This window comes from Nonomuraea typhae (assembly GCF_009760925.1).
In the GTDB taxonomy this organism is placed as follows: Bacteria; Actinomycetota; Actinomycetes; order Streptosporangiales; family Streptosporangiaceae; genus Nonomuraea; species Nonomuraea typhae.
This window is the reverse complement of record NZ_VRLV01000006.1, coordinates 336,940-392,669: the sequence shown is the minus strand read 5'-3', so window position 1 is coordinate 392,669 and position 55,730 is coordinate 336,940. Positions and strand designations below refer to the sequence as shown.

Here is a 55,730-nt window from a genome sequence, read left to right as displayed (position 1 = left end):
AGCCGTAGCCGTAGTCGGTGGGCTCGGGGAACTGGACGACGGGCTTGCCGGCCATCGCCTCGGTCATGAAGGCCCGCCACACCTGGGCGGGCAGCTGGCCGCCGAACTGCACGCCGTACCCGGGGATCTCCACGGTCTTGTTGTCGTCGCGGAACATGTTGACGGCGGTGGCCAGCTGGGCGGTGAAGCCGTTGAACCAGACGGCGCCGGACTTGTCCGTGGTGCCGGTCTTGCCGGCCACCGGGCGGTCGTAGAGGCGGGCGGCGGTGCCGGTGCCGTACTTGACCACCTGCTGCATCGCGTAGGTGGCGTCGCCGGCGGCCCCCTTGCTGATGGCCTGCGCCTCGACCGGCTTGATCACCTTTTTCTCGCCCTTGGCGTCGGTCACCGACCTGACGACGTGCGCCTCGACGTGGACGCCGCCGTTGGCGAAGGTGGAGAAGCCGGAGGCGTTCTGGACCGCGCTGACCGAGGCCACGCCGAGCGGGAAGGAGGCGGCGCCCTGGTGCTGCTTGAGCTGGCCGGCCGGGATGCCCATCGCCTCGGCGGTGGAGGCGACCTTGTCCAGGCCGACCTTCTGGCCGAGGTCCACGAAGGCGGTGTTGACCGAGCTCTGGGTGGCGCGCACCAGGTTGATGTGCCCGTAGGAGCGGCCGCTGTCGTTGGGGATCGGGTGCGAGGGGTCGCTGGCCACGCGCATGGGCGAGTTGCCGTCGACGCGGGTGGACAGGTCCATGCCGTTGTTGAGGGCGGCGGCCAGTGTGTACGGCTTGAACGTGGAGCCCGCCTGGACCTGGGAGGAGAAGGCGTTGTCGTACTTGTACTGGCTGGCCTTGCCGCCGTAGAAGGCGACGACCTCACCGGTGGAAGGTTCCACCGCGGCCAGGCCCACGCGGACCTTCTTCGGGGTGGCGGCCGGGATGACCTGCTTGACCGCGCGGGCGGCGGCGTCCATGAGCTTCTTGTCGAAGGTGGTGACGATCTTGAGGCCGCCACCGGTGATGTCCTCGTCGGTGTAGCCGCGCCGGTTGAGCTCGGCGCGCACCTGGTCGACCATGTACTGGCTCTGGCCCTTGAACTCGAAGGGCTTCTTGGGCGCCTTGAGCGCGGGGAACTTCTCCGCGGCGGCCTGCTCGGGGGTGAGCGCGCCGATCTCGCGCATGCCGTTGATCACCGCGCTCCAGCGGGACCTGACGGCGTCGAGGTCGGCGCCCTTCGGGTCGGCGAAGCGGCTGGGCTGCTGGATGACCGAGGCGAGGTAGGCGCCCTCGGAGACGGTGAGCTTGGCGACGTCCTTGCCGAAGTACGCCTGGGCGGCGGCCTGGATGCCGTTGGCGCCGCGGCCGAAGTAGATGGTGTTGAGGTACTGCTCGAGCACCCATTCCTTCGACTTGGACTGATCGACCTTCATCGCGATCAGGATCTCTTTGAACTTGCGGGTGACCGAGCGCTCCTGGCTGAGGCCGCTGTAGTAGTTGCGCACGAGCTGCTGGGTGATGGTGGAGCCGCCCTGCAACTGCTGGCCGGTGACGGTGGACCAGACCGAGCGGATGGTGCCCTTCACCGACACGCCGCTGTCGGTGTAGAAGGAGCGGTTCTCGACGGCGATGACCGCGTCGCGCACGTGCTTGGGCACCTGGGCCAGGGGGACGTTCCTGCGGTCGATGCCCTGGCGGGCGATCACGCTCTTGCCGTCGCGGTAGTAGATGACGGAACCCTGGGCGGTGGCCTGCTTCTGGGTGCTGTCGGGAATCGGAGTCATCGCCCACGCGATCCCGAAAAGTCCGATCAAGACGACGATTCCAACACCACTGGCGATCAGGAAATAGCGGAGTATCCGCCGCTTTCGCATGCCCTGCTTCCCATCACTCCGCACCCGCAACCCCCCGATCGCCCCCAGCTTCGCCCGCCCGAGCTGGGCGAATGTCAAGGGTAAACGATCGATAACGGTGCCTCGGCCCTGAACCCGATGGTACGTCTACCTCGCCCCACGACGCGGGACATCCGCCACCAAGGGCATGACGCGGTAGGGAACCGGGGTGTCGAGCGCGATGATGGACGAGGTCCTGAGCACCCCCTGAACCTCCACGATCTGGTCGATGACCCGCTGAAGGTCGGCGTTGGTCCGCGCCACCACCCGGCACAGAAGATCACTGCCGCCGGTGATCGTGTGCACCTCCAGCACCTCCGGGATGTGCGCCAGCCGGTCGGCCACCGGATCGTGCCCGGCCACCTGCCGGATCTCCATCGTGACGAACGCCGTCACGTCGTAACCGAGCGCCGCCGGCGACACGTCGGGGCCGAAGCCGGTGACCACCCCACGCGCGATCATCCGGTCGAGCCGCGCCTGAACGGTCCCCCGGGCCACGCCCAGCCGCCGCGAACACTCCAGAACGCCCAGCCGCGGCTCCTCGGTTAGCAGACTGAGCAGTTTGGCGTCCAGTTCATCAATCGACATAGACAGATTGTCCACCCAAACAAGTAACTGTTGCGCAACCAGCCCACCAAAACCAACAGTTACCCATATGAGCGACGTATTTCCGGTGAACGGCATGCACGCCGTGGTCTTCGCTGTCGGCAACGCCAAGCAGACCGCCCACTACTATTCGACCGCCTTCGGCATGCGGCTGGTGGCCTACAAGGGCCCGGAGACCGGCAGCAGGGACGAGGTGGGCTACGTGCTCAAGTCCGGAGGCGCCGTCTTCGAGTTCAGGTCCGCGGTACGGCCCGGCCACGAGCTGGCCCGCCACGTGGCCGAACACGGTGACGGCGTGATCGACCTGGCCATCGAGGTGCCGGACGCCGAGGCGGGATACGCCTACGCCGTCTCCCAGGGCGCCCGCGGGCTGGCCGAGCCGTACACGATGGAGGACGAGCAGGGGAAGGTGGTCGTCGCGGCGATCGCCACCTACGGCGAGACCCGCCACACCCTGGTCGACCGGGCCAATTACGCAGGCCCCTATCTGCCCGGCTACGTGTCGGTCGAGCCGCTGGTGGCGCCGCCGGACAAGCGGTTCTTCCAGGCCATCGACCACTGCGTGGGCAACGTCGAGCTCGGCAAGATGGATGAGTGGGTGGAGTTCTACCGCAAGGTGATGGGCTTCACGAACATGGCGGAGTTCGTGGGCGACGACATCGCCACCGAGTACTCCGCGCTGATGTCGAAGGTCGTGGCCGACGGCACCCGCAAGGTCAAGTTCCCGCTGAACGAGCCGGCGGTCAGCCGCAAGAAGTCGCAGATCGACGAGTACCTCGAGTTCTACGGCGGCCCCGGGGTGCAGCACATCGCGCTGGCCACCAACGACATCCTCACCACGGTGGACAACATGCGCGCGGCCGGCGTGCAGTTCCTCGACACCCCCGACTCCTACTACGAGGACCCCGAGCTGCGCGCCCGCATCGGCGAGGTCCGGGCGCCGATCGACGAGCTGCAGAGGCGCAAGATCCTCGTGGACCGCGACGAGGACGGCTACCTGCTGCAGATCTTCACCAAGCCGGTGCAGGACCGCCCGACGGTCTTCTTCGAGCTCATCGAGCGCCACGGCTCGCTCGGCTTCGGCAAGGGCAACTTCAAGGCGCTGTTCGAGGCCATCGAGCGCGAGCAGGAACGCAGGGGCAACCTTTAGTTTGTCCTGACCCGGTGGTGGTGATCTTGCCTGCATGACACCACCACTGGCGGGGCGCTGGCGGCGACTGTTCTCGGGCATCCTGGACGAGATCATCATCGCGATCGTCTCGGTTCCGTTCACCTGGAACAGTTGGACCTATATCTGGGACTCCAGCCGCGGCATCTGGGAGCGCGTGCCGACGACGCACGTCTTCCTGCAGTCGGCCATCGCCTTCTTCTACTTCTGGCTGCTGCACTCCTACTGGAACGGCCAGACCGTCGGCAAGAAGGTCTTCGGCATGCGGGTGGTCCAGGAGAGCGGCGGGAAGGCCACGGTCGGCCAGGTCGCCATCCGCGAGGCCGTGCGCACGGTGCTCAGCTGGCTGTGCTGCGTCGGCGCGCTGCTGGATCTCGGCTGGATCCTCTTCGACCAGCGCAAGCAGGCGCTGCACGACAAGGCGGGCAAGACGCTGGTCGTTGATGCCTGAACTGTCGGCCACCTACCGTAGGCTTCTGATCACGCTTCGAAGGGAGACGTGGTCATGGGGTCCATCCGGCGCACGGCGGTATCACTCACCGTGCTTCTCGCCGTGCTCGCCTGCTCGCCGTCCAACGGCTCGGCCGCCCCGACCTCGGCCCGGCCGGCGGCCGGTGACGCGGGCGCGCCGGGCATCGGCGACGCCGACTTCCCGCTCGACGGCAACGGCGGCTACGACGTCGCCCACTACGGCCTGCGCCTCGACTACGACCCGCGCAAGCGCCATCTGAACGGCGCGGCGGCCATCCAGGCCCGGGCCACGCAGCGGCTCAGCCAGTTCAACCTCGACCTGTCCGGCTTCGACATCGGCGGCGTCTCGGTCGACGACCGCGAGGCGACCTACTCCCGCAGCGGCGACGAGCTGACCGTGATCCCGGCGGCCCCGCTGGCCGAGGGCGACCGGTTCACCGTCAAGATCACCTATTCCGGCACGCCGCAGCCCGTCAAGAACGCCACCAACCTCGGCACCTACGGCTGGATCCCGACCAGCGACGGCGCCTTCGTCGCCTGCGAGCCCAACGGCGCCAGGACCTGGTTCCCGGCCAACGACCACCCGGCCGACAAGGCCCGCTTCGACTTCGAGATCACCGTCCCCCGGGGGCTGACCGCGCTGGCCAACGGCGAGCTCACCGGCAAACCGGAGACCTCGGGCGGCAAGACCACCTTCACCTGGCGCGAGCGCCACCCCATGGTGACCTACCTGGCCACCGCCACGCTGGGCCGCTTCGAGCTGCGCCAGGGCAAGACGGCGGGCGGCCTGCGGAACCTCGTGGCCGTGGACCCCGAGTTCCGCTCCTCCCTCGACCGCGTCTACACCACCACCGGTGCGATCACCGACTACTGGAGCACGGTCTTCGGCGCCTACCCGTTCTCCTCCACCGGCGGCGTCGTGGACAACTTCCCCACCGGCTACGCGCTGGAGAACCAGACCAAGCCGATGTACGGCGGTTTCGACCCCGGCGAGAGCATCATCGCCCACGAGCTGGCCCACCAGTGGTTCGGCAACAGCCTGAGCATCAAGCGCTGGCGCGACCTGTGGCTCAACGAGGGCTTCGCCACCTACGCCGAGTGGCTGTGGTCCGAGCACACCGGCAAGGGCCGCGCGCAGGAGACCTTCGACACCACCTACGCCCGCGGCGCCGACGACCCCATCTGGAGCTACCCGCCCGGCCGGGCCAGGCCGACCGACCTGTTCAACGAGTCGATCTACACGCGTGGGGCGATGACGCTGCACGCGCTGCGCGTCGCGATCGGCGACCCCGCGTTCTTCCGCCTGCTCAAGGAGTGGAACGCCCAGCACCGCTACGAGCACGTGAGCACCGCCCAGTTCATCGCGCTGGCCGAGAAGGTGTCGGGCAAGCAGCTCGACAAGCTCTTCGACGCCTGGCTCTTCCAGCCCAGGCGCCCGTCCCTCTCCTCATAGAGGAAGGGCTCAGCCGTAGAAGAACCGCTCCAGGGCCAGCGCCGCGCCGCCGAGGACGCCGGCCTCGGGCCCGAGCCCGCAGCGGTCGACGCACACGCCGGCCCGCAGCGCGGGCGCGACCCTGGCCAGCACGGCGGCGCGCAGCCGGTCGAGCGAGACGTCTCCGGCCTCGCCCAGGCGGCCGCCGAGCCGGATGTGCCCGAGGCCCAGCACGCTGACGGCGGCGGCCAGCGTGCCGGCCAGGTGCCCGGCCAGCTCCCCCGTGAGCTCGCCGGGCAGGTGGCCGCCGATCAGGGCGGCCAGGCAGCCGGTGCCGCCGCAGGCGCAGGCCGGGCCCTGCTCGGTGACCCGCAGGTGGCCGAGGTCGATGACGCCGCCGCCGAAGGGCCGCCCGTCGAGCACCGCCCCGGCCCGCACCTCCTCGTCCACGTGCACGTAGAGGACGTCGCGGGCGCGGCAGCCGTACCTCGCCTCGGCCAGGGCCATCGCGCGGGCGTCGTGATCGGCGACGGCGGCCAGCCCGCTGCCGCACGCCAGCCGCTCGGCCAGGCGCGGATCGGGCGGTTCCGGTACGGCCACGCCGACGCCGAGCACCCGGGCCCGGTCGACGCCCTGGTCGGTGAGCAGATTCCCGATCTCCTCGGGGAGTTCCCCGGTCAGGGGCCGCGTGGCGTGCAGGCGGCCAAGCAGGTCGCCGAGCCCGATCCGGCCCAGCCCGACCCCGATCACCCAGTACGAACCCGGCACCAGGGCCACGTCCGTAGCGGGCCGGCCGACCCGGAGCGCCGTCGCGGCGCTCTCCACCACGCACCCCTCGTCGATGAGCTGGGCGACGACCTTGGTCATCGTGGTGGCCGACAGTCCGCTCCTGCGGGCGAGCTCTGCCCTCGGCAGCGGTCCTGTGTCACGGAGCAGGCGCAGCACCAGCCCGCGCGCGGTGACCGGTATGTGGTTGGTCATGGTGAGACTGAAACTAATCACCAGAAACCCCGACACAAGACCCAATGCGCCCAAAGGGTACGGCGTTGCCCTTTGGGCTGCTCAGACCCACGGACGACCACATAGGTACGGCCCCGCCACCCCGATACCGGTTGGACCGTTTCACCAGGCCCCGTGAGCCGCGGGGGCCTAGTTCCCCGCGGGCGGCTGCTTCTCGTCTCCGCGCAGATGGGCCGGCGGCTGGCCCTCGGGGCCGCCGATGTCGTTCCAGCTCGGGTCGTCGACCTCCTGGCAGGGCTTGATCGGGCCGTCCATGAGCCGTCCGGTAAAGGTCCACGCCACCTTCGGCCGGGCCGTGTCCGGCCCGGTGTCCTCGGCGAACTCCAGGACCACGGTCTGCCCCTTGCCGACCTTGGCCGGGACGATCCTGATGCCCTTCCGCGTGGGGGTCACCGCCTCGGCCGAGCCCGCCACGCCGACGTTCGCGCCCCGGCCGGGGGCGCAACGCTTGCCCTTGCCGAGGTAGGAGACGTCAGCCGTGACGCCCAGGGCGGCGAGGTCGGCCTCCAGATTGCCGGCGTCGCGGAGTTCGTGCACCTGGACGTAGATGCCGTCGGCCGCCTTGGTCAGCGCGTAGGCGGGCGACCCGCCGCCGAACACCTGCGGCCCGCCGATCACGACCGCCGCGGCCACTCCGGCCGCCGCCGCTCCGGCGAGCACGCGACGGACGATCTTCTTGCGCCGCCGGGCGGCGATCTCGTTCTTCAGCTCCATGAGCAGACGCTCCTCGAAACTCATCCGATGGTTCCTTCCATGACGAGAGGCACGTCCTTGAGCGCCGCGCGGGCGCGGTGGAGCCGGACTCTGGCGGTCACCTGCCGGATGCCGAGGGCGGCGGCCGCCTCGGTGACCGTGAGCTGGTCGATCGCGACCAGTTCCAGCACCGCTCGTTCGCCCTCGGGCAGCCCGGCCATGGCGGTGAACGCCCGCCGCGCCGTGCTCTCCGCGTCGATGCGCTCCTCCATCCGGGCGACGTCGTCGGGTTCCAGCAGCCGCCGCCCCTGCAGGCGGACGGCGAGCCTGGACTCCTTGACGGCCCGGCGCCGTTCGGCCGACAGCGTGTTGCGCGCCACGCCGTACAACCACGCGATCTCGCTGCCCAGGCCCGGCCGGTAGGTGTGCGCCGAGTCGAGCACCGCGACGAACACCTCCGCCACCAGGTCGGCGACCGTGTGCGGGTCGTCCACCCGGCGAGCCAGGAATCGCGTGATCGCCTCGACGTGCCGGCGGTAGAAGGCCTCGAAGGCCTCGGGATCGGTTGCGATCACCGGCCGTACTCCTCTCGTCGGTCAACACCCTTGCTTGGACGGTCGCCGACAGAGCGTTACGAACGTTGCGGACACTTCGTTGAACGAATTAACGTTAGCTTTATGCCCAGGGGAACCTCCGAAGTCAGCGAGCCCATGTTCTTCGTGCTCACCGCACTGCTCAACGGCCCTCTCCACGGGCATGCGATCAGCAAGGCGATCCAGGAGCTGTCCCACGGCCGGGTCCGGCCCTCGGTCGGCACCCTCTACGGCATCCTCGAACGTTTGCACGAGCGCAGTGTGATCACCGTGGACCGGGAGGAGACGGTCAACGGGCGCAATCGCCGCTATTTCCGGATCACCGAGCAGGGGCAGAACCTCGTGGAGGCCGAGGCCAGGCGGATGCAGGAGGCGGCGGAGCTGGTCTGGCGGCTGTCGCCGCACAAGGCCAACAGCTGGCGGCTCACATGGGAGCCTGCGTGACGGCTACCGTGTCCGGCCCGGCACGCAGCCTGGAGCGCTATTACCGCATGCTGCTGCGCGCCTACCCGCCCTCCTACCGGCGGGCACACGGTGACGAACTGCTTGACGTGCTGCTGGCCACCACCGAGGCCGACCGCGCGGTGCCGTCGGCGCGCGAGGCGGCCGGGCTGCTGATCGGCGGCGCCAGGGCCCGCGTGATCGCGCTGACGCACGGCAACGTGGCACGGGACGGGCTCCACCTGGGCCTCGCCGCGGTGGCCGTGGGCAACCTGGCGACGATCCTGCCGTTCGCCGCCGAGATTCCGTTCTGGATAACGTTGTCGGCCCTGTCCGTGCTGGCGATCCTGCGGGCGTGGGTGTGGCCGGCGATCCCGCTGACGGCGGCCGTGAGCATGAAGACGGTGGCCATCGCGGGCGGATGGCAGTTCGCCGAGCCGACGTTGCTGCCGCTGACCCCGGGCGTGCTCACCGACCGGGCGTTGTTCGCCGACAGCAGTCCCGTGGCCGTGGCCGCCGCCTACGGGCTGATGATCGTCGGGCTGCTCGTGCTGGGGACCGGCCGCGCTACGCTGCGCCGGCGGTCGTGGTGGTGGTGGGCGGCGCTGCCGGTGGCCGCGTGGGCCGGGCCGGCGTGGATGCCGGACGACAGCCAGCCGGTGATCAGCTTCAGCCGGATGGTCCTGGAGTTCGGCCTGTTCGCCGGGGCGGTGGTGGCCGGCTACCTGACCCGGGATCTGCGGTGGGCGCTGGGCTGCGCGTTGTACCTGGGGGTCGTCTCCGTGACGTTCGGGGTGCTGACGCTGCCGGAGGACGGGCTGAGCCTGACCTCGCAGCACCTCGCCTACTGGGCCCTGCTGGCGTTGCTGACCGCGGCGGCGGCGTTCATCCCGTTCCGGCAGCGGAAACACGTGCTCGATTAGCTATCGTGGATGGCCATGCTCAGAAGGGTGTTCCTGGCCGCGATCGCGCTGACCGCCCTGGCCGGTTGCGCGGGCACCGGCGGCGCCTTGCCCGAGCCGGCGGCGACGGCGGACAAGAAGCACCGGATGGAGGCCATCCGGGCCGCCTGCATGAGGCAGCACGGCTTCAAGTACATCGCGTTCGTGCCTCCGGAGAAGGGGAAGTCCGGGGACGAGCTCGAGCGGCTCAACGGCGACTACCATGCGATGCGGAAATATCGCGAAAAATACGGGTTTGGGATCTTCGCGCCGTACGTCTACCCGAGAGAGAAGGCCCAGATCGGCTCCCAGACCGAGCGCAACCCCAACGAGGACATCTCCGGCAAGCTCTCCGCCGCGCAACGCGACTCCTACGCGAAGGCCGAGGTCACGTGCTTCGTCCAGGCCGCCAAGAAGGTGCTGGGCAAGACCGTCAAGAGCCGCAGGGAGTTCTACGAGCAGTTCGGCGCGGCGAAGCGGGACATCGTCGCCAACGAGATCAACGACAACCCCTGGGCCGTCGACCTCGCCGAGGACATGGCCACCTGCCTGCGCGACCTGGGGTACCTCGTCCCCAAGATCAGTCCCCGCGAGATCTCACTCAGCACGCAGCAGCCGTTCAACGACCAGCTGAGCAGGCTCGGCGAGCAGCAGAACCTCACGACGCCCGTGCCCGGTTCCCGCGAGATCGTCATGCCCGAGCTCTCCCCCGCCGAGGCCAGGCCGTACCTCGAGAAGGAGATCAAGGCGGCACTCGACGACCTGGAGTGCGGCGCGGACTTCTACGCCCTCTACGAGCCCATGAACACCGAGGTCAACAACCGGCTCTTCGCCGAGTTCGCGATGTGAACCACCGTGGACTACCGGCTGCCCGAGGAGAAGACCAGGACGGCGGCGCTGAACCCGTGGACGTGGTTGTGCCCGGCGACGGGGCCGACCTCGCCGGCGGCGAAGAAGCCGGCCATGCCGATGTGGCCGAGGGTGTCGCGCAGGGCGACGGCGTCGTGGTCGGCGGTGCCGAACATGGCCGAGCCGCGGCCGTTGCAGGCGAACAGCAGTGCCCCGTCGACCTTGCCGATCTCCTCGCGGTGGGCGTCGAGCAGGTCGTAGAGGTCCTCGTCGGCGGTGGCGGCGTCGCGGACCTGGAAACGCACGGTCCGGCCGACCTCGACCACGTCCCCTATGGCCACGGCTTCGCGGTCGGGGTCGATGCCGAGCACGCCCCGGATGAGGAAGTCGCCGCGTTCGTGGCGTTCGGCGTACTCGTTCATGGCCAGCCCGATCTGCAGCCCGGAGGCGACGAGTTCGCGGTCGTCCTCGTCGAGTTCGCTGACGATGTCCTCCAGGCGGGCCAGGGCGGGCTGGCCGGCGAGTTCCAGCAGCAGGTTCTCCTCGGCGCGGGTGACGGCCATGGTGGGGCCGATCGGGCGGCAGCCTTGGCTGACCACGGTGCTGACGTTCACGTCGCCGCTCAGGAGCACGCCGATGGCGCCTTCGGTGTAGACCTGGCCGTCGGCGAACAGGCGCACCGATCCGCGCCCGCTCATCCCGTTGGCCAGGCCGCCGATGAGCGGCAGGTCGCCGAGCACGTCCACGGAGCGTTCGACGAAGGCGTCCGTGGGGAAGCTGTACGGGTCGGCCAGCAGGACGGCGACGTGGTCGTCCGCGCTGCGTTCCGGCAGGCCGACGACGACGAAGCGGTCTTCGGCGGTCAGCGTTTCCAGCGCGAAGGTGGTGAGGCGGGCGCCGTCGAGAGTGGCGGCCCAGGCGCTGACGGACGGCGCGAGCTCGATGCCCTGGCCGTCGCCGATGACGCCGGTGGCGCTGCAGCCGATCACGTGCGCGCCGGGGGCGAGGGCCATGGCGCGCCGCCCGGCCTCGGCCACGTCGTCGGGGTCGTCGCCGCAGATGAAGAAGCAGACCAGGTCGGCCTTGTCGGCAAGCCTCGACAGGGCCTGCCCCACGGCGCGCTCGGCGGTCGCGCCCAGGTCGGATCCCACGGCGAGGCCATCAGCGAAGCGACTTGTCATGAGGGCCACGCGTCTCGCCTCCCTTGCTATGACTAATTCCCTAGGCCCGATTCTCCCCACTGGAGACACAAGCACTCGTACCAACCATCACTCAATAGTCAAGATCCGAAATCTCAGTACGATGCGAACGGCTGCCGGGCGACGTAGTCTCGATCCCGTGCATCAGCCTCGAATTCTCCGCGAACTGCGCGCGAGCGATCACGTTCACCGCAGTGTCAAAGCAGAGGTCCGCCATAACCTGCTGACCAGGCTGCGGGCAGGCGAGCCCCGGTTTCCCGGCATCGTGGGGTTCGACGACACGGTCCTGCCGCATCTCGAACGCGCGTTGCTGGCCGGGCATGACCTGGTCCTGCTGGGTGAGCGCGGCCAGGGCAAGACCCGGCTCATCCGCACGGTCTCCGGCCTGCTCGACGAGTGGACGCCGGTGGTCGAGGGCTGCGAGATCAACGATCACCCGTATGCGCCCGCCTGCACCACCTGTATCCGGAAATTTCAGGAAATGGGTGACGAATTGCCCATCTCCTGGAAGCACCGCGACGAGCGCTACGGCGAGAAGCTGGCCACGCCCGACACCTCGGTCGGCGACCTGATCGGCGACGTCGACCCGATCAAGATCGCCGAAGGCCGCACGCTGGGCGACCCGGAGACCGTCCACTACGGCCTGGTCCCGCGCACCAACCGCGGCATCTTCTCCGTCAACGAGCTGCCCGACCTGGCCGAGCGCATCCAGGTCTCGCTGCTCAACGTGCTGGAGGAGCGTGACATCCAGGTCCGCGGCTACAACCTGCGCCTGCCGCTCGACATCCTGCTCATCGCCAGCGCCAACCCCGAGGACTACACCAACCGCGGCCGCATCATCACGCCCCTGAAGGACCGCTTCGGCGCCGAGATCCGCACCCACTACCCGCGCACGATCGAGGACGAGCTCACGCTCATCCGCCAGGAGTCCACGCCGGACATCGGGGCCGACATCCCCGAGCACCTGATCGAGGTGATCGCCCGGTTCACCCGCCTGGTGCGCGAGTCCACGGCGGTCGACGCCCGCTCCGGCGTCTCGGCCCGCTTCGCCATCGCCGCCGCCGAGACCACCGCGGCCTCCGCCGTACGGCGGGCCGCCCTGACCGGCGAGGAACACGCGGTGGCCCGCGTCTGCGACCTGCCCGGCATGGTCCCGACGCTGCGCGGCAAGGTGGAGTTCGAGGTCAGCGAGGAGGGCAGGGAGACCGAGATCCTCGCGCACCTGCTGCGCCGGGCGACCGCGGAGACGTTCAGGAACCGGCTGGGCGGCACCGACCTGGCGCCGCTGACCGACAAGTTCGCCGAGGGCAGCCAGGTCGAGTCGGGCGAGCTGGTCCCGGCCGCCGAGCTGCTGCGCCGCATCGGCCCCGTCTCGGGCCTGGCCAAGATCATGACCAAGGTGGGCATGGGCGCCGGGGACGAGTCGCCGGGCCACGCCGCCGCCGCCCTGGAGTTCGCCCTGGAGGGGCTGTACCTGATGCGCCGGTTGTCCAAGGACGACGTCGACGGGGTCAACGTCTACCGCACGTGAACAACCGGGCGGTTCCCCGCGTCGAAGGAGGTAGTTCACGACACCGGGGGACCGCCCAATGCGCTCACTTCTCATCGCCTCACTCGCCGTCGCCGCCCTGGCCACGCCCGCACAGGCGGCTACCAGCCAGACCGTGTACGGCTACGCTTGGGCCGACGGCACGAACACCCTGCGGATCACGCCGATCACGGCCACCCGCGACGGCAAGAGGTACAGGCTCGCCACGAAGACCGGCGCCAAGGAGCTCAGGCTCGGGTACGGCGGCGCCGCCTTCCGCCGCCTGACCGTCGCCTGCGGCCTGAAGGAGACCGAGGGCCGCACCGCCCAGGACGCCGCCGGTCTCGGCACGACCCGCTGCACCCCGAAGGACCTCGCCTTCACCCTGCAGCTCGGCCCGAACCCCGTCAAGATCACCTACTCGGGCGGCAAGGCGATCAAGGTCAGCGAGTTCCAGCCCGCCCAGTGGTACACCAAGTCCGCCAAGGGCCTGATCAAGCGGGTGGACGCCGACACCGTCAGCCTCGGCGCCCGCCACCTGACCTACACCTGGCGCCTGACGTTCAACCGGGTCACTGCGAAGTGCGCCGACGGCTGGCTGACCGGCGAACCGGTCAACGCCGACCAGGGCGGCCTCGGGACCAAGGGCTGCACGAACAAGGACTTCGGCAAGGTCTTCAAGGGCGCCAAACTGGCCACCGTCCACTACAACCCCTTCAGCAACGAGCTGCTCAGCGTATGGGAGGTCTTCGGGGACGCATAGCAGGGCAACTCGGGTTAGCGTGGGACGGTGGCATACCGCTATGGCGAGTATCAGGAAGGCCCGGACCCCCTAGCGCCGCCGTACGACGTGCGGGCGGCACTGGATGAGATGGGCGATGCGATCCTGTCCGGCTCCACGCCCGTGCACGCCCTGCGCGATCTCCTCAAACGGGGCCTCCCGGGCGCCCGCGAGCGCCGCGGCCTCGACGAGATGCTCCGCGAGGTACGGCGCCGCCGCCGGGAACTACGGGAGAGCGGCCGCCTGGACGGCACCCTGGAGAAGGCCCGCGCGCTGCTGGACAAGGCCATCGGCCAGGAGCGCGCCGAGCTGTTCCCCGACCCGTCCGACGCGGCCAGGATGCGTGAGGCCGAGCTGGACGCCCTGCCCGACGACACCGCCAGCGCGATCCAGGAGCTGACCGGCTACGAGTGGCGTTCGGCGGCGGCCAGGCAGACCTTCGAGGAACTGCGTGACCTGCTGCGCCGCGAGGTGCTGGACACCCAGTTCCGCGGCCTGCGCGACGCGCTGGCCAACCCCGACCCGGCGGCCATGGAGCGGGTGCGCCAGATGGTCGCCGCGCTCAACGACATGCTGGAGCGGGACGCCCGCGGCGAGCACACGCAGCAGGACTTCGAGCAGTTCATGGCCGCGTACGGGGACATGTTCCCGGAGAAGCCGCGCACGCTCGAGGAGCTCGTCGACATCCTGGCCCGCCGGGCCGCCGCCACCCAGCGCATGCTGGCCTCGATGACCCCGCGCCAGCGCGAGGAGCTGAGCAACCTCATCAACCAGACGCTGGAGCAGGCCGGCCTCGGCGAGCAGATGCGCCGCCTCGGCGACGCCCTCACCTCCCGGCGCCCCGACCTGGCCTGGAACACCCCGGAACGCCTCACCGGCGACGAGCCGCTCGGCATGGGCGACGCCGTCACGGCCCTGGAGGAGCTGGCCGACCTCACCCAGCTGGAGGCGGCGCTGCGCCAGGACTACCCCGGCGCCCGCCTGGACGACATCGACGAGGCCGCGGTCCGCCGCGCCCTGGGCCGCTCGGCCGTGGACGATCTGGACGCGCTGCGCCGCATCGAGCGCGAGCTGGAGGAGCAGGGCTATCTGCTGCGCCGGCGCGGCAAGCTGGAGCTGACCCCGAAGGCCGTGCGCAGGCTCGGCGAGACCGCGCTGCGCCGGGTCTTCGCCTCCCTCGACGCCGGCCGCCGCGGCGACCACGACCAGCACGACGCCGGCTCCGCCGGGGAGCTGACCGGCGCTTCACGGCCGTGGCGCTTCGGCGACGAGCAGCCCATCGACGTGGTGCGCACGCTGGTCAACGGCATCCGCAACGGCGGCAGGACCGGCGGGGCGCTGAAGCTGTCCGTGGACGACTTCGAGGTCGCCGAGACCGAGCGGCGCACCGCGGCGGCGGTCTGCCTGCTGGTGGACCTGTCCTACTCGATGGCGCTGCGCGGCACCTGGGCGGCGGCCAAGCAGACGGCGCTCGCCCTGCAGGCGCTGGTGGCCTCGAAGTTCCCGCAGGACGCCGTGCAGATCATCGGCTTCTCCAACTACGCGCGAGTGCTGCAGCCCGACGAGCTGGCCGGGCTCGACTGGGACATGGTCCAGGGCACGAACCTCCACCACGCGCTGCTGATCGCCGGCCGCCACCTGGACCGCCACCCCGACTTCGAGCCCGTCGTGCTCGTGGTCACCGACGGCGAGCCCACCGCCCACCTGATGCGCAACGGCCGCTCGGCCTTCGAGTGGCCGCCCTCGCACGAGACGCTGGAGCTGACGCTGGCCGAGGTGGACAAGATGACCAGGCGCCGCGCCACGATCAACGTCTTCATGCTGGCCGCCGACGACCGGCTGCGCGAGTTCGTGGACGAGGTGGCCCGCCGCAACGGCGGACGGGTGTTCTCGCCCAGCGCGGAACGGCTGGGCGAGTACGTGGTCAGCGACTTCCTGCGCCTGCGCCGCGCGCGCTGAAGGCCGCCAGCCGTACGTCGAAGCCGTCGTGCAGGTCGCGGAAGGAGCGGTGCACGATCTTGGTACGGCTGCCGCCCCGCCTCAGCAACGCGGCGGGCTCCGGCAGCACCCCGCCGCCCAGGTAACGTTCACCGGCCAAGACGGTCCGCACGCCCTTCCGCCCCGAGACGAACCTGCCGCGCCGCCACCCGCTCTCCTCGTCCCACACCAGGGCGTCGCCGTCGGCCAGCAGGATCGTCGCGTCCCGGGGATCGAAGGGGTCGTCCCACCACGCCACGTGGTCCACCGCGGCCGCGACGGCCGCGACATATCCCAAGGGGAGTGCAAGCCATTCCTGACTGTAGGGAACCGGCATCCGTTTAGCCTTTCCGCAAGGGGAAGAGAAGGGGCAAGAAATACTCCCGCCGGATCGGCGCGCTGTAAAGGCAGGACCTAGACCGCTCATACCAATAAGCGGACAATGATGCCATGTCCGAGCCCCTCTACCGCCAGGTCGCCGATGACCTGCGGAAAAAGATAGTCTCCGGGTCGCTCCAGCCCGGCCAGCGCCTGCCGTCGCAGTCGGAGCTCGAGCAGCTCTTCGGCGTCTCCACCAACACGATCCGGCTGGCGATCGCGCTCCTGGCCAACCAGGGCCTGGTCGAGACCCGCCAGGGGCTCGGCACGTACGTGAACACGCGGCTCACCTTCACCATGGTGATGTCGAACGTGGAGGGGTTGCGCAGCGACAGCGGCAAGGACGCCTTCACCTCCTCGGTGGAGGAGCAGGGCCGGACGCCGGCGCAGGAGGGCTTCAGCATGGAGCTGCGCAAGGCGGGCCCGCTCATCGCCGGCTACCTGCAGATTCCCGAGGACTCCGTGGTCGTCGTGCGCCGCTCGCACCGGCTGATCGACGGCCAGAGCTGGTCGTTGCAGGACTCCTTCTACCCCATGGACGTGGCCCAGGGAACCGGGCTGATGTTACCCATGGACCTGGAGCACGGCACGATCCGCGAGCTGGCCGACCACGGCCACGTGCAGGTACGGCACCGCGACGAGGTGATGACGAGGATGCCGACGCCCACGGAGGCCGCGTTCTTCGGCCGCCGGCCCGGGGTGCCGGTGCTGGAGGTGATCAGGACCGCCTACTCGGCCGAGCGGCCGCTCAGGCTGACCATTTCCGTCTACGCGGGAGATCTCACTCACCTGGCCTACGAAATCGACTACTCGGGCCAGGGCCACTTATTCCAATAAGTGTAGTCAATTGTATTCCGCCAACCCAGATGACCTGGTGGTTCTGCTTCTATGACCACCTATTGCTGTAGGGCAGGGGGCGGGATCAATAATTACCCATGGATGTGTATCTCATGATCCCGATCGCCTTGATCGGGGGTGCGACCGGCACGTTCTTCATGATCGTGCTGAGTGTCCTCAGAGAGGACTGGCGCGGCTCACCTGGTGGCCGCGCACCAGGGCCGTTCTCCCGCTGCACCCGTGGGATTCTCGGCCTCCACCGGCTCAACAGCCACGACTGCGGGGAGTGCGACGACTACTTGACCACCAAACCGGAATAGAAGTCCAGCGCCACATCGAAGCCGTCCCGGCAGTTGCGGTGCGATCGATAGCAGGGCCGCCAGGCGCTGCTGGCACCGATCCCGAGCCGCGCGTCCGACAGGGCCGCGGGAACCCGCTCGGGCCGGGGCAACAGCCCACCACCCAGATAGCGCACCTCGTCCAGCTCGGTGTGCTCGGCACGGCCCCCGGAGAGGAAGCGGCCACGCCGCCAGCCGCACTCTTCGTCCCACACCAGCGCGGAGCCGTCGCCCAGCAGGACCGTCACCTCACGCGGCTCGCACGGCCCCTCCCACCATTCGGCGACCTCGGCGCCGAGCTCGTCGACGACCTGCCTCACATAGCCCTGCGGCTGCTCCTGCCACTCGTCGGTGTACGGCTCGACGTGCCTGACGGCCACGACGGCACCCCCTTGTGCCCAAACGGTAAGGAAAAACGGCGGATAGGCAACGATACCCGCGCTGAACTTATTCCGTTGCCATGGCGTCTAGTCATTACGGAGGATATTCGGGGAAGGAGGGAGTGCCATGTTCGCCATGATCTTCATCGTCGTCCTGATGATCGTCACAGTGGCGTCCTTCGAGCTGTGCATGCAGTGCTCCCGCAAGAAGGAAGAGAGTGTCGGGCCCCAGCCCGAGATCGCCGGGGACTAGTCTCTGCGGCATGTCTGTGCTCATCTGGCTGCACATCGCCTTCGCGATCTTCGCGATCGGGCCCCTCACCGCGCTCACCCACGCGGCCCCCCGCGCCATCAGGAACAAGAACACCGGCCTGCTGACGTTCATCCACCGCTCGACCCGCCTCTACGCCCTGCTCGCCCTCGGCGTGCTGATCTTCGGCGTCGCCGCGGGCGTGATGGCGGGCGGAGGTCTGCTGGGCAAGTGGAACATGACCGCGTCGATGACGTTGTTCATCGTCGCAGCCGTGCTCATCATCATCGTCGAGCGCGATCTGAAGATCGCCGTCCGGGTTCTCACCAGCGAGAGCCCGGACGACGACGCCAAGGTCCAGACCGGCAGGATCGCCGCCATCGCCGGTGTGGTCTCGCTGATCTGGCTGGCGATCCTCTTCCTGATGGTCGTGCCGGACTAGCCCAGCGCCTTGGTGAGGTCGGCGAGCAGGTCGTCGACGGTCTCGATGCCCACCGACAGCCGCACCAGGTCGGCCGGCACCTCCAGCGGCGAACCGGCCGCCGAGGCGTGGGTCATCCGGCCCGGGTGCTCGATGAGCGACTCCACCCCGCCCAGCGACTCCCCCAGCGTGAACAGCTCGGCGCGGTTGCAGACCTCCACCGCGGCCTCCTCGCCCCCGGCCACGCGGAAGGAGACCATGCCGCCGAACCGCTTCATCTGCTTGGCCGCCACTTCGTGGCCCGGGTGCTCGGCCAGACCCGGATAGAGCACCTGGGTCACCTTCGGGTGCGACAGCAGCAGGTCGACCACCCGCTCGGCGTTGTCGCAGTGGCGGTCCATGCGCACGCCCAGCGTCTTGAGCCCGCGCAACGTCAGCCACGCGTCGAACGGCCCGGCCACCGCGCCCATCGCGTTCTGGTGGTAGGCCAGCTCGTCGCCGAGCTCCTTCGAGCGCGCGATCAGCGCCCCGCCGACCACGTCGGAGTGCCCGCCGACGTACTTGGTCGTCGAGTGCACGACGATGTCGGCCCCCAGCTCCAGCGGTCGCTGCAGGTACGGCGAAGCGAACGTGTTGTCCACGACCAGCAGCGCGTCGTTGTCGTGGGCCAGTTCGGCCAGCCCCGCGATGTCGGCGATGCCCAGCAGCGGGTTCGTGGGCGTCTCCACCCAGACGATCTTCGTCTTCTGCGTCATCGCCGCGGCCACGGCGTCCAGGCTGCCCAGCGGCACCGGGTCGTAGCGCAGCCCCCAGCGCTCGTTGACCTTGGCGAAGAGCCGGTAGGTGCCGCCGTAGGCGTCGTTGGGGATGATGACGTGGTCGTTCGGCCTGCACACGGTGCGCAGCACGGTGTCCTCGGCGGCCAGGCCGGAGGCGAACGCCAGCCCGCGCGCCCCGCCCTCGACCGCGGCCAGCGCCTCTTCCAGCGCGGTCCTGGTCGGGTTGGCCGAGCGGCTGTATTCATAGCCGTTGCGCAGCCCGCCCACGCCGTCCTGCTTGTAGGTGGACGTGGCGTAGATCGGCGGCACCACCGCGCCGGTCAGCGGGTCTGCCTCCTGACCTGCGTGGATGGCCAAAGTCTCGAAACCGTTGCTCATACCCGCCACGGTAACGGAATCGGCCCGCGATTCCGTCCCCCAACGGTCTCGCGGGCCGATCCCTCCCCCAAGGCTCGCGCGCCATGCCCGCGGCGAGCCTCGCTCTTCAGGCCGCCTTGGGCGCGCTCTGCTCAGCGGCGCCGCGCCGCGGCAGCCGTATCGGAGCAAGCTCCTCAACTACGTAAACCACCTCAGCGTCGGCGCCGCGCGGCGGCACGTTGATGTGACGGCCGCTGGCCCCCTCGGCGGGCTCCCCGTTGATCCGGGAGAGCATGACCGGGTCGGCCAGCGCGAGCAGCACGCCCACCACGAGACCGACACCCAGTAGCACGAATCCGATGACAACCATTTCCCCGTCTCCCTTCCGACACCATCAAGCATCGGCGACCGACCCCTTGTTCCACCTCCGCTGAAGGTCTGGTCTGCGGCGACGTGACTCGGCCGAACGGTTGATACGTGGCCTCCGACTTCCGGCTTAGGCTCGGGTCCGTGGGGGACACCAAGCGCTTCGTCTACTGGATTCGCCGGCTCAGCGAGCTGGCCATGGTCGGCTGGCTGGGCCTGTTGCTCATGATCGACATGATCGCGGCCTACTCCGTCGGCGGCCCCCAGTGGATGGTCCCCGTCTGCGGCGGCGTCGGCATCGTGGCCGTGCTGGCCAGGCGCAAGCGCCGGGTCGAGGGCTTCACGCTGCTGCTGGCCCTGTCGTTCGTCACCTCGGTGGTCATCGGCGGCACCAACTACAACGGCCTGCCCGGCATGGCCGAGAGCGGCTCCCTGCTCATCCTCACCATCGGGGTGCTGCGCAACGTCGAGCCGGTGCGCAGGGCCGCGGTCCTGTCCGTGGTGGCGCTGGTCGTGCTCATGGCCGAGGGCTCCGGCCGCGACTACAACAACGGCGGGCTGGCCTTCTCGTTCCTGCTGTTCGGCGGGTGGTCGCTGGCCGCCGGCATCGGCGGCTACCTGCGTTTCCAGCAGGAGCGCCGCACGGAGGCCGTCTTCTCGGTACGGCGGGCCGAACGCCTGGAGCTGGCCCGCGAGCTGCACGACCTGGTGGCCCACCACATCACCGGCATCGTGGTGCAGGCGCAGGCGGCCAAGACCGTGGCCGAGATGAAGCCGGAGGCGGTCGTGCCCGCCCTCGACGCGATCGCCGGCGCCGGGGCCGAGGCGCTGACCTCGATGCGCCGCCTGGTCAGCGTGCTGCGCGCGGAGGACGAAGCCGAGCGCAGACCGGGCACCCGGCTGGCCGACCTGCGGATACTGACCGACCGTTTCTCGGCCGGCGGGCCCAAGGTGGCCTTCGAGATCGGCCAGGGCATCGACGATTCGACCCTGCCGCCCGAGGTCGTCACCACGCTCCACCGGGTGCTGCAGGAGGCGCTGACGAACGTGCGCAAGCACGCCCCCGGCACCGCCTGGGTGGAGGCCGACCTGCGGGTGTTCCCCGGCGTGGTGCGGCTGCGCGTGCGCAACTTCGGCTCGGCCGCAGACCCCAGGGTGGCCCGGCTGGGCGGCGGGTTCGGGCTGGTGGGCATGGCCGAGCGGGTGGAGGCGCTGGGCGGCAGGCTGTTCGCCGGGCCCACGCCGGAGGGCTATTGGGAGGTGATCGCGGAGTTCCCGCTGGCGTGAAGCCGCTCCTCCAGATCCGACTCCCCTGACCGGAAGGCCGCGGCGAACTCCTCCTCGTCCAGGACCGCCCGGATCCGGTCCGTGGCCCGCTCGACGTCCAGCCGTTCCCCCGCGGGCAGCGGCGCCCCCACCGACGCGCGGAGGGCGGCAGCCGTACCCAGGTTGCGGGCGGCCTCCTCGGCGCGGCCGGCCAGCGAGAGCGCGCCCGCCAGCCCTTCGAGCGCCAGCGCGATCGCCCGCGGGTCGCCGGTGGCGCGGGCGTTCGCGTAGCCCTCCTGCTGCCTGGCCAGCGCGGTCTCCGCATCGCCCCGCTGCTCGGCGGCGAAACCCAGCTCGGCCAGCGCGAACGCGATGCCCGCCGTGCCGCCCACCTGCCGCAGCCAGGCGAACCACGGCAGCAGGTAGTCCTCGGCCGCGCCGTACCTGCCCTGCCGCCGCGCGCTGATCGCCAGCCCGATCACCGCGTGCTCCTCGGCCGACTTGAAGGACTGCTCGACCGCCAGCGCCCGCGCCCGCTCGTGGTAGTCGTCGGCCCGCGCGTAGTCGCCCTCCAGCAGCGCCAGCCGGCCCAGCCCGGACACCTTGAACGGCGAGACGATGCCCAGCTCCCCGGCCAGGCGCAGCTCCTCCTCGCGCAGCCTGGCCGCCTCCGCGTAGTCGCCGCGGATCTCGGCCACCATGTCCAGCACCTCCATGGCCTCGGCCTGCCCCCAGCGGTCGCCCAGCTCGCTGAAGACGGCCAGGCCGCGGGCGCCGTCGCGGTCCATGGTGGCCAGGTCGCCGCGGCTGACGGCCAGCTTGGCCCGCAGCGTCAGCGCCGCCGCGACGCCCCAGCGCTCCCCCAGCGCCGTGAACGCGGCCAGCGCCTTCTCCACCTGGTCGTCGTGGACGGCGAAGTCGCCATAGGCCCAGGACACGTGGCTCAGGAACCAGTCGTGCACGGCCCGCCCGCAGGGGTCCAGGTCGTGGTACGGCACGGCCTGCGCGGGCTCGCCGATCACGCGGGTGAACCCGGCCAGCCACATGGCCGCCATGGCGCTCTGGCCGGCCGGTCCGCCTCTGGTCAGGGCGTAGGCCAGCGACCTGCGGGCCTCGCCGAGCCGGCCGCGCAGGAACCAGTACCAGGCCATGGCGTTGGCCAGCCGCAGCGGCTCCGGTCCCTCCAGCGCCAGCCGCAGGTTGCCGCTCTCCTGGTCCAGCCGGTCGAGCCACTCCCGCTGCCGGTGCCCGCGCAGCTCGGCGCTTTCGGCCAGCGTCGTGTAGTAGCGCGTGTGCCGCTCTCTGACCAGGTCGTACTCGCCCGCCTCGCGCAGCCGCTCGACCCCGTAGGCGGCGACCGACTCCAGCAGCCGGTACCTCGGCCCCGGCGTGACCAGCGAGCGGTCCACGAGCCGCGCGACCAGGTCGAGCACGTCGTGTCCCGGCTCGGCGCACACCTGCTCGGCCGCCTCCAGCGTGCATCCGTCGGCGTGTACGGCCAGCCGCCTGAGGACGAGGCGCTCCGGCTCGCTCAGCAGCTCCCAGCTCCAGTCGATCATCGCCCGGAGCGTCCGCTGCCGGGCGGGAGCGTCGCGCATCCCCGAACTGAGCAGCCGGAACCGGTCGTCCAGCCGCCTGGCCAGCTCGTCGGCGCCGAGCGCCCGCACCCGGGTCGCGGCCAGCTCGAGCGCCAGCGGGATGCCGTCCAGCCTGCGGCAGATCGTGCGTACGGCGGGACCGGGCTCGATGCCCGCCCGCGTGGCGAACAGCCGCACCGCGTCGTCCTCGGCCAGCGGCGGCACCACGTGGACCCGCTCGCCGGTCACGCCCAGCGGCTCCTGGCTGGTGGCTAGCACGCGCAGCTCCGGCGCCGCCTTGAGCAGGGCGGCGACGAGCTGGGCGACCGGTTCGACCAGATGCTCACAGTTGTCCAGCACGAGCAGCACCCGCCGCCCGCGCAGCGCCTGCGCGATCCTGGTCTCCAGGGGCGTCGAGGAGTCGTCCCGCACCCCGATCGCGGCGGCCAGGACGTCGGCCGGATGCGCGGTCCCCGCCAGCTCGGCCAGGTGAACGCCATCCGGGTGCTGGGCATCGCGGCGGGCCGCCTCCAGGGCCAGGCTGGTCTTGCCGACGCCGCCGGGACCGGTCAGCGTGACCAGCCGCTCGCGGGCCAGCAGCCCCGCCACCTCCTCCAGCTCGCCGTCCCTGCCGACCAGCGCAACCAGCGCCGCGGGCAGCCCGCGCGCCGCGGCCGCTCCGGCCGGGCCGGGGGCGGCGGCCAGGGCGGGGTCCTGGCGCAGGATGCGCGCGTGCAGGTCGACCACCTCCGGCGACGGGTCGAGCCCCAGTTCCCCGGCCAGCCGTTCACGCAGGTCGGTGTAGGTGGCCAGCGCCTCGCTCTGCCGTCCGGCCCGGTAGAGGGCGTGCATGTGCACCGCCCGCAACCGCTCGCGCAGCGGGTGCCCGGCCACCAGATCCCCCACCTCGACCGGCTCCCCCAACGCCAGCCGTACCTCGGACAGCTCTTCGACGGCGGCCAGCCGCAGCTCTTCCAGGCGCGTGATCGCGGGCCGGGCGAAGTCGAGGTCGGCCACGTCGGCATAGGCGGGCCCGCGCCACAACGCCAGCGCCTCCTCCAGCTCGGCGACCCGTTCGCGCGGCGCGGAGGTACGGCGGGCCAGCAGTTCCTCGAACCCGGAGGCGTCCACCCGCCGGGCCACGACCCGGTAGCCGCCGGGCCCGCGCACGATCGCGCCGGGATCGCCGAGCGCCCGCCGGAGCTGCGAGATGCGCGCCTGCAGGGTGCCGACCGGGTTGCGGGAGGGACGCGCACCCCACAGGTCCTCGATCAGCCGGTCGGCCGAGACGGAACGGCCCTCGTGGACCAGCAGGTCGGCCAGCAGCGCGCGCACCTTGGGCTCGGCCACGTGCAACGGTTCCCCCGAGTCGTCCCATGCCACGAGCGGACCCAGTACCCCGAAACTCACCACATACGGATTAAACCCGTAGCGGGCCCGTGGGGATTCCGTGGCGGGCGGCGGCACGGTGAAGCCATGACAAACCAGGTGACAGTGGTCGGCCTCGGGCCGATGGGCGCGACGATGGCCGAGCGGTTCCTCGACGCGGGATACGACGTGACGGTCTGGAACAGGACGGCGAGCAAGGCGGCGCCGCTGGTGGCCCGCGGCGCCACGCTGGCCGAACGGCCGGCGGGCGACCTCATGGTGATCAGCCAGCTGAACTATCGCGCGATGTACGACAGCCTCGCCGGGGTGGACCTCAAGGGCAAGGTGCTGGTCAACCTCAGCTCCGACAGCCCGAAGGTGCTGCGCGAGGCGGCGTCGTGGGTGGCCGGGCAGGGTGGCGTGCTGGTGACCGCGGGGATCATGGTGCCCCCGCCCGGCATCGGGCAGCCGGGATCGTACGCCTTCTACAGCGGGCCGGGCGAGGTGATCGAGCGGCACACCCAGACGCTGCGGACGCTGGGCGACGTGGTCGACGTCGGCACGGACCCGGGCCTGGCCATGCTCTTCTACCAGGCCCAGCTGTACGTGTTCTGGTCGACGCTGACGAGCTTCATGCACGCCACCGCGCTGCTGGGTACCGCCGGGGTCAAGCCCGCCCAGGGCCTGCCGTACTTCAAGGAGACCGTCGGCCTGCTGGCCTCGGACGGGCCGATGGGCTTCCTCCAGCAGCTGTCCGACGAGATCGAGGCCGGTGAGTACCCGGGCGAGCTGAACAGCATGCACATGATGGCGGTCGGCGCCGAGCACGCGCTCGACGCCTTCCGCGACGCCGGGCTGGAGACGACCATGCCCGAGGCGCTGAAGGCGTTGTTCGAGCGGACCGACAAGGAAGGGCACGGCGCCGACGGGCTCAGCGCCGTGATCGAGATGATCAAGAAGCCCTAGTGGTCGGCGGCCCTAGTGGTTGGCGAGGAAGGCGAGCAGGTCCTGCCGGGTGATCAGCCCGGCGGGCTTGCCGTCCTCCAGCACGACCGCGGCGTCGGCCTTCTCCAGCGCCTCGACCGCCCGCGCCACCGGCTCGCCGCCGCCGATCGTGGGCAGCGGCTGGGACATGTGCTCGGCGATCGGGTCCTCGGCGCGCAGGCGGCCGTGGTACAGGGCCTCCAGCAGGTCGCGCTCCAGGATCGAGCCGACCACCTCGGCCGCCATGACCGGCGGCTCCTCCTTCATGACCGGGAGCTGGGAGACTGAGTACTCCCGCATGATCGCGATGGCCTCGCCCACGGACTCGTGCGGGTGCACGTGCACGAACTCCGGCAGCGACGCCCCCTTGCGGGCCAGCACGTCGACGACCAGGCCCTCCTCGGACGAGGTGGTCAGGAAGCCGTAGTCGGCCATCCAGTCGTCGTTGAAGATCTTCGACAGGTAGCCGCGCCCGCCGTCGGGCAGCAGCACCACGACCACGTCGTCCTTCTGCGCACGGGCCGCCACCTGCAGCGCCGCCACGACCGCCATGCCGCACGAGCCGCCCACCAGCAGGCCCTCCTCGCGGGCCAGGCGGCGGGTCATGTTGAAGGAGTCCTTGTCGGAGACCGCGATGATCTCGTCGCAGATCGTGGTGTCGTAGGTGGCCGGCCAGATGTCCTCGCCGACCCCTTCAACCAGGTACGGCCGGCCTGACCCGCCCGAGTACACCGAGCCCTCGGGGTCAGCGCCGATGATCTTCACCTGGCCGCCGGAGATCTCCTTGAGGTAGCGGCCGGTGCCGCTGATCGTGCCGCCCGTGCCCACGCCCGCCACGAAGTGGGTGATGCGGCCCTCGGTCTGCTCCCACAGCTCCGGCCCCGTCGAGTAGTAGTGGGAGTCGGGGTTGTTCTGGTTGGTGTACTGGTCGGGCTTCCAGGCGTTCGGGATCTCCCGGGCCAGGCGGTCGGAGACCGAGTAGTAGGACTCGGGGTGGTCCGGCGAGACGGCCGTCGGGCAGACCACGACCTCGGCCCCATAGGCGCGCAGGACCGCGATCTTGTCCTGGGCGACCTTGTCCGGGACCACGAAGACGCACCGGTAGCCCTTGGTCTGCGCCACGATGGCCAGGCCCACGCCGGTGTTGCCGGAGGTCGGCTCGACGATCGTGCCGCCCGGGCGCAGCGCGCCCGACTGCTCGGCGGCCTCGATCATGCGTACGGCGATGCGGTCCTTGACCGAACCGCCCGGATTGAAGTACTCGACCTTGGCGAGCACCTGGGCGGGCAGGCCGGCGGAGACTTTGTGCAGCCGGACGAGCGGAGTGTTCCCCATCAGCTCGACCAGGGAATCGTAAACGCGCACCGCGGTGTTCACCTTCTTTACCGAAGCTTGGTCAGCTTGCCAGCAGCCGAGATCCCCAGAGGGTGGCGGGCGCTCGGCTAGTTTCAGACAAACGCTACCGCCGAGTGTGGTTGAGGGGGGCACACCACGTGATCTGGACACCGGGGGTGGCGCGGGCGGCTCGCAGGATCGCGACCGCCGCAGCGCTCGGAGGCGGGGGCCTGACGGCCCTGGGAGCAACGGCCTACGGCCTTTTGATAGCCGAGAGTCTGGTGGCGCGCAAGGTGATCGGGCGCCCGCACGGCATGGACGGCCCATCTGCGGACGGGACCTATGGCGACTTTTCCGGCGAGCCGATCAGGATGGTCATGCTCGGCGACTCCACCTCGGTGGGGCTCGGCGTGCGCGACCCGGCCAAGACGCCGGGCGTCCTGCTGGCCGGCGGGCTGGCCGAGGTGGCCGAGCGGCCGGTGCGGCTGGACGTCTTCGGCCGGTCCGGCGCCCCGTCGGCCCATCTGGGTGAACAGGTGGACCGGGCGCTGCGGGTGCGGCCCGAGATAGCCGTCATCTTCATCGGGGCCAACGACGTGACCACGCAGACGCCGCCGGCGGTAGCCGTACGGCATCTGCAGAAGGCGGTGCGGCGGTTGCGTGAGGCGGGGGCGGAGGTGGTGGTCGGGACCTGCCCGGATCTTGGCACGGTCCAGCCGCTCGCGCAGCCGCTGCGCTGGGTGATGCGGCGCTGGAGCCGCCAGCTCGCCGCGGCGCAGACCGTGGCGGTGGTGGAGGCGGGCGGCAGGACGGTGGCGTTCGCCGACATCCTGGGACCGGAATTCTCTACAAACCCTGACGAAATGTTCGGACCGGATCGTTTCCATCCATCTGACCGAGGTTACGCCCAGGCCGCTTACGCGGTGCTACCTTCTGTATGCGCTGCGTTGGCGCTGTGGCCCGAGCCTCGACCCGCTCGTGGCGATGGGCTGCAACCGATTTACCTAGCGGCGGCCACGGCCGCGGAGGAACCCGGGACCGAGGTCACCGCGACCCGGGTCGCCGGGCGGGCGACCGGCCCCTACGGAAAGTGGGTGACGTTGTTCCGCCGGCGGCTGGGCGCGCTGCTCGACGACGCCTGACCCCGATCACCCTCCGAGCCGATGCCGTCACTCCCCGTCCCCACTGGAGTGGATAGCCCGTGCTCCGACCTCTCGCGATACCGGCCCTCGCCCTCGCGGTGCTCGCCGTCGCCGGCTGCTCCGGCAGCGACGCGGCCACCGCCGAATTCCCCACGTGGCAGAACACCGAGGTCAACGCGGTCAGCCGCATGGCCTCCGCCGGAGGCGTCGTCACGACCACCTCCATGAAGACCGACGGCAGCCTCGAGACCGTCGCCCTCGACCAGAAGACCGGCAAGAAGTTGTGGCAGTACCCGGCCACGATGGCCGGCCGCCTGCCCGGCATGGGCGTCTCCGCCCCCGCCATCGTCCAGGGAGCCGGCGGCAACCCCGTCGTCGTCGCCCTCGACTCGCAGAAGAAGGACCGCTGGAACGCCACCCTGGTCGCCCGCGACGGCCGCACCGGCCAGCAGAAGTGGATCAGGCCCGTCCACTCGACCTTCGGCCCCCAGCGCTGCGGGCCGTACGTCTGCCTGTCCGAGCACACCGCCCTGAGCGGGGCCCGGGTCGTCGTCCTCGACCCGGCCTCCGGCAAGACCCTGTGGAAGCTGCCGGGCATCGCCGAGGTCGAGTGGTCCGACCCCACCCGCGTCCTGCTGCTGCGCCTGGCCGCCAACCCCATGATCGAGTCCTACGAGCTCAAGACCGGCAAGTTGTTGTGGCAGCAGCCGCTGGAGCAGGCGCTCGGCCCCGGCATCGACCTGTCGGGCGGCTGGGCCTTCGGCGCCACCGGCGACAACCTCACCGGCTACGTCGCCCCCTACACCGACCCGCGCACGAAGCAGGTCTCCACCTTCGGCCTGTTCTCCATGCGCATCAGCGACGGCGGCATCAACTGGATGCGTCCTTCCGTGGTGCGCGTGTATCCGAGCGGCAACCCCGGTTACGCCCCGGTCGTGCGGCCCGTCGACCTGCAGGGCGCCTACGGCGGCTTCGCCCGCCTCGACGCCGGCAGTGGCCGGGTCGTCGGCCAGATCACCACCGCCCAGGTGCCCGGCTCCGGCTGGTGGCTGGCCTTCCCCGACCGCATGGACAAACTCGGCTTCCTCAAGCACAACACCAAGGGCACGGCCTACGACCTCGCCTCCGGCGAATCCCTGCCGGTCGAGGACGAAACCGGCTGGAGCTTCTGCGTGACCGACCCCAAGCCCCTCGCGCTGCGGGGCCAGGCCCAGGGCTTCTACTCGGTGGCCGCCGTGTGCGAATACGACCTGGCGACCGGCAAACGCACCGCCCGGCCGGGGGCGGCGCCGCCCCCGTGGTTCACCGGCAGCCAGGACGGCTGGCGGCTGTGGCGCGACGAGAAGGGCGCCGTGCATGCGATCAACGACGGCACCCCCAGCGCGCCGGGCATGTACGGCTGAGCGTAGGGTCTGGCGCTCACTTCGCCGGCTTGCTGGCGGGCTTGAACAGGAAGGAGACGGCCTCCATCAGCGGCTTGCGCTGCGTCTTCTGGACGGCGGCGATGCGCCACTGGCCGTCGGCCTCGCGCACGACGGTGTAGGTGGCCAGCTTGCTGAGCTTCTTGGGCGTGCCCTTGGCGACATCGCCGCGGGTGACGACCACGGCGGCGTCGGCGCCGTAGCGGCGGATCCCGACGATCTCCACGGTCAGTTTGGTGCCCTTGAGGAAGCTGTCGAACAGAGCCTGGTGGGCCCGGCCCACTTCGCCGCCGCCCTGGTAGAGGGTGCCGACGAAGGTGACGTCGGTGGCGTCGGCGGTGAAGCAGGCGCCGTAGGCTGCGCCGTCGCCGCGGTTCCACGCCTCCTGGCTGCGGGCGATGACGTCCTGGATGGCGGTGAGGTCGGTGGTCATGAGCGTCTTCCTCTCTGTATCATCTTCCTTTAAGAAGTTTCTTCTTTGAAGATTTTTCTTCTCTAAGGAAGAGATTAGAGAGTGGAGGAATCCGTGTCAACACCTGCCGACGCCGGCCGCGCCTACCGTCGCTACCTCAGCGCGGTCATGGCCCACGGGCACGCCGGCGCACGGGCCTGCGGCCTGGGCGCAAGCGACCTCTACGCGCTGAACCTGCTGGAGCTGACCGGCCCGATGACCCCCGGCGAACTGGGCGCCCGCACCGGCCTGACCACCGGGCCCACCACCCGCCTCATCGACCGCCTGGAGCACGCCGGCTACGTCCGCAGGGCGCCGGCGCCCGACGACCGGCGCAAGGTCCTCGTCGAACCGATCGGCAGACCGGCCCAGCTCGACGAGGTCCTCGCACCCGCCAGGGAGAAGATCGGCGAGATCCTGTCCGGCTACACCCCGGAGCAGCGCGGCGTGCTCTTCGACTACTTCCGGCGGGCCGGTGCGGCCTACCAGGAGGCGGTGGAGGACCTGCGGAAAACCACAGGATGATCGGGTGGCCGCCCTCATGGGACGGCCGCGCCCCGGCCCCTAGCGTCTTCACCCATGATGACGAACCTCTTGATCGCGGCCCTTGTGATGACACCCACTCCCGCCACTCCGGCGGCCGAGTCGAAGGTCCAGGCGATGCTCGACACCCTGGTCCGCGACGACAAGGCCACGGCCGCGCTGATCCGGGTGGACTCCCGGGCCGGAGGCTGGTCGGCCGCGGCCGGGGTGGCGGATCTGCGCACCAAGAAGCCGGCGGACCCGGCCGGCCACTTCCGGATCGGCAGCATCACCAAGACCTTCGCCGCCACCGTGGTCATGCAGCTCGTGGACGAGGGCAAGGTCAAGCTCGACGAGCCGATCGCCCGATACCTGCCCGGCGAGGTGCCCGGCGGAGCGAAGATCACGGTCCGCCGGATCCTCGACCACACCAGCGGGCTCTACGACTACATGCACGAGCCCGGGTACTCCACCAACCGCTGGCGCGGCAAGGACCGCTTCCGCCACTACGACCCGGCCGAACTCCTCAAGGTGGCCTTCGCCGACCCGGCCAAATCCACCGAACCCGGCAAGGCGTGGGCGTACTCGAACACCAACTACGTCGTAGCCGGGCGGCTGATCGAGAAGGTGACGGGCCGGCCGTACGGGAAGGAAGTGGAGCGGCGCCTCCTGCGCCCGCTGAAGCTGACCGGGACCAGCGTGCCCGGTGACCGGCCCGGCCTGCCGTACCCGCACGCGCGCGGCTACGAGCCGGTCGGCGGCAAGCTGGTGGACGCGACGCGGATGAACCCGTCACTGGACGGCGCCGCGGGCGAGATGATCTCGACAGGGAGCGACCTCAACCGCTTCGCCGGCGCCCTGCTGGGCGGCAAACTGACCAGCGCCCGCTCGCTGGCCGCGATGCGGACCACGCAGGAGACCCAGGCGGGCTTCCGGTACGGCCTGGGCCTGCAGCAGTACCCGCTGCCCTGCGGCAAGTCCGTCTGGGGGCACAGCGGCGAGCTCATCGGCTACCTGACCTTCACCTTCGCCACGGAGGACGGCACCAGGATGACCCTGTCGGTGAACCCGGGCACCCGTCAGGGCACGACGGAGGACCTGTTCGGCATCGCCGCGACGATCTTCTGCTGACCGGCGCCGGCGGCATCTCGGTCTGGGAGGTGGTCCGGGCATCCCTCGCGTTCGCCGGCGGAGCCACTGAAATATAGTTCTAGGGAATCCCAACCGAGGAGGGGCACCCATGCCTGAGGCTGTCATCGTCGCGACCGCACGCTCGCCGATCGGCCGTGCCTTCAAGGGGTCGCTCAAGGACATCCGTCCCGACGACCTGACCGTGCAGATGATCAAGGCGGCTCTGGCCAAGGTGCCGCAGCTCGACCCGGCCACGATCGACGACATCATGCTGGGCTGCGGCCTGCCCGGCGGCGAACAGGGCTTCAACATGGCCCGCGTGGTCTCGGTCATGCTCGGCCTCGACACCGTGCCCGGCACCACCATCACCCGCTACTGCTCCTCCTCGCTCCAGACCACCCGCATGGCCTTCCACGCGATCAAGGCCGGGGAGGGCGACGTGTTCGTCTCGGCCGGCGTGGAGACCGTCTCGCGCTTCGTCAAGGGCAACTCCGACGCCACGCCGTGGCCGCAGGACAGCGCCGAGAAGAAGCCCGAGCTCGAGAACCCGATCTTCGACGACGCCCGCGCCAGGACGGGCGCGTTCGCCGCCGGCGGCCAGACCTGGGCCGACCCCCGCGAGAACGGCGCCATCCCCGACATCTACATCGCCATGGGCCAGACCGCCGAGAACCTGGCCCAGCTCAAGGGCATCAGCCGCCGCGAGCAGGACGAGTTCGGCGTCCGCTCCCAGAACCTCGCCGAGAAGGCGCTGGCCGACGGCTTCTGGCAGAAGGACATCACCCCCGTCACCCTCCCCGACGGCACCGTGGTCAGCAAGGACGACGGCCCCCGAGCCGGCACCACCTACGAGGCGGTCGCAGGGCTGAAGCCCGTCTTCCGCCCCGACGGCACAGTCACGGCCGGCAACTGCTGCCCGCTGAACGACGGCGCCGCCGCCGTGATCGTCATGAGCGACACCAAGGCCGCCGAACTCGGCATCACCCCTCTGGCCCGCATCGTCTCCACCGGCGTCACCGGCCTGTCCCCCGAGATCATGGGCCTCGGCCCGGTCGATGCCTCGAAGATGGCGTTGTCGCGCGCCGGGATGGCCATCGAGGACGTGGACCTGGTCGAGATCAACGAGGCGTTCGCCGCCCAGGTCATCCCGTCGTACCAGGACCTGGGCATCGACCTCGACCGCCTCAACGTCAACGGCGGCGCGATCGCGGTCGGCCACCCGTTCGGCATGACCGGCGCCCGCATCACCTCCACCCTGATCAACAGCCTGCAGCACCACGACAGGTCCATCGGCCTCGAAACCATGTGCGTGGGCGGCGGCCAGGGCATGGCCATGCTCCTGGAGCGCCTGTCCTGACCACCTCTCAGCACTGCTGACAGGGATACGCGGGCCGGCCGGCCCGCGTATCCAGGGTCCCGGAAGGCGCTGTGCGGGCGCCTCTGGCCGATGGCTGGTCCAGGTCCGGGAACGGGCCGGCAATCCCCAGAAGGGCCGATTGCGGCCCGCCGTACGCCATCCCCGGACCCTCGCCTGCCCTCCGGACGCCGCACAAGCCCCGCCGGGCGCGCCGTCGGGGGCTAGCCGTGGAGGTCGGGGCCCGCGCGGGTGAGGGCTACGCGGACGATGACGCGCTGGTCGCGGATCATGGCGGCGCGGTAGTCGTCCCAGTCGGGGTGTTCGCCGGAGATGTCGCGGTAGTACGTGACCAGGTGCTCCATCGCGTCGGGCAGGGAGATGATCTCGGCCTGACCTTCGATCTGGATCCAGTCGCCGTAGAAGCCGTCGGTGAACACGCAGAGCGCGACGCTGGGGTCGCGGCGCATGTTGCGGGTCTTGGCAGCGGTCTCGCGGGTGCTGATGACCGCGTGGCCGTCCGTGTCCACGCCGACCGTCACCGGGGACATCTGCGGCCGGCCGTCACGGTGGCGGGTCAGCAGGACGGCGTGGTGGTGCTCACGGAGGAAGTCGAGTGCCTTGGCTGTGTCCATACAGACATGATCGCGCGCCCGTACCGAGGTGGCACGGGCGCGAAGGTTGGGGTTCGGGCTTTCTAGATGAAGCCCATGCGGTTACGGCGGTGCCGCTCGTGCTCGAACACGATTGCGGCGGCGTAGCCGTGGGTCAGCCCGTGCTCGTCGGCAAGCCAGTTGGCCCGCTCGTCGCACCTGAGGAAAGCCGGGCCGTTGTCAATGGCTTGGAACCACTCTGGGAGTTCGCGTCCCGTGATCGTCGGGACCCTGGCGATGAGCTTTGTCTGCGTCTCCGGTGAGTGGTTCAAGGACATGGGCACCTCCACGGATTCGGGTCCTTTGAATGACACTGCAACACCAGGTCGGGAAGTGCAACCCCCAAATCGGAAGCGTTTTGTGACTTTGTGGTCGCACACAGAGAAGGCCCCGCCGGTCGGCGGGGCCTCCTTCCGTTCACCTTCCCTTAAACGATCAGTCGTCTCCGGAGAAGTAGCTGACGAAGCGGAGCACCTCGAGGTAGATCCACACGAGGCTCAGCGTGAGGCCGAAGACGCACTGCCAGGCGAACTTCTCCGGAGCGCCCTGCTTGACGCCCTGCTCGATGGAGTCGAAGTCGAGCAGCAGGAAGAAGCAGCCGAGCAGGATCATCGCGGCGCTGAAGATGATGCCGATCGGGCTGTCGGTGCGCAGGCCGAGGCCGCCGCCCACGAAGAAGGAGGCGATCCAGTTGACCAGCATCAGGCCGAGCGCGCCGATCGCCGCGGCGATGACGAACTTGACCAGCTTCGGCGTGACGCGGACGATCCGCAGTGTGTAGACGGCCAGGACGCCGAGGAAGGCCATCATGGTGCCGACCACCGCGTTGAGCACGATGCCCGGGTAGCGCGCCTCGAAGAAGCTACTGAGCGCGCCGAGGAAGACGCCCTCGAAGATCGCGTAGCCGAGGATGAGCGCCGGGTTCGTGCTCTGCTTGAACGAGGCGATCAGTCCGAGGACCAGCGCCACGATCGCCGAGCCGACCGCCACGCCGAGCGGCACCTTGAGGACCCAGGCGGCGCCTGCCGCCGCGACGAGCACACCCAGGGTGATGAAACCTCGGATGACGACGTCGTCAAGGGTCATCGTCCGCGTGGCGGGCCTGGCCGGCGGAGCGTACGACGGCGCGTCGTACATGTTCTGCAGGTGATCCGGCGTGGGTGCCGGCCCTGCCCAGCCCTGCCCTTGGGTATTGCGGGACCTGCTGAAGACGGGGTTCTTGCTTTCCATCGCTGCCTCCACGCTGCGACCAGTGCGGCCAGCCTAGGGGACCGAGCGTCGTAGAGGTCAACTCCCGCTCGGATCTATGTGCATTCGAGACTCCACTAACGAGTGAAGCCGGTCCAGAGTTCCCGGGGCCAGAGCGACGCGCCCGGCGGCCCGCGCGGGACCCGCGCCGGACCCGGTCCGCCCGGCTCGGGCGGGGCGGTGCTTACGTAAATGGGAGTTGTAATTACACAGAGAATTCACCCTACGTGTCTTTGCAGGTCAGAGGCTGGAAATGGACGGTGCCCCCGGCGGGATTCGAACCCGCACTACAACCCTTTTAAGGGGTTTGCCTCTGCCATTGGGCTACGGGGGCGCCGCAATCATACGAAAGGGACCATGCCTCCGAGGAGCACAACTTTGTATCAGGCGTCACAACTGTGATGTCTGCGGTGAAGTGATAGGACTCCTGGCACTCTGTCTAGGAAGAGCAGACCGTCCAGATGGTCCAGTTGGTGCTGAATACAGCGGGCTTCGAAGGCGTCGGCCTCGATGGTGACAGACTCCCCCGAACCGGGCAGCGCGCCCTCGACGACGATGCGGGTCGCGCGCGGGATGTCCGCGGTCAGACCGGCGATCGAGGCACAGCCCTCGCGGCCGTGCTCCCAGCGGGAAGCCTCCACGAGCCGCGGGTTGACCAGCACGACCTCGCCCGCGGCCGAGCGGATGCGCGGGTGGCTGCGGGCGTCGAAGGCGATCATCCGGTACGGCAGGCCGATCTGCGGGGCGGCCAGGCCCGCGCCCGTCTCCCGCTCGCGCAGGGTGGCCACGAGGTCGGCGGCGGCCGAGACCGCCTCGGGGGTGTCCGCCTCGACCCGCTCCGCCTGCCGGGACAGCACGGGGTCGGGGGCCCGCCGGATCGGCCGCGCCGTACCACCCGAAAAGGTGCACTCCGGGAGCGACAGGGGCTCGGTGTGGTCGGTAGTCACAGGAGGTCCGGTTCCATCGGGCGGAAGGTGATCTCGGAGTCGAGTCCCGCGCCCACGGCGGCCAGGCGGCGCATCAGGCCCGCCACGTCCACCTCGGCGGGCAGGTCGACGTCGGCGATGAGCACGTAGAGGCGGCCGGTGAGGCGGGTGCTCATGCCGGTGATGTTGCCGCCCACCGAGGCCAGCACGGCGCTGATGGCCGAGATGATGCCGGGACGGTCGGGGCCGTGAACGGTCAGGACGTAGCCCAGGCCGGTGCCCGGGCAGCCGAAGTCGCGCCTGGCCTCGACCGCCGAGACCGTCACCACCAGCTCGGGCGCCGACAGGTGCCGACGCAGCTCCTCGGCGTCGAGGTCGCCGGAGACCAGCAGCATCATCGCCACGTGCCCGCCGAGGAGCGTCATCGTGGAATCCTGGATGTTGGCGCCGCACTCGGCGAGCGATCCCGTCACCGCGGCGATCACGCCTGGCCGGTCGACTCCGAGCACCGTCACCGCGGAGAGCCCCAACCCAGGATTCCCTTCTCGATCACGCCACGCGGCGCATGGTCGCCACGGCGGCCCTGAACCCGTCCCGCGGGTGCTCCATCTCGCCCAGGGAGATCGTCTCTCGCCTGAAGAAGAGCGCCAGAGTCCAGTCGACGACGACGCGGACCTTGCGGTTCAGCGTGGGCACCCTGGACAGATGGTAGGTGCGGTGCATGAACCATGCAGGGAATCCGCGAAGCTTGACCCCGTAGACGTTGGCCACGCCCCGGTGCAGGCCGAGCCCGGCGACCGATCCGACATACTTGTGCCGGTATTCGACGAGCTTCTGCCCGCGCATGCTGCGCATGATGTTGTCGGCCAGCACCTTGGCCTGCCGTACGGCGTGCTGGGCGTTGGGCGCGCAGTATTCGCCGGGGCTGGTCACGTCGGGCACGCCCGCCGCGTCGCCCGCGGCGAAGGCGTCCTTGACGCCGTCGACCGTGAGCAGCGTGGTGGTCTTGATCCGGCCGCGCTCGTCGAGCGGGAGGCCGCCCCCCGCGGCGACCGGGCTGGGCTTGACGCCGGCCGTCCAGACGAGGGTCTCCGCCTCGAACGTGGTGCCGTCCGACAGCACCACGTGGCCGCCCACGCAGGACTCCAGGCGGGTCTCCAGCTTCACGTCGATGCCGCGCTCGCGCAGCTGCTCCAGCGTCCATTTGCCCATCTCGGGGCCGACCTCGGGCAGGATCCGGTCGCTGGCCTCGACGAGCACCCAGCGGAGGTCCGCGGGCTTGATGTTGCGGTAGTAGCGGGTCGAGTGCTTGGCCATGTCCTCCAGCTCGGCCAGCGCCTCGACGCCGGCGAACCCGGCGCCGACCACGACGAAGGTCAGCGCGCGGCGCCGTACCTCGGGGTCCTCGGTCGACTCGGCGACGTCCAGCAGGTGCAGGACGCGGTTGCGCAGGGCGATGGCCTCGCCCACGGTCTTGAAGCCGATGCCGATGTCGGTCAGGCCGGGGATCGGCAGCGTGCGGGAGATCGAACCGGCCGCCATGACGAGGATGTCGTAGGCGATCTCGCGCGCCGGGCCCTCCAGCGGGTCGAAGGTGACGGTGCGCTCGTTGTGGTTGACCTCGGTCACCATGCCGTTGAGGATGCGGACCTTGGGCAGCACCCGGCGCAGCGGTGCGACCATGTGCCGGGGCGAGAGGTTGCCCGCGGCGGCCTCCGGAAGGAACGGCTGGTAGGTCATGTAGGAGTTGGGGTCGACGATGGTGATGCGCACGCCGCCATCGCGCAGCTCCCTGCGGAGCTTGCGCTGCAGCCGAAGCGCTGTGTAAAGACCGACGTAGCCGCCGCCGACAATCAAGATGTGCTTGTTCATCTTGAGGCACCATCCCTCGTGGAATGCTTGTGAAAGCATTCACAAGCTTACGCCGGTGCCTCCTGAAAAAGCCAATCCCCTGGCCATGGCACACGTCACACTGACAGTTCGACGGCCCTGGCGAACACGTCGTCCAGCATTTCCGCGGTGACCCGGCCGGTGAAAGTGTTCTGCTGGCTGGGGTGATAAGTGCCGAGCAGGGTCACCGGCGTCTCGCGATATGAGACTTTCACCTCCACGCCATGCCCGAACGCCGGCCTGCGCGACGGCAGCGCGTACCCGGCCGCCTTCAACGCCGGCCACATGGCCTGCCAGGCGAACCCGCCGAGCGCCACCACCACCCGCACGCTCGGCGCGCACATCCCCATCTCCGCGGCCAGCCACGGGAAGCAGGCGTCCCGCTCCTCCGTCGCCGGCTTGTTCTCCGGCGGGGCACAGCGCACCGCCGCCATCATCCGCGCCCCGACGAGCTCCTGGCCGTCGCCCGCGTGCGTGCTGGTCTCCTGTACGGCGAGGCCCACCCGATACAGGGAGGCGAACAGCCAGTCACCGCTGCGGTCCCCGGTGAAGATGCGGCCCGTGCGGTTGCCGCCGTGCGCCGCCGGGGCCAGCCCGACCAGCAGGACGCGCGGCTCGGCCGATCCCCACCCGGCGATCGGCCGTCCCCAGTAGGTCTCGGTCGCGAACGCGCGCCGCCGCACGTCGGCGATCTCTTCTCGCCAGGCCACCAGGCGGGGGCACGCGCGGCAGACCGACTGCCTGGCGGCGAGCTCCGTGAGGGTGCTGCTGGTGGCCGCGAGACGGCGCACGTCCGCGGGATCGTGGGCGACCGGCGTGTCAGGGGCGGCGGGGTCGCCGGGCCAGCCGGTGCCGGGCAGGACGAAGCTCATGACCTCGATGGTGCCCGAGTCAGCGGCTCTTGGTCGGCTTCGGGGTGGGGTCCGCGGGCCTGCTTTCCGAAGGAGCGGACTTGCTTTCCGAAGGCGTGGGCATGGCCGTGACCGGGGACGGGCAGGGGGCCGCGGTCGGCGCCGGGGCGATCGGGTTGCCGTTCTCGTCCGGCCTCCTCCTCGAGTCCGTGTCCACCAGAGGCAGCGGGTATCGGTTGAGCACCGGCTCCCCGCAGCCGCGGTCCACCTCGTAGCCCCACCGCTCCGGCTCGGTGACGATGGGCTTGCCGTCCTGGTCGTAGAGGAGCACGTCGGTCAGCGGGGTGCCGTCCTTGGCGTAGGGCTTGATGTTGTAGACCCTCTCGCCCAGCGAGCCGACGGAGGCCATGGTCACCGGCGCCGGAGCGTAGGCCATGGGCTCGTCGGCATAGCCGCTCCCTCCCGCCGCGCCCGTCATGGCGCTGAGGATGGCCACGACGATCAGGGCGTTGGCCGCGCCGGTCACCCAGCGCAGGGCCTGGCCGGCGGCGCGCCTGCCGTACCAGACCGAGCCCAGGATCGCCCCGATGACCAGCAGGACGTCGACGGGGTTCGCGGGCACCACCCGGCTGTAGCCGAGGAACGAGGACACGAGCATGGCCGCCACGTAGCCGCGCAGCACCCACCACCCGGGCCGCAGCTCCGGCAGGAAGTCGGCCACCGCGCGGTAGGGGGCCTGGGCGCGCAGCCAGGTGAGCGCGACGGCGAGCCGCCGGCGGCGCGGGCGGGAGCTCTGCGGCCGGCCCCCGTAGGCGGCCGCGATCTCCTCGGCGTAGCCGGCGGGCGGCCCCAGCCGCTCCTCCAGCGGCCGGTCCGACTCGGCCGCGATCTCCGCGAGGTGGTCGTCCAGGTCCTCCAGGAGCTCCTCGCGGTCGGGGTGGTCGGCCAGTGCCTCACGTACGGCCTGCGCGTACTGGTCCGGGGTCATCGAGCGGTCCCCTCCTTGATCAGGTTCGCCATCGTGGTGGAGAAGGTGGTCCAGGTTCTGGCCTGCTGGGCGTACATGACGCGGCCGATGTCGTTCAGCCCGTAGTACTTGCGATGCGGGCCCTCGTCCGAGGCCACCACGTAGGAGTTGAGGGCGCCGGCCTTGAACAGGCGGCGCAGCGTGCCGTACACGGAGGCGTCGCCCACGTCGTCGAGCCCGGCCTCGCGCAGCCGGCGCACGACGTCGTAGCCGTACCCGTCGCGCTGGTGGAGGACGGCGAGGACGGCGAGGTCGAGCACGCCCTTGAGGAGCTGGCTACTATCCACGCGAAGCACACTACTGCGCATTGCGTAATAGCGGCAACAAGAAAACCGGGCGGCGCCGGTGAGGGCACCGCCCGGTCTCAGCTACCAGGTCCGGCTAACGCACGATCGGAGTGCTGGGCTCGTCGTCCTTGTCGGGAGCCGGAGCCGGCTTCTCGCAGCCGGCGTACGACCGGGTCAAGGAGTCGCTGTTGTTCGGCCCGGAGACCGACAGCGTCACGTGACCACCCTTGCGGGCCTCGCCCACCAGCGCCTTGCTCGGCATCGAGACGGACTCGGAACCGCCGTGGTAACCGAAGTAGGCGGTGCCGCCGGCCACCGTCGTTCCGTTGAGCTGCCAGGAGTACTCGACCCTGGCACGCCCGGTGGACCTGATGACGCCGCTCGCGCTGACCTCACAGGATGCCTGGTTGGTCACGGGCGGCTCCACGCCGGCGACCGAGACCCTCGAGGAGGGGGCCTCGTCCTTGCACCACACCTTGTAGTAGGCGCGGTTGGAGCTCGTGCTGTCCGGGCCGAGAATCTCGAGCACGGCCGAGCCACGGTGGCTGGAACGCGGCGAGATGCCGTAGTACACCCGGCGGGAGTCCCAGACCTTGACGCTGCCGTAGTCGACGACCTCACCGTTGACGACCCAGCGGTAACGCACCCAGGCCGGGTCGCTGACCTTGATCAGGCCGACGAAGTCGATCTTGTCGCCCGGCGTGCAGGGCCCGACGTAGGAGTCGGGGCTCGCCCAAGCGCGCGCCCAGACCTTCGGGTCCTTGTCGGTGCGGACAGGGCCCTTGTGGCAGTTGACCTCGAAGTAACCCTTGCTCGAGGTCACCTTCCGCGGGCTCAGGACCTGGACACGCTCCCAGCCCTGGACATCCCCGTCGAAGTCAATGGAGGTCTTGACGTTGACGTACTTCGTGCCCTTGCCGACGGTGACGGACTTGATCCCGCTCTTGGAACCGTCGCCGTGCAGCCACCGGTAGGAGACCTTCGTCGCCTTCGGCGAGTTGACCTTGATCCTGGAGGTGACGTCGACCTGGACCGGACACGCCCCGTTGTAGTACCGGGGGTTGGCCTGCGGCGTCGAGACCGACACCTTGGGCTTCTTGGAGAACGTGACCTTGGCGGCGGCCGTCGTGGCCTTACCCGCCGAGGCCGTGGCCGCCGATGCCGGGGTGGCCATGAGACCCGACACCATGGCGGCCAGCACGGCGGTGGAGGCGCCGAACGCCGCCACCCTCCGCGCCAACACAGTTGACTTCATGTGAGAGTGCTCCATTCCGTGAGGAACTAGATGCGCTCGGGAACGGTCGCCACGCCGCCACCATCTGTGCACGACAATATGGCAAAGCCCCCGTAAAGCTTCCTCACTTAAGCACAGAACAGATTGCACTCACAATACGAATCAAGCCCGACACTGTATCGATTCCGGCACCTTATCGGGCCAGCGACCACGCAATTCCGTCGAGGATGTCGCGCTCACTCACGATGACCTGGGAAAAGGCGAAGCGGCGCAGGACACGGTCCAGTATCAGCGCGCCGGCCCCGATGACGTCGGCCCTGCCGGGGTGCATCGAGGGAATCGCAAGACGATCACTGTGCGTCATCGAAAGCAGCTTCCGCGTCACTTCGTGAACGTCAGCGGCGGAAATCCGGGAATGATGAATGATAAGGGAATCATAAAACGGCAGGTCGAGCGCGATGCTCGCGACGGTCGTCACCGAACCGGCCAGCCCGACCAAAGTGTTCGCTTTCTGGACCGGCACGGATTGGGCCACCAGGTCGAGCGCCGCCTCGATATCGGCGACCACGGATTCGACCGCGGCGGCCGGCGGCGGGTCGCCCGCGTGCTTCAGATGCCGCTCGAACAACCGCACCGAGCCGATGTCGACCGAGATCGCCCCCTCGACGTGCTCGTCGCCCACCACGAACTCCGTCGAGCCGCCGCCGGGATCCAGCACCAGATACGGCGCGTCCAGGGAGAGCCGGGCCAGGTCACCGGTCGCGCCGGTGAAGGAGAGCTCGGCCTCCTCCGCGCCGGAGACCACCTCCGGCACCACGCCGAAGATCTCGCGCACCCCGTCGACGAAGTCCTGCCGGTTGGCCGCGTCCCTCGTCGCGCTGGTGGCCACCACGCGGGTCGCGCCGGCTCCGTGCCGCTCGATCAGCTCCTGGTAGCGGCGCATGGCGGCGAACGTCCGCTCCAGCGCCTCGGGCGCCAGCCTGCCCGTCCGGTCGACGTCCTGGCCCAGCCGTACGATCTCCATCAGGCGCTCGACGTCGGTGAGCGTGTCACCGGCGAGGTCGGCGATCAGCAGGCGGACCGAGTTGGTGCCGCAGTCGATCGCGGCCACGCGCGTGCTCATACGCAGGGGCCGTCCTTCCACCACTCGCCCAGCTCGTCGAGCGCCTCGCGCCCGAACGGGTTGCCTCCCGGCACCGCCAGCTCGTGCGCGACCAGCGCGTGCAGGCACTTGACCCGCAACGGCATGCCGCCGGTGCTCTGCATGTCGCGCGGCAGCGGCTCCAGGCCCTGCTCCTCGGCCGCCTTGTCGCGGCGGGCGACGTAGTCGTCGTGGGCGGCCTGGTATCCGGCGGCCAGCTCGGGGTCCTCGGCGAGCCTGGCCTGCATCTCACGCATCAGGCCGGAGCCTTCGAGCGTGCCGATGGCGGAGGTCGCCTTCGGGCAGGTCAGGTAGTACAGCGTGGGGAACGGCGTGCCGTCGGGCAGCCTGGGGGCGGTCTCCACCACGTCGGGATTGCCGCACGGACAGCGGTGCGCCACCGCGCGCAGCCCCCGCGGCGGGCGGCCCAGTTGCCGGGCGATCGCCTCGATGTCGCTATTTTCCACTCTTCTCCCCCGTGGGAGCCTTCTGGCCGGTGCCGTTGTCGGCGGCCTCGATGGTCTCCCACAACTTCTGATACCAGGGTGCCGGATCGGCCTGTTGCTGCGCCGCCACCTTCTGCGTGCTCTGCCCGGGCGGCCTGGCGATCACGTAGCACTTCTCGCCCTGGCCGCAGTAGTGCAGGCGCTCCTTGACCGTGCGCTTGGTCCAGTTGGGGTCGCTGATGCGCCTGGCCTCCTCGGCCAGCGCCTGCCGCTCGGCCTCGACCCTGGACTTCTGCGCCTCCAGCTCGGCGATGTGCCGCCGGTTGGAGATGTACTCGCGCACCGGGTAGGCCAGGCTCATCGCGATCGCGCACACCACCACCGCGAGGATGGCGGCCCGTCCGGTCAACTGCGGTCTCTTGGCCAAAGCTTCCCCTTCCGTGCTGGTTCTCGCCTGCGCTCGGGGGTCAGGCGTTCGTACGGCCGGCGCCCGCGTGGACGCCGGCCGTACCGAAACTAGCGCCGGAAGCGCGGGAATGCCGCGCGACCCGCGTAGCGGGCGGCGTCGTCGAGGATCTCCTCGATGCGCAGCAGCTGGTTGTACTTGGCCACGCGGTCGGAGCGGGCCGGGGCGCCGGTCTTGATCTGGCCGCAGTTGGCCGCCACCGCCAGGTCGGCGATGGTGGTGTCCTCGGTCTCGCCGGAGCGGTGGCTCATCATGCACTTGTAGCCGTTGCGGTGGGCCAGGTCGACGGCGTCGAGGGTCTCCGACAGGGTGCCGATCTGGTTGACCTTGACCAGCAGCGCGTTGGCGGCGCCGTCGGCGATGCCGCGCTCCAGGCGCTCGGGGTTGGTCACGAACAGGTCGTCGCCGACGAGCTGCACCTTGTCGCCGAGGGCGGCGGTGATGGCCTTCCAGCCCGCCCAGTCCTCTTCGTCCAGCGGGTCCTCGATGGAGACCAGCGGGTAGTTGGCGACCAGGTCCTCGTAGAAGGCGATCAGCTCGGCGGCCGACAGGCCCTTGCCGTCGATGGTGTAGACGCCGTCCTTGTGGAATTCGGAGGCGGCCACGTCGAGGGCGAGCGCGATGTCCTGGCCGGGGATGTAGCCGGCCTTCTCGATGGCGACGAGGATCAGGTCGAGCGCGTCGCGGTTGGAGGGCAGGTTGGGGGCGAAACCGCCCTCGTCGCCGAGGCCGGTGGCGTAGCCCTTCTCCTTCAGCACGCTCTTGAGCGCGTGGTAGACCTCGGTGCCCATGCGGACGGCTTCCTTGAAGCTCTCGGCGCCGATCGGCGCGATCATGAACTCCTGGATGTCCACGTTGGTGTCGGCGTGGGCGCCGCCGTTGAGGATGTTCATCATCGGCACCGGCAGCACGTGCGCGTTGGGGCCGCCCACGTAGCGGAACAGCGGCAGGTCGGCGCTGTCTGCGGCGGCCTTGGCCACGGCCAGCGAGACGCCCAGGATGGCGTTGGCGCCGAGCTTGGCCTTGTTGGGGGTGCCGTCCAGGTCGATCATGATCTGGTCGATGATGCGCTGGTCCTCGGCCTCGACCCCGTGAAGCTCGTCGAAGATCTCGTCGGTGACCGCGAGCACCGCCTTCTCGACACCCTTGCCGAGGTAGCGCCGCTTGTCGCCGTCACGCAGCTCGACGGCCTCGAACTGGCCGGTGGAGGCGCCGCTGGGCACGGCCGCGCGACCGGTGCTGCCGTCGTCGAGCACCACCTCGACCTCAACGGTCGGGTTACCACGAGAGTCGAGGATCTCGCGGGCGTAGACGACCTCGATGGTAGCCACGTCAAAGCTCCTTGAGTGTCGAAGGGCAGTTTGCTCCCCGAGCCTATCGAGGTCTACCAGTCAGTACGGCTACGGCCCCCGCAGCTCCCAGACCGCGAGTTCTTCCTTTGGTTTGGCGACCACGAGCGATCGCACGCCGTTCATCTGCCCGACGGCCAGCGCCGTGACCGGCCCGTCGGTGATGTCTTCCATGGCGTAGAGGCGCTTGCAGGTGCGGGGGTTCCACACCGTCACCCCGTTCATGCCGGTGACCAGGGCGTTCTTGGTCAGGGCGAAGTCGTCGGCGAGGGCGGACTTGGAAGGGACCTTCACGGTGCAGCGCAGGCGGTTCGTCTTCTGTTCGTACATCCGCACGCCGACTCCGTTGACGCGCACGGCGACCAGCCCGTCCGCCGCCTCGACGCCGGAAGCCTGGGTGGCCGGCACCGTCGTCGCCGGCTTCGCGCCGCCGTCCCAGGGGTCGATCTGCTGCACGACGCCCTTGCTCAGGACCGCGAACACGTCCGTGCCGGCGCCCGCCCACGTCACGTCCGTGACCTCGGGCATGCGGCGCACGCCGCCGTAGTTCTCCTTGGTGGCCAGGTCCCAGACCCGCATGGATCCTTCCGCGCACATGACGTAGGCGGCGGGCCGCTGCTTGACCGGCACCACGGACACCGTGGCGTGTCCCTTGCAGCCCGTGGTGGCCACCACCTGCTTGCCTTTGGCCGGCATCCACGTGCGCACCACGCCGTCGGCCCCGGCCCACACGATCACCGCCTGGTTGCCGACCTTGGTGAACGCCAGCGACGTGACCTTCTTGGTGCCGATGGGCACCTGGTCCAGGAGATCCGCCATGTCCGGGAGCCAGAGCTGGATGCGGCCCTTGGTCTCGTTGGCCACGGCGACGACGCCGCCCACCTCGCCGGTGGAGCCGATCGCGAGCTTGGAGATCGTGTCGCTGTCGTTGCCGAAGGTCACCGGGCCGTTGCCGGCGTTCATCTCGGCGGGCCCGGCCATGTTCCCGCCCTGGCCGGCGTTCCCGCGCGTGAGCAGCCCGATCGCGCCGCCGCCGAGGATGAGTACGGCCACGCCCGCGACGGCCAGCCGCCGCCTGCGCCGCTTGACCCGGCGCGCCGCGGGCCTGGTCTCCTGGGTCCGCTTGGCCAGCGACTTGAGCACCTCGGCCGCGCCCGGCCGGTGGGCGGGGACCTTGGCCAGGCAGGCGGTCAGCACCGAGCGCAGCGGCTCCTCGACGCCGGTCAGGTCCGGGTTGGCGTTGAGGATGCGGTGCATGACGGCCGGGATGGAGTCGCCGCCGAACAACGAGACGCCCGTGGCCGCGTAGGCCATGGTCGAGGCCCAGGCGAACATGTCCGAGGCCGGGGTGACGCTCTCGCCGGAGATCTGCTCAGGGGCCATATAGCCGGGCGTGCCCACGACCGAACTGGTGGCGGTCGTGGCGGAATCGGGGGTGCGCGCCACGCCGAAGTCGATGACCCGCGGGCCGTCGGGGCCCATGAGCACGTTGTTCGGCTTGAAGTCGCGGTGCACGATCTCGGCCTCGTGGATGGCGGCCAGCGACGTGGCGGTGGCCACGGCCAGGGCGAGCAGGTCCCCGCCGCGCAACGGGCCGTTGTCGGCCACGTACTGCTGCAGCGAGGGACCGTCCACGAACTCGCTGACCAGGTAGGGCCGGTCGTCCAGCACCCCGGCTTCCATGACGCGGGCCGTACCGTGTCCCGCGACCTTCTCGGCGGTCTGCGCCTCGGCCAGGAACCTGCGTACGGCGCGGCGGTCGGTGACCAGGCGGGCGTGCAGCACCTTGACCGCGACCTGGCCCCCGTCGGCGTCCTCCCCCAGGTACACCGAGCCCTGGCCACCGTCGCCGAGGACCCCGAGCAGCCGGTATCCGGCGACCTCGCGAGGTTCCCCCGATCTCAGACGGCGCACCTCTACCATGCGCAACTCCCCCCGTATAACCCGAACGATACTTACATCTCCCGATATATCCCGCCACTCGAGTTGCTCTAATGGGTCCCATGGACCGCACTCTCGCCCAGCGCCTGATGCACTCCGCCGCGCTGCCCGCGATCTACGAACGCCTCTGGCGGCCCGCGCTCCTCGGCCTGGCCAAAGGGCCGCTCGGCCCCACCATGGCGCAGGAGATGACGCTCCTGCGCGGCATGCTGGCCCTCGCCCCCGGCGCCCGGGTGCTCGACGTCGCCTGCGGCCCCGGCAACGTGGCCAGGGCGCTGGCCGCCCACGTCGGCGACACCGGCCGGGTCGTCGGCCTGGACGCCTCGCCCACGATGCTGGCCAAGGCGTCGAGCGAGTCCGCCCGGTACGTCTACCGCGACCGGCTGCGGTTCGTCCGGGCCGACGCGGTCGAGCTGCCCTTCCGCCCCGCATCCTTCGACGCCGTGTCCTGCTTCGCCGCCCTCTACCTGTTCGACCGGCCCTTCGACGCGCTCGCCGCCATGGCGGGAACGCTGCGGCCCGGCGGCCGCCTGGCCATCATGACCACCCGCCGCGCGCCGCTGCTCGGGCCGCTGAACGAGGTGTTCGGGCAGGTCAGCGGGGTGCGGATGTTCGGTGACGCCGAGGTGGAGTCGGCGTTCGGCCGGCTCGGGCTGACCGGCGTGACCCGCAGGACCACCGGGCTCATCCAGTTCGTATCCGGACAGCGCCCCGTCAGCTAGGCGCCGCGCGTCTCCCAAGCGTGCTTAAGCACAGTCCGTCTCTCAAGCGTGCTTAAGCGCCGTCCGTCTCTCAAGCGTGCTTAAGCGCCGTCCGTCTCTCAAGCGTGCTTAAGCGCCGCGCGTCTCCCAGGCGTGCACGCGGTCGCGGTAGTCGCGGGCCGCGGCGCGCAGCTCGGCCTCCGGGTCCAGGCCCGCCTCCTGCGCCCTCTTGACCAGGTCGAACAGCTCACGTGCCACCCCCTGGCCCACGGCGTACGACAGAGCCTCCGGCGCCCCCGACCGCTCCGCCCGGCGCACCAGCTGCGCCGCCAGCGACAACGACGGCTGGCCCATCGGCACGCCGTCCAGGACCGACCCGGTGCCCTTCTCGGCCCGCTCGGCGGCCTTGATGGCCTCCCAGTTGTCGTTCACCTCGTCGGCCGTCTCGGCGCGCACGCTGCCGAACACGTGCGGATGGCGCCTGACCAGCTTCTCGACGATGCCCTCCGCCACGTCGTCGATGTCGAACGACTCGGCCACCTTCGCGTGGAAGACCACCTGCAGCAGCAGGTCCCCGAGTTCCTCGCGCAGCGCCGGATAGTCGCCGTCCTCGATCGTCTCCAGGACTTCGTACGCCTCTTCGAGCAGATACGGCACCAGCGTCTCGTGGGTCTGCTTGCGATCCCACGGGCACTCGGCGCGCAGCCGCTCCATCACGCCGACCAGGTCGAGCATCCGGGCGCCCGGCAGGTCGTAGGAGCCGGGCACCACCTCGATCACCGGCGGCTCCTCCAGCGCCAGCGCCGCGTGCCCGGCCGCGCGCAGGAAGTTCTCGTCGTCACCGGCCAGCCAGACGAGCGTGCCCTCGACCGCCCGCCGTACCAGGACAGCGGGGTCCTGCGGGCCGACGGTCACCACGACGCCCGCCTCCGTCAGGTAGGGCAGTTGCGGGTGATCGGCCGCGGCGGTCAGCACCTCGCCCGCGCGCAGCGCCTGCCACGCCTGGTGGCTGAGCAGGCCCGGCGCGACCCTGGGCGAGGTGGTGACGACGATGAGCGGCATCGCTCAGCCCTGCGGCTGCTGCGCTTGCGGCTGCTGGGTCGGGGTGAGCTTGCCGAAGCGGCCCGTGTCGAGGAACATCGACGGGTTCTCCTGCGTCGGCTGGGTGTTGACCTTGCCGTAGCGGGGGCTGTAGGTGACCTTGACGGCCTCGAAGTCCTTGCGGAGCGCGTCCAGGGCCTGCTGGTTCTGCGGGCCGCCGAGCTTGTCGACGATCTTCCTGACGGACAGCTCGCCCCGCAGGTAGTCACGGGCGTCGCCGGGCGGCACGCCCTTGGCCAGCAGGTTGATCTCGGGCGACTGCTGCTGGCCCGGGTCCTTCAGCGCGGCGTCGATCTCCGACTCGTTCACCTGCACGCCGTGCTTGGCCGCGAGCTGCCGGTAGACGGACTCGTTCGTCATGCGATACAGGACGAACTGGCTGAGCGGCACCCGAAGCGCACTGGCGTCGAGACGCGCCGCGGTCAGCGCCTGCTCATACTGCTTGACCTCGGCGTTGAGGTCCTTCGCGGCAATGCGCTCATTCCCCACGATCGCGGCGGCGCCCGCCTCGATCGGGTTGGCGCAGGCGGTCAGCGCGACGCCTGCCGCGGCGGCGGCCAAGGCCACTCGAATCGACTTCACGTGCATCCCTTCCGACAAAAACCGCGGCTAGCTTACCCGTGCGGGCTCGAGGAACATCGCCTCGACCAGGTCCTCGCACCATTTGAGCAGGTTGAGGTCGCGAAGCGGCTGCCCGCCGACCGGCTTGGTCTTGGGCATCGGCACCAGCAACGTCTCCGCCGCCTGCTTGTAGATCGCGCTCTTGTACAGCCGATCGAGCCGGACCTGCTGCGACTCCTTCAGCACGACCGGGCCGAACTTGATGTTCTGCCCCTGCAGGGTGACGTCGGTCAGCCCCGCCTGCCGCGCCCTGAGCCGGAACCTGGCCACCTCCAGCAGGTTCTCCACCTCCATGGGCGGCTTGCCGTACCGGTCGGTCAGCTCGTCGCGCACCTCGTCGATGGTGACGTCGGCGGCGATAGCCGCGATCCGCTTGTACGCCTCCAGGCGCAGCCGCTCGGAGGTGACGTAGTCGTGCGGGATGTGCGCGTTGATCGGCAGCTCGACCTTGACGTCCTGCTGCTCGGGCACGGCCTCCTGCCCCGACAGCTTCGCCTTCTGCTCTTGTACGGCTTCCGCCATCAGCCGGACATACAGATCGAAGCCCACGCCGGCGATGAACCCGGACTGCTCGGCGCCCAGCACGTTGCCGGCGCCGCGGATCTCCAGGTCCTTCATCGCCACATACATGCCCGCGCCCATCTCGGTGTGCTGGGCGATCGTGGCCAGGCGCTCGTGCGCGGTCTCGGTGAGCGGCTTCTCCGGCGGGTAGAGGAAGTAGGCGTACCCGCGCTCGCGCCCCCGGCCGACCCGCCCGCGCAACTGGTGGAGCTGGGACAGGCCGTAGTTGTCCGCCCGGTCGACGATCAGCGTGTTGGCGTTGGGCACGTCCAGGCCGGACTCGACGATGGTCGTGGAGACCAGCACGTCGTACTCGCGCTCCCAGAATCCCACCATGATCTTCTCGAGCTGGTGCTCGTTCATCTGGCCGTGGGCCACCGCGACGCGCGCCTCCGGCACCAGCTCCTTCAGCCGGGCGGCGACCCGGTTGATCGAGGCCACCCGGTTGTGCACGAAGAAGATCTGGCCGTCGCGCATGAGCTCGCGGCGGACGGCGGCGGCGATCTGCTTCTCGTCGTAGGGGCCGACGAAGGTGAGGATCGGGTGCCGCTCCTCCGGAGGCGTGAGGATCGTGGACATCTCGCGGATGCCGGTGAGTCCCATCTCCAGCGTGCGCGGGATCGGCGTGGCCGACATCGCCAGCACGTCCACCTGCGTGCGCAGGTGCTTCATGGCCTCCTTGTGCTCGACGCCGAAGCGCTGCTCCTCGTCGATGATGATCAGGCCGAGGTCCTTGAAGCGCACCTCCGGGCTGAGCAGGCGATGGGTGCCGATGACCAGGTCCACCGCGCCCGAACGCAGCCCCTCCAGCGTGCCCTTGACCTCGCCGTCGCTCTGGAAGCGGGAGACCGGCTTCAGGGTGACGGGGAAGCTGGAGAAGCGCTCGGTGAACGTGGACATGTGCTGCTGCACCAGCAACGTCGTCGGCACCAGCACCGCGACCTGCTTGCCGTCCTGCACCGCCTTGAACGCCGCCCGCACCGCGATCTCGGTCTTGCCGTAGCCGACGTCGCCGCAGATGAGACGGTCCATGGGCACGCCGCGCTCCATGTCCCGCTTGACCTCGTCGATCGCCTCGAGCTGGTCGCCGGTCTCGGCATAGGGGAAGGCGTCCTCCATCTCCCGCTGCCACGGCGAGTCGGCCGCGAAGGCATACCCCGGGCTGGCCATCCGCGCGCTGTAGAGGCGGATCAGCTCTCCGGCGATCTCCTTGACCGCCTTCTTCGCCTTCGACTTGGCCTTGGCCCAGTCGGCGCCGCCCATCCGGTTGAGCGTGGGCGCCTCGCCGCCGACGTAGCGGGTGACCTCGTCGAGCTGGTCGGTGGGCACGTAGAGGCGATCGCCCTTGGCGTACTCGATGACCAGGTACTCGCGGGTGGCGCCCTGGACGGTGCGCTGCACCATCTCGATGTAGCGGCCGACGCCGTGCTGCTCGTGGACGACGTGGTCGCCGACCTTGAGCTGGAGCGGGTCGACCATGTTGCGCCTTCTGCTGGGCAGGCGGCGCATGTCCTTGGTGGACGCCTTCTGGCCGACCAGGTCGAGGTGGGTCAGCACGGCCAGGTTGCCGGTGATGAACCCGTGCTCGATCAGCCCGGTGGTGACGTGGACGACCTTGGGCTCCGGCGCCTTGTCCAGGAATTTCTGCAGACGGGCGGGAACGTCCACGCCCTTGAGCAGCTCCACCATGCGCTCGGCCGAGCCCATGCCCTCGCTGAGCAGCACCACGGCCTTCTCCTCGGCCAGCCACCCCTTGATGTCGGCCAGCGCCCGCGCCGTGTCGCCCCGGTACGCCTCGGAGTCCTGCGCGTCCAGCTCCACCCCCGAGCCGAACGGCGCCAGCGTCCACCACGGCTGCCCCAGGGCGTCGGCGTGCTCCCGCACCTCCTCCAGCGTGCGGAAGGCCGCCGCCCCCAGATCGATCGGCGCCTCGCCGCCGGCCGCCGCGTTGATCCAGGACGCCTCCAGGAACTCCTGCGACGTGCGCACCAGCTCCTCGGCCCGCCCCCGGATCCGCTCCGGATCACACACGAACACCGCCGACCCCTTCGGCAGGTGATCGACCAGCAGATCCATCTCCCCGGCCAGCACCGGCGCGAACGCCTCCATGCCCTCGACCGGCGAGCCCTCGGCAAGCTGATCGAGCACCTCGGCCAGCGAAGGATGCTCCTCGGCCAGCGCCCTGGCCCGCTCCCGCACCTCCGGCGTCAGCAGCAGCTCACGGCACGGCGGCGCGAACAACCCGTCCTCGGCCGCCTCCAGGGACCGCTGGTCGGCCACCTTGAACCAGCGGATCTCCTCGACCGTGTCACCCCAGAACTCCAGCCGCAGCGGATGCTCCTCGGTCGGCGGAAACACGTCCAGCAGCCCGCCCCTGACCGCGACCTCGCCACGCCGCTCCACCATGTCCACCCGGTGGTAGCCGTTGGTGACCAGCCGCTCCACCACCTCGTCCAGGTCGGCGTCGTCACCCGCCCGCAGCCGGATCGGCTCCAGATCCCCCAGCCCCTGCACGACGGGCTGCAACAACGCCCGCACCGGCGCCACGATCACACTCAACGGCCCCGCCGCCTGGTCACCCTCGACCGGGTGCGCCAGCCGCCGCAACACCGCCAGCCGCTGGCCCACCGTGTCGCTGCGCGGAGACAGCCGCTCGTGCGGCAGCGTCTCCCAGGCGGGGAACACCGCCACCGTGCTCGGCTCGATGAGGCTGGTCAGCGCCGAGGCCAGATCCTCGGCCTCCCGCCCGGTGGCGGTGACGGCCAGCACCGTACGCCGTTCGTGCCCGGCCAGCGCGGCCACGCCGAACGGCCGCATGGCCGCGGGCGCGACCAGCGCGACATCCCCGCCCTCCTCGAGAGCGGCGGTCAACTTGGGATCGGCGGCAACAAGGTCAAGCAGTCCGGAAAGACTCATCCACAGCCCCACGCAAATGATCGCCCCCGACCAACCGCCAAGGGCAACACGACTACCCCCGGCCTCATGTCGGTCGCGGGGGTCCTCCCCCAGCCTACTGGCTCCTCCGCGCGGGGCTGGGGGGAGCTGATTCTTTACGGCGGAGCCGACCAGACACCACCCGCCGACGTGCGCGAGCGCCGATCGTGGGGATCGCTTCTCACGTCGGACACACGCACCCCCGCAACGGCGCCCGTTTCCGGCCTGGGTGGTTGAGAGGCCGGTCGGCCGGAGGGTGGCCGTGGGGCCGGTCGCCCGGAGGGTGGCCGTGGGGCCGGTCGCCCGGAGGGTGGCCGTGGGGCCGGTCGCCCGGAGGGTGGCCAGGAGGCAAGTCAGCCCAAGGGCGGGCCGAGGGTTGGTTAGCCGGAGGTGGCTGCGAGGTTAGTCGGCTGGGGGCAGGAGGGCTTCCGCGCCCACCGTGGCGAAGCCGGCGGCGGTGAAGGCGCGGACGCTGGCCGCGTTGGCCGGGGCGATCTGAGCCCAGAGGGGTTCGGGGGCCAGGTGCCGGGCGGCTCGGGCGAGGATCCGGCCCAGGCCGCGGCCCCGGTGTTCGGGGGCCACCTCCACCGCCACCTCCCAGCGCCCGGCCAAGCCCCGGCCCAGCACGAGCAGTCCGCCCTCGCATCCCCAGGCGCGCACGTCGTCCCTGTGCCGGTGGGCCCGCGCGACTCTCGGGTGGGCGCGCCTGGTGACCTCGGTCAGCGGCACGTCCGGCTCGCCCGGCAGCGGGTGGGCGAGGAAGAGGACGTCGACGTTGTCCACGCGGCGGCCGGTCTTGCGCTCCAGGGCGCGCAGGAAAGGCGGGTTCAGCGGGGCGGACAGGTCGCCTTCTGACAGGCGGGCACGCAACCACACCGGGTGCAGATCGGCGAAGACGACGGCGTGGGCGGTGAAGCCGAGGACGCCGAGGTCCCGGGAGGAGGGTTGCGGGAAGAGGTCCACGGAACCGTCCGGGGCAGGCAGGTTTCCCGCCGCCACACCGTCAAGCAGGTCCTTCAGCGTCTCCACTCCGACATTTCACCAGAATTCTCCCTTGCTCCCCGGTTACGACTCGGTCCCGATTCCTCCCGCTGGTTTGACTTGACCACCCAGGCACGCGGCCACGGAAAGGACGTGACCAGCCCAGGCTGGGGCAGGACAAGCCCGAGCCGGGAGGACGACAATCCACCGGCCGCGTGACCATCCATGCGAGAGACCTGCCCACCTGGCGGGGTTTAACCACCCAGGCCGGAAACGGGCGCCGTTGCGGGGGTGCGTGTGTCCGACGTGAGAAGCGATCCCCACGATCGGCGCCCGCGCACGTGGGCGGGTGGTGCCTGCTTGGCTTCGCCGTAAAAGATCTTCCTTGCCGCAGAGACCGCGCCCGCAAGCAGAACGCAGGGACACCCACAGCGCGCGGAGAGGGCGCTTGAGAGATGTGGAGAGAAGGTACGGCGAAGGGGTGAGAAATACGCCACTAAGCGCAAGCAGTTGATTACTGTTAGTGACATGTCAGAGGTGCGTATCGTCGCTCCGCGCGGCGACCTGTTTGGGCAGCGGATTCGCGAGCAATGGACCGAGCAGCTGGGGCGGCGGCTCGACATCCTGCTCGCCGGGTGCGGGCATGACGAGCAACTCGTGCTGGAGCGCATCGAGACCCGGGTGACCGGCGTCGACGTGGAGCTGCCGGCGATTCGGACGATCATGGAGAGCCGGCACGATCTGGCCGCGTGGGCGCTGGGCGACATGCGGTCGGTGCCGATGCCGCCGCGGTCGTTCGACGTGATCCGGCTGACGTTCCTGCTGGAGCGGATCGAGCACGCCGAGCTGGTGCTCGACCGGATGCTGCAGGCGCTGCGGCCGGGCGGGCTGATCCTGCTGCGGATGCGCGACCGCGACTCCGCCTACGGGTGGTGCGACCGGGTCACGCCGGGGTGGCTGCGCAGGCTCGTGTGGAAGCGGGTCGTCGCGGAGGGCACGCCGGGGCCGCTGCCCGCCGTCTACGAGGCGGTCACCTCGCGTGACGGGATGCACGCGTTCTGCCTCACCCGCGGGCTGATGATCACCGACGACGAGACGGCGACCACCGGGCCGGCGATGGGACGGATCGGGAGCGCGGCCGTCGCGCTGGTGGACAAGCTCACCCGCGGCCGGCTCCCGTCCTCTCATGACGAGGTGACCATGGTCATCCGTAAACCTCAGAACCATTTCGCCAGGCTCATCTAGGCGTGAGCACCCACTGCCACGCGCCGTCCTCCTGGCTGTTCTGGTAGCCGGTGAGCTGGGTCTTCTCGGTGCCGTCCACACCGATCAGCACGAGCGCGCCGACGAACTCGCTGGGGCAGTCGTCCTTGCACCTCACGGCGATGACGCTCTCGTCGTCGGCCCAGGCGTGCAGCTGGAGCGCCTGCTGCCGGCCGGCCACCCGGCCCGTCGCCACGTCGGTGATCCGGGTGGGCAGGCCCGCCTCGCCGAGGAGCAGCTTGCCGTTGGGCGAGAGCGCGGCGACGTTGGCGTCGGAGAAGTGCTCCTGGAGCGCCTCGTGCGGCCGTCCGTCCAGGGAGTAGTAGAGGAACCGGGGTCCGCCGACGAGTTCCCAGACCAGCGTGCCGTCGAGGCTCCACGAGAAGTCGTTGCCCCGTACGAGGTCCTCGTTCAGAGGCAGCGGCCGGAAGTCCACCTTCTTCGCCGGCACGTCCACGACGACGAAGCCGGTGCGGTCCGAGTCGACGGCCATCCGGGAGTTGGCGTCCACCCGTTCCCAGCGCCCAGGGTAGTCCGTGTAGGCGGTGGCCAGCAGCTTCGTGCCGTCGGGTGACCACTTCAGGCCCATGACGTCCCGGCCCAGGTCAATCCAGGTCAGGAACTGCCGCGTGGTCAGGTCGAGGATGCCGACCCGGCGCCCCATCACCTCACCCTCCAGCACCGCGGCCACCTGCAGCCCGGGCGCCACGTCCACCCACGCGTAGGGCGTCTTCTCGTAGGTGCCGGTCTGCGGGTCGAGCAGCCACCAGGTACGGCGGGCGCGCTCCCATCGGCCTTCCAGCTTCTCCGTCGAGGTCGTGAAATATGCGGAAACGGCGTAGTTTCCCGCCGCGATCATCTTCTTGGGCGGCATGTTGTCCACATCCGTCCGGACATCCGTCGGCGCCGGCGACGGCCGCTCGGGCAGCGTCACCTCGACCGCGGGCCGCACCGTCATGTCGTCCTGCCGCGGCAGGACAACCCCCGCCACCACGGCCAGCACGACGGCGACCCCCGCCGCCACCGCCCCATACACCCACGGCCGCCGGGCGCGCCTCCGTAGCACCCGATCCGCCAGGTCGTGCGGCACCCGGACCTCGCCGGCCCACTCGTCCAGCACCTCGCGCAACTGCTTGGTCATCCCACTACCTCCAGCTCCGGGAAGATCTCCCGCAACTTGGCGAGCGACCGATGGGCGGTGCTCCGCACGGTTCCGACCGAACACCCGAGCACCTTGGCGACCTCGTGATCGGGCAAGTCCTCGAAGTAGCGCAACACCAGCACCGTCCGCTGCCGCGGAGTCAGCCTGGCCAGCGCCCCGCGTAACACCATGCGCAGCTCACTGCGATGCGTGGCGTCCACGTCCGCCCGCTCCGGCACCGCCGCCCGCACCACCTCAGGCCGCCGCCCGGCCGCGCGCCACCGGCTCACCTGCTGCCGATACATGACCTGCCGCACATAAGCCTCCGGCGCCTGCACCCGGCGCCACTTCCCCGCGAGCTTGGCCAGCGCCGCCTGCACCAGGTCCTCCGCCTCATGCTGATCGCCGCCGGTCAGCAGGAACGCCAGGCGCATCAGGGCAGGAGAGCGTGCCGCGACAAACTCACGGAAGGCTGGTTCGTCCACGTTCACCTCCAATGTCAGCCCTAAGACGCCGCATGCGGCCCCTCGCTATGCCTGCGCTCGCGCTAAAGTTCAGTCCTGCCACTTCACTTGGGATGGAATACGTGGAGTTCACCCCAGACGAGCGCGAACTCGCTGATCTCGAACTACTGCTGTCCGGGGCGTTCGAGCCTCTCACGCACTTCCTCGGCCACGACGACCTGCACGCCGTGCACGAGCAGGGCACCCTGGCCGACGGCACCCCCTGGCCCGCGCCGGTC

The 55,730-nt window shown here is 70.1% G+C and carries 56 protein-coding genes and 1 tRNA gene (2 of these 57 only partly in view); 22 read left to right on the top strand and 35 right to left on the bottom strand.

Translation table 11 applies throughout. The features are described from left to right. Both FVE25_RS24660 and FVE25_RS24655 read right to left on the bottom strand, forming a co-directional pair. Positions 1-1,762: the 5' portion of a transglycosylase domain-containing protein gene (locus FVE25_RS24660; protein WP_246267365.1), read on the bottom strand. The gene continues 269 nt to the left of window position 1, outside the view; only the first 1,762 of its 2,031 coding nucleotides appear in the window; it begins with the start codon at positions 1,760-1,762; its stop codon lies off the left edge, out of view. 216 nt (positions 1,763-1,978) lie between these two features. Beyond that, a complete protein-coding gene (locus FVE25_RS24655) occupies positions 1,979-2,458 on the bottom strand; it encodes an Lrp/AsnC family transcriptional regulator (protein ID WP_157249402.1) in 480 nt (159 codons plus the stop codon). A 67-nt stretch (positions 2,459-2,525) separates the two neighbouring features. On the opposite strand from FVE25_RS24655, the gene hppD reads away from it, so the two are divergent. The 3 genes from hppD to FVE25_RS24640 are packed head-to-tail and all read left to right on the top strand — an operon-like array spanning position 2,526 to position 5,568. Further along, entirely contained in the window at positions 2,526-3,626 is a 1,101-nt protein-coding gene (gene hppD / locus FVE25_RS24650; RefSeq protein WP_157249401.1) for a 4-hydroxyphenylpyruvate dioxygenase, read from the top strand. A gap of 34 nt (positions 3,627-3,660) precedes the next feature. After that, on the top strand, positions 3,661-4,095 hold the full coding sequence (locus FVE25_RS24645; RefSeq protein ID WP_157249400.1) for an RDD family protein: 435 nt from the start codon (positions 3,661-3,663) through the stop codon (positions 4,093-4,095). A 54-nt stretch (positions 4,096-4,149) separates the two neighbouring features. Beyond that, complete coding sequence (locus FVE25_RS24640) at positions 4,150-5,568, top strand: M1 family metallopeptidase (protein ID WP_157249399.1); 1,419 nt, start codon at positions 4,150-4,152, stop codon at positions 5,566-5,568. 9 nt (positions 5,569-5,577) lie between these two features. On the opposite strand, the gene FVE25_RS24635 is transcribed toward FVE25_RS24640, so the two are convergent. The 3 genes from FVE25_RS24635 to FVE25_RS24625 form a co-directional block, all read right to left on the bottom strand. Beyond that, positions 5,578-6,528, bottom strand: coding sequence for an ROK family transcriptional regulator (locus tag FVE25_RS24635; RefSeq protein ID WP_157249398.1), 951 nt, complete (start codon positions 6,526-6,528; stop codon positions 5,578-5,580). Between the two features lie 168 nt (positions 6,529-6,696). Continuing rightward, complete coding sequence (locus FVE25_RS24630) at positions 6,697-7,305, bottom strand: hypothetical protein (protein WP_157249397.1); 609 nt, start codon at positions 7,303-7,305, stop codon at positions 6,697-6,699. After that, positions 7,302-7,835, bottom strand: a complete 534-nt coding sequence (locus tag FVE25_RS24625; protein WP_181019699.1) for an RNA polymerase sigma factor — start codon at positions 7,833-7,835, stop codon at positions 7,302-7,304. The genes FVE25_RS24630 and FVE25_RS24625 overlap by 4 nt, the downstream gene beginning before the upstream one ends. 102 nt (positions 7,836-7,937) lie before the next feature. On the opposite strand from FVE25_RS24625, the gene FVE25_RS24620 reads away from it, so the two are divergent. The 3 genes from FVE25_RS24620 to FVE25_RS24610 are packed head-to-tail and all read left to right on the top strand — an operon-like array spanning position 7,938 to position 10,084. After that, positions 7,938-8,297 (top strand): PadR family transcriptional regulator, encoded by a 360-nt coding sequence (locus FVE25_RS24620; protein WP_157249396.1) that lies wholly within the window; start codon positions 7,938-7,940, stop codon positions 8,295-8,297. After that, the gene (locus FVE25_RS24615; protein ID WP_157249395.1) at positions 8,294-9,217 is read left to right on the top strand and encodes a hypothetical protein; all 924 of its coding nucleotides are present in this window, start codon (positions 8,294-8,296) and stop codon (positions 9,215-9,217) included. Before FVE25_RS24620 ends, FVE25_RS24615 begins: the two co-directional genes overlap by 4 nt. A 15-nt stretch (positions 9,218-9,232) precedes the next feature. After that, positions 9,233-10,084 carry a hypothetical protein gene (locus FVE25_RS24610; RefSeq protein WP_157249394.1) on the top strand — a complete coding sequence of 284 codons (852 nt, stop codon included), beginning with the start codon at positions 9,233-9,235 and terminating at the stop codon, positions 10,082-10,084. Between the two features lie 11 nt (positions 10,085-10,095). Here the strand turns inward: FVE25_RS24610 and FVE25_RS24605 are convergent, their stop codons facing one another. Further along, the gene (locus tag FVE25_RS24605) at positions 10,096-11,265 is read right to left on the bottom strand and encodes an FIST signal transduction protein (protein WP_157249393.1); all 1,170 of its coding nucleotides are present in this window, start codon (positions 11,263-11,265) and stop codon (positions 10,096-10,098) included. A 121-nt stretch (positions 11,266-11,386) separates the two neighbouring features. Between FVE25_RS24605 and FVE25_RS24600 the strand changes: the two genes are divergently transcribed. The 3 genes from FVE25_RS24600 to FVE25_RS24590 are packed head-to-tail and all read left to right on the top strand — an operon-like array spanning position 11,387 to position 15,551. Further along, the gene (locus FVE25_RS24600; protein WP_157249392.1) at positions 11,387-12,814 is read left to right on the top strand and encodes a sigma 54-interacting transcriptional regulator; all 1,428 of its coding nucleotides are present in this window, start codon (positions 11,387-11,389) and stop codon (positions 12,812-12,814) included. 58 nt (positions 12,815-12,872) lie between these two features. Continuing rightward, entirely contained in the window at positions 12,873-13,574 is a 702-nt protein-coding gene (locus tag FVE25_RS24595) for a hypothetical protein (protein ID WP_157249391.1), read from the top strand. A gap of 27 nt (positions 13,575-13,601) precedes the next feature. Next, entirely contained in the window at positions 13,602-15,551 is a 1,950-nt protein-coding gene (locus tag FVE25_RS24590; protein ID WP_157249390.1) for a vWA domain-containing protein, read from the top strand. On the opposite strand, the gene FVE25_RS24585 is transcribed toward FVE25_RS24590, so the two are convergent. After that, positions 15,517-15,906, bottom strand: coding sequence for a DUF6292 family protein (locus tag FVE25_RS24585; protein WP_157249389.1), 390 nt, complete (start codon positions 15,904-15,906; stop codon positions 15,517-15,519). The two genes, FVE25_RS24590 and FVE25_RS24585, sit on opposite strands and share 35 nt — an antisense overlap. Before the next feature lie 113 nt (positions 15,907-16,019). Between FVE25_RS24585 and FVE25_RS24580 the strand changes: the two genes are divergently transcribed. After that, positions 16,020-16,784: a GntR family transcriptional regulator gene (locus FVE25_RS24580; RefSeq protein WP_157249388.1), complete on the top strand. Its 765-nt coding sequence runs from the start codon at positions 16,020-16,022 to the stop codon at positions 16,782-16,784. Between the two features lie 295 nt (positions 16,785-17,079). Here the strand turns inward: FVE25_RS24580 and FVE25_RS24575 are convergent, their stop codons facing one another. Then, the gene (locus tag FVE25_RS24575; RefSeq protein ID WP_157249387.1) at positions 17,080-17,502 is read right to left on the bottom strand and encodes a DUF6292 family protein; all 423 of its coding nucleotides are present in this window, start codon (positions 17,500-17,502) and stop codon (positions 17,080-17,082) included. 127 nt (positions 17,503-17,629) lie between these two features. Between FVE25_RS24575 and FVE25_RS56370 the strand changes: the two genes are divergently transcribed. Both FVE25_RS56370 and FVE25_RS24570 read left to right on the top strand, forming a co-directional pair. Continuing rightward, complete coding sequence (locus FVE25_RS56370; RefSeq protein WP_281367882.1) at positions 17,630-17,755, top strand: hypothetical protein; 126 nt, start codon at positions 17,630-17,632, stop codon at positions 17,753-17,755. Positions 17,756-17,765: 10 nt separating this feature from the next. Next, positions 17,766-18,194 carry a hypothetical protein gene (locus tag FVE25_RS24570; RefSeq protein WP_157249386.1) on the top strand — a complete coding sequence of 143 codons (429 nt, stop codon included), beginning with the start codon at positions 17,766-17,768 and terminating at the stop codon, positions 18,192-18,194. Here the strand turns inward: FVE25_RS24570 and FVE25_RS24565 are convergent. Next, positions 18,191-19,330, bottom strand: coding sequence for a cystathionine gamma-synthase (locus FVE25_RS24565; protein ID WP_157249385.1), 1,140 nt, complete (start codon positions 19,328-19,330; stop codon positions 18,191-18,193). The genes FVE25_RS24570 and FVE25_RS24565 overlap by 4 nt on opposite strands. 106 nt (positions 19,331-19,436) lie before the next feature. Then, positions 19,437-19,679, bottom strand: coding sequence for a hypothetical protein (locus tag FVE25_RS24560; RefSeq protein ID WP_157249384.1), 243 nt, complete (start codon positions 19,677-19,679; stop codon positions 19,437-19,439). A 140-nt stretch (positions 19,680-19,819) separates the two neighbouring features. On the opposite strand from FVE25_RS24560, the gene FVE25_RS24555 reads away from it, so the two are divergent. Further along, on the top strand, positions 19,820-20,962 hold the full coding sequence (locus FVE25_RS24555) for a sensor histidine kinase (protein ID WP_157249383.1): 1,143 nt from the start codon (positions 19,820-19,822) through the stop codon (positions 20,960-20,962). Here the strand turns inward: FVE25_RS24555 and FVE25_RS24550 are convergent. Further along, entirely contained in the window at positions 20,926-23,901 is a 2,976-nt protein-coding gene (locus FVE25_RS24550; RefSeq protein ID WP_219825624.1) for an AfsR/SARP family transcriptional regulator, read from the bottom strand. The genes FVE25_RS24555 and FVE25_RS24550 overlap by 37 nt on opposite strands. A 93-nt stretch (positions 23,902-23,994) precedes the next feature. Here FVE25_RS24550 and FVE25_RS24545 point away from each other — a divergent pair, with 93 nt between their 5' ends. Next, entirely contained in the window at positions 23,995-24,852 is an 858-nt protein-coding gene (locus FVE25_RS24545; RefSeq protein WP_157249381.1) for an NAD(P)-dependent oxidoreductase, read from the top strand. A 12-nt stretch (positions 24,853-24,864) separates the two neighbouring features. Here the strand turns inward: FVE25_RS24545 and FVE25_RS24540 are convergent, their stop codons facing one another. Further along, positions 24,865-26,235 (bottom strand): cystathionine beta-synthase, encoded by a 1,371-nt coding sequence (locus FVE25_RS24540; RefSeq protein WP_157249380.1) that lies wholly within the window; start codon positions 26,233-26,235, stop codon positions 24,865-24,867. A 251-nt stretch (positions 26,236-26,486) separates the two neighbouring features. On the opposite strand from FVE25_RS24540, the gene FVE25_RS24535 reads away from it, so the two are divergent. Continuing rightward, entirely contained in the window at positions 26,487-27,347 is an 861-nt protein-coding gene (locus tag FVE25_RS24535) for an SGNH/GDSL hydrolase family protein (protein ID WP_343046157.1), read from the top strand. Between the two features lie 59 nt (positions 27,348-27,406). Beyond that, the gene (locus tag FVE25_RS24530) at positions 27,407-28,750 is read left to right on the top strand and encodes an outer membrane protein assembly factor BamB family protein (protein WP_157249379.1); all 1,344 of its coding nucleotides are present in this window, start codon (positions 27,407-27,409) and stop codon (positions 28,748-28,750) included. 16 nt (positions 28,751-28,766) lie between these two features. Here FVE25_RS24530 and FVE25_RS24525 read toward each other — a convergent pair whose 3' ends face one another. After that, positions 28,767-29,201, bottom strand: coding sequence for an SgcJ/EcaC family oxidoreductase (locus FVE25_RS24525; protein ID WP_157249378.1), 435 nt, complete (start codon positions 29,199-29,201; stop codon positions 28,767-28,769). A 93-nt stretch (positions 29,202-29,294) separates the two neighbouring features. Here FVE25_RS24525 and FVE25_RS24520 point away from each other — a divergent pair, with 93 nt between their 5' ends. The 3 genes from FVE25_RS24520 to FVE25_RS24510 all read left to right on the top strand — a co-directional run bounded on the left by FVE25_RS24520 (position 29,295) and on the right by FVE25_RS24510 (position 32,229). Beyond that, positions 29,295-29,744, top strand: coding sequence for a MarR family winged helix-turn-helix transcriptional regulator (locus FVE25_RS24520; RefSeq protein ID WP_246267363.1), 450 nt, complete (start codon positions 29,295-29,297; stop codon positions 29,742-29,744). Positions 29,745-29,798: 54 nt separating this feature from the next. Continuing rightward, a complete protein-coding gene (locus FVE25_RS24515) occupies positions 29,799-30,872 on the top strand; it encodes a serine hydrolase domain-containing protein (RefSeq protein ID WP_157249377.1) in 1,074 nt (357 codons plus the stop codon). Positions 30,873-30,981: 109 nt separating this feature from the next. Further along, entirely contained in the window at positions 30,982-32,229 is a 1,248-nt protein-coding gene (locus tag FVE25_RS24510; RefSeq protein WP_157249376.1) for an acetyl-CoA C-acetyltransferase, read from the top strand. A 221-nt stretch (positions 32,230-32,450) separates the two neighbouring features. On the opposite strand, the gene FVE25_RS24505 is transcribed toward FVE25_RS24510, so the two are convergent. From FVE25_RS24505 to FVE25_RS24430, 16 genes are all read right to left on the bottom strand, one after another. Further along, entirely contained in the window at positions 32,451-32,861 is a 411-nt protein-coding gene (locus FVE25_RS24505; RefSeq protein WP_157249375.1) for a PPOX class F420-dependent oxidoreductase, read from the bottom strand. 62 nt (positions 32,862-32,923) lie between these two features. Next, the gene (locus tag FVE25_RS24500) at positions 32,924-33,157 is read right to left on the bottom strand and encodes a DUF4287 domain-containing protein (RefSeq protein WP_157249374.1); all 234 of its coding nucleotides are present in this window, start codon (positions 33,155-33,157) and stop codon (positions 32,924-32,926) included. A gap of 157 nt (positions 33,158-33,314) precedes the next feature. Next, entirely contained in the window at positions 33,315-34,109 is a 795-nt protein-coding gene (locus tag FVE25_RS24495; protein ID WP_157249373.1) for a Bax inhibitor-1/YccA family protein, read from the bottom strand. A gap of 279 nt (positions 34,110-34,388) precedes the next feature. Then, positions 34,389-34,461, bottom strand: a tRNA-Leu gene (locus tag FVE25_RS24490). A 49-nt stretch (positions 34,462-34,510) separates the two neighbouring features. Further along, positions 34,511-35,074 (bottom strand): peptide deformylase, encoded by a 564-nt coding sequence (locus FVE25_RS24485; RefSeq protein ID WP_157249372.1) that lies wholly within the window; start codon positions 35,072-35,074, stop codon positions 34,511-34,513. Further along, positions 35,071-35,568, bottom strand: a complete 498-nt coding sequence (locus FVE25_RS24480) for a glycine cleavage system transcriptional repressor (protein ID WP_246267362.1) — start codon at positions 35,566-35,568, stop codon at positions 35,071-35,073. The genes FVE25_RS24485 and FVE25_RS24480 overlap by 4 nt, the downstream gene beginning before the upstream one ends. Positions 35,569-35,602: 34 nt before the next feature. Further along, positions 35,603-36,925, bottom strand: a complete 1,323-nt coding sequence (locus FVE25_RS24475) for an NAD(P)/FAD-dependent oxidoreductase (RefSeq protein WP_157249370.1) — start codon at positions 36,923-36,925, stop codon at positions 35,603-35,605. A 95-nt stretch (positions 36,926-37,020) separates the two neighbouring features. After that, the gene (locus tag FVE25_RS24470) at positions 37,021-37,815 is read right to left on the bottom strand and encodes a uracil-DNA glycosylase (protein WP_157249369.1); all 795 of its coding nucleotides are present in this window, start codon (positions 37,813-37,815) and stop codon (positions 37,021-37,023) included. A gap of 19 nt (positions 37,816-37,834) precedes the next feature. Continuing rightward, positions 37,835-38,782, bottom strand: coding sequence for a serine/threonine-protein kinase (locus FVE25_RS24465; protein WP_157249368.1), 948 nt, complete (start codon positions 38,780-38,782; stop codon positions 37,835-37,837). Continuing rightward, complete coding sequence (locus tag FVE25_RS24460) at positions 38,779-39,108, bottom strand: PadR family transcriptional regulator (protein ID WP_157249367.1); 330 nt, start codon at positions 39,106-39,108, stop codon at positions 38,779-38,781. Before FVE25_RS24460 ends, FVE25_RS24465 begins: the two co-directional genes overlap by 4 nt. Positions 39,109-39,202: 94 nt before the next feature. Then, entirely contained in the window at positions 39,203-40,363 is a 1,161-nt protein-coding gene (locus FVE25_RS24455; protein ID WP_157249366.1) for a hypothetical protein, read from the bottom strand. Positions 40,364-40,535: 172 nt separating this feature from the next. After that, on the bottom strand, positions 40,536-41,465 hold the full coding sequence (locus FVE25_RS24450; RefSeq protein ID WP_181019698.1) for a Ppx/GppA phosphatase family protein: 930 nt from the start codon (positions 41,463-41,465) through the stop codon (positions 40,536-40,538). Then, on the bottom strand, positions 41,462-41,950 hold the full coding sequence (locus FVE25_RS24445) for a DUF501 domain-containing protein (protein WP_157249364.1): 489 nt from the start codon (positions 41,948-41,950) through the stop codon (positions 41,462-41,464). Before FVE25_RS24445 ends, FVE25_RS24450 begins: the two co-directional genes overlap by 4 nt. Next, complete coding sequence (locus FVE25_RS24440; protein WP_157249363.1) at positions 41,940-42,356, bottom strand: septum formation initiator family protein; 417 nt, start codon at positions 42,354-42,356, stop codon at positions 41,940-41,942. The genes FVE25_RS24445 and FVE25_RS24440 overlap by 11 nt, the downstream gene beginning before the upstream one ends. 89 nt (positions 42,357-42,445) lie before the next feature. Beyond that, positions 42,446-43,726 carry a phosphopyruvate hydratase gene (gene eno, locus FVE25_RS24435; protein WP_157249362.1) on the bottom strand — a complete coding sequence of 427 codons (1,281 nt, stop codon included), beginning with the start codon at positions 43,724-43,726 and terminating at the stop codon, positions 42,446-42,448. A gap of 69 nt (positions 43,727-43,795) precedes the next feature. Continuing rightward, the gene (locus FVE25_RS24430; protein WP_157249361.1) at positions 43,796-45,667 is read right to left on the bottom strand and encodes a WD40 repeat domain-containing serine/threonine protein kinase; all 1,872 of its coding nucleotides are present in this window, start codon (positions 45,665-45,667) and stop codon (positions 43,796-43,798) included. Between the two features lie 80 nt (positions 45,668-45,747). On the opposite strand from FVE25_RS24430, the gene FVE25_RS24425 reads away from it, so the two are divergent. Next, the gene (locus FVE25_RS24425) at positions 45,748-46,407 is read left to right on the top strand and encodes a class I SAM-dependent methyltransferase (RefSeq protein WP_246267361.1); all 660 of its coding nucleotides are present in this window, start codon (positions 45,748-45,750) and stop codon (positions 46,405-46,407) included. A 108-nt stretch (positions 46,408-46,515) separates the two neighbouring features. On the opposite strand, the gene FVE25_RS24420 is transcribed toward FVE25_RS24425, so the two are convergent. The 4 genes from FVE25_RS24420 to FVE25_RS24405 form a co-directional block, all read right to left on the bottom strand. Beyond that, on the bottom strand, positions 46,516-47,448 hold the full coding sequence (locus FVE25_RS24420; RefSeq protein ID WP_157249359.1) for a nucleoside triphosphate pyrophosphohydrolase: 933 nt from the start codon (positions 47,446-47,448) through the stop codon (positions 46,516-46,518). Between the two features lie 3 nt (positions 47,449-47,451). After that, positions 47,452-48,069, bottom strand: a complete 618-nt coding sequence (locus tag FVE25_RS24415) for a SurA N-terminal domain-containing protein (RefSeq protein WP_157249358.1) — start codon at positions 48,067-48,069, stop codon at positions 47,452-47,454. Positions 48,070-48,096: 27 nt separating this feature from the next. Then, positions 48,097-51,585: a transcription-repair coupling factor gene (gene mfd, locus FVE25_RS24410; RefSeq protein ID WP_157249357.1), complete on the bottom strand. Its 3,489-nt coding sequence runs from the start codon at positions 51,583-51,585 to the stop codon at positions 48,097-48,099. A gap of 420 nt (positions 51,586-52,005) precedes the next feature. Beyond that, complete coding sequence (locus tag FVE25_RS24405) at positions 52,006-52,632, bottom strand: GNAT family N-acetyltransferase (RefSeq protein WP_157249356.1); 627 nt, start codon at positions 52,630-52,632, stop codon at positions 52,006-52,008. A 480-nt stretch (positions 52,633-53,112) separates the two neighbouring features. Here FVE25_RS24405 and FVE25_RS24400 point away from each other — a divergent pair, with 480 nt between their 5' ends. Further along, complete coding sequence (locus tag FVE25_RS24400) at positions 53,113-53,829, top strand: class I SAM-dependent methyltransferase (RefSeq protein WP_157249355.1); 717 nt, start codon at positions 53,113-53,115, stop codon at positions 53,827-53,829. Here FVE25_RS24400 and FVE25_RS24395 read toward each other — a convergent pair. Together FVE25_RS24395 and FVE25_RS24390 are read right to left on the bottom strand one after the other, a co-directional pair. Next, positions 53,822-54,988, bottom strand: a complete 1,167-nt coding sequence (locus FVE25_RS24395; protein ID WP_157249354.1) for a hypothetical protein — start codon at positions 54,986-54,988, stop codon at positions 53,822-53,824. The two genes, FVE25_RS24400 and FVE25_RS24395, sit on opposite strands and share 8 nt — an antisense overlap. Further along, positions 54,985-55,473, bottom strand: a complete 489-nt coding sequence (locus FVE25_RS24390; RefSeq protein WP_343046156.1) for a SigE family RNA polymerase sigma factor — start codon at positions 55,471-55,473, stop codon at positions 54,985-54,987. The genes FVE25_RS24395 and FVE25_RS24390 overlap by 4 nt, the downstream gene beginning before the upstream one ends. Before the next feature lie 101 nt (positions 55,474-55,574). On the opposite strand from FVE25_RS24390, the gene cysC reads away from it, so the two are divergent. Next, positions 55,575-55,730 carry the beginning of an adenylyl-sulfate kinase gene (gene cysC / locus FVE25_RS24385; RefSeq protein WP_246267357.1) on the top strand. The gene runs 1,047 nt beyond the window's last position, so the window shows 156 of its 1,203 coding nt (coding positions 1-156); it begins with the start codon at positions 55,575-55,577; its stop codon lies off the right edge, out of view.

Coding starts and splice junctions, on each gene's coding strand:
- FVE25_RS24545 (WP_157249381.1), top strand. CDS start 23,995: ATGACAAACCAGGTGACAGTGGTCGGCCTCGGGCCGATGGGCGCGACG.
- FVE25_RS24455 (WP_157249366.1), bottom strand. CDS start 40,363: ATGAAGTCAACTGTGTTGGCGCGGAGGGTGGCGGCGTTCGGCGCCTCC.
- FVE25_RS24655 (WP_157249402.1), bottom strand. CDS start 2,458: ATGTCGATTGATGAACTGGACGCCAAACTGCTCAGTCTGCTAACCGAG.
- FVE25_RS24495 (WP_157249373.1), bottom strand. CDS start 34,109: ATGGAAAGCAAGAACCCCGTCTTCAGCAGGTCCCGCAATACCCAAGGG.
- FVE25_RS24610 (WP_157249394.1), top strand. CDS start 9,233: ATGCTCAGAAGGGTGTTCCTGGCCGCGATCGCGCTGACCGCCCTGGCC.
- FVE25_RS24505 (WP_157249375.1), bottom strand. CDS start 32,861: ATGGACACAGCCAAGGCACTCGACTTCCTCCGTGAGCACCACCACGCC.
- FVE25_RS24640 (WP_157249399.1), top strand. CDS start 4,150: ATGGGGTCCATCCGGCGCACGGCGGTATCACTCACCGTGCTTCTCGCC.
- FVE25_RS24600 (WP_157249392.1), top strand. CDS start 11,387: ATGCGAACGGCTGCCGGGCGACGTAGTCTCGATCCCGTGCATCAGCCT.
- FVE25_RS24645 (WP_157249400.1), top strand. CDS start 3,661: ATGACACCACCACTGGCGGGGCGCTGGCGGCGACTGTTCTCGGGCATC.
- FVE25_RS24635 (WP_157249398.1), bottom strand. CDS start 6,528: ATGACCAACCACATACCGGTCACCGCGCGCGGGCTGGTGCTGCGCCTG.
- FVE25_RS24425 (WP_246267361.1), top strand. CDS start 45,748: ATGGACCGCACTCTCGCCCAGCGCCTGATGCACTCCGCCGCGCTGCCC.
- mfd (WP_157249357.1), bottom strand. CDS start 51,585: ATGAGTCTTTCCGGACTGCTTGACCTTGTTGCCGCCGATCCCAAGTTG.
- FVE25_RS24620 (WP_157249396.1), top strand. CDS start 7,938: ATGCCCAGGGGAACCTCCGAAGTCAGCGAGCCCATGTTCTTCGTGCTC.
- FVE25_RS24430 (WP_157249361.1), bottom strand. CDS start 45,667: ATGGTAGAGGTGCGCCGTCTGAGATCGGGGGAACCTCGCGAGGTCGCC.
- FVE25_RS24400 (WP_157249355.1), top strand. CDS start 53,113: ATGTCAGAGGTGCGTATCGTCGCTCCGCGCGGCGACCTGTTTGGGCAG.
- FVE25_RS24420 (WP_157249359.1), bottom strand. CDS start 47,448: ATGCCGCTCATCGTCGTCACCACCTCGCCCAGGGTCGCGCCGGGCCTG.
- FVE25_RS24605 (WP_157249393.1), bottom strand. CDS start 11,265: ATGACAAGTCGCTTCGCTGATGGCCTCGCCGTGGGATCCGACCTGGGC.
- hppD (WP_157249401.1), top strand. CDS start 2,526: ATGAGCGACGTATTTCCGGTGAACGGCATGCACGCCGTGGTCTTCGCT.
- FVE25_RS24515 (WP_157249377.1), top strand. CDS start 29,799: ATGATGACGAACCTCTTGATCGCGGCCCTTGTGATGACACCCACTCCC.
- FVE25_RS24525 (WP_157249378.1), bottom strand. CDS start 29,201: ATGACCACCGACCTCACCGCCATCCAGGACGTCATCGCCCGCAGCCAG.
- FVE25_RS24565 (WP_157249385.1), bottom strand. CDS start 19,330: ATGAGCAACGGTTTCGAGACTTTGGCCATCCACGCAGGTCAGGAGGCA.
- FVE25_RS24630 (WP_157249397.1), bottom strand. CDS start 7,305: ATGAGTTTCGAGGAGCGTCTGCTCATGGAGCTGAAGAACGAGATCGCC.
- FVE25_RS24595 (WP_157249391.1), top strand. CDS start 12,873: ATGCGCTCACTTCTCATCGCCTCACTCGCCGTCGCCGCCCTGGCCACG.
- FVE25_RS24470 (WP_157249369.1), bottom strand. CDS start 37,815: ATGAGCTTCGTCCTGCCCGGCACCGGCTGGCCCGGCGACCCCGCCGCC.
- FVE25_RS24570 (WP_157249386.1), top strand. CDS start 17,766: ATGTCTGTGCTCATCTGGCTGCACATCGCCTTCGCGATCTTCGCGATC.
- FVE25_RS24510 (WP_157249376.1), top strand. CDS start 30,982: ATGCCTGAGGCTGTCATCGTCGCGACCGCACGCTCGCCGATCGGCCGT.
- FVE25_RS24580 (WP_157249388.1), top strand. CDS start 16,020: ATGTCCGAGCCCCTCTACCGCCAGGTCGCCGATGACCTGCGGAAAAAG.
- FVE25_RS24395 (WP_157249354.1), bottom strand. CDS start 54,988: ATGACCAAGCAGTTGCGCGAGGTGCTGGACGAGTGGGCCGGCGAGGTC.
- FVE25_RS24465 (WP_157249368.1), bottom strand. CDS start 38,782: ATGACCCCGGACCAGTACGCGCAGGCCGTACGTGAGGCACTGGCCGAC.
- FVE25_RS24585 (WP_157249389.1), bottom strand. CDS start 15,906: ATGCCGGTTCCCTACAGTCAGGAATGGCTTGCACTCCCCTTGGGATAT.
- FVE25_RS24475 (WP_157249370.1), bottom strand. CDS start 36,925: ATGAACAAGCACATCTTGATTGTCGGCGGCGGCTACGTCGGTCTTTAC.
- FVE25_RS24450 (WP_181019698.1), bottom strand. CDS start 41,465: ATGAGCACGCGCGTGGCCGCGATCGACTGCGGCACCAACTCGGTCCGC.
- FVE25_RS24560 (WP_157249384.1), bottom strand. CDS start 19,679: ATGGTTGTCATCGGATTCGTGCTACTGGGTGTCGGTCTCGTGGTGGGC.
- FVE25_RS56370 (WP_281367882.1), top strand. CDS start 17,630: ATGTTCGCCATGATCTTCATCGTCGTCCTGATGATCGTCACAGTGGCG.
- FVE25_RS24500 (WP_157249374.1), bottom strand. CDS start 33,157: ATGTCCTTGAACCACTCACCGGAGACGCAGACAAAGCTCATCGCCAGG.